The sequence below is a fragment of the Microcoleus sp. PH2017_09_SFU_O_A genome, assembly GCF_020738625.1.
Classification (GTDB): Bacteria; Cyanobacteriota; Cyanobacteriia; order Cyanobacteriales; family Microcoleaceae; genus Microcoleus.
In genome coordinates this window covers 57,672-114,594 of record NZ_JAEQCF010000011.1, presented here as the reverse complement: position 1 = coordinate 114,594, position 56,923 = coordinate 57,672, and the positions used below count along the sequence as shown (strand labels likewise).

Sequence of the window (56,923 nt, the reverse complement as noted above, 5' to 3'; positions counted from 1 at the left end):
TACACATGGCTGAACTTAACATCGGGGCATTGACTGACAGCAAAACCTACACAGGTAGTGTTGACAGTAAAAATATTTTTGACCTTTATCCATTTAACATCAAAAATCCCGGAAGTTTGCAAGTTAAAGAAGGCAAAGTCGATTCTGGCTGGCTGGAGAAGGTTCAGGAGATAGATCGCATCTTCCCTGAGATTAATTATCGCATTTATCGATCGCTTGAAGTTACCCAAAACAGATGCAGACGGCGGTTGAAACCGCGTCTACACGAACAAAGTCTGCCTCCGCAGACTGAAGAAAATAACGTAATTTTAACCGCTAGGTCTTCTTATCTTTTTGTTCGTCTTTTCTTCCACAATAAACCCATTCCCGCCGCCACAAACGTACCAGCCACCGTCATCGGTTCCGGCACAGGTTCATACTCATAAGTTACACTAGCAGCAATATCCGCCGACACCTTACCGCCAAAACTACCTCTAGCAGGACTCCCCAGAATTTGAGTTAAACCAGTTGTCGCCACACCAGCAGTAAAAGTATCACCATCGCAGCCAGTTAAAGCACTCAAAAACTGCGGCAAATCATAACTTTTCGACACGCTACCAGAACCAAAACCGCTAACACTTCCCGTACCACCGCTAGCAATCTTCGTTTCCGGCGGACTAGCCAAAACACTCAAAGTCAAATTCGGGTCAGTTTTCAACAGCCGAATATTCACAGCAATATTAGCATTAGTTGCTGCCGTTCCCGTAAAATCTCCAGTCAAAGGAGTAATGCTGACACTATTATTAACAGTAGACTTAACCGTAACATAAGCCTTCAACAGAGTACCCAACAGCGAATTAAACTTCGGCAAAACCACATTCGTACTGCTATTTAACGGCTGCGAATCCAGATTCACAGTATAAGTTTGACTCAGAGTAGCAGCTTCTACGGAAAAACATTGACTAACAACCGCAAAACTCAAACTTCCGCCAACAATTCCCAACCTTTGACAAACATTCATATCAGTAAACCCCTAACTAAAAAAATCAACAACATTTTGTGGTACGGGCGTCTCGCCCGTGATTAATCTGCGGTTAAAAACTCCAAACCCGCAAAACCCAGTTTCCCAGCAAGGAGATTAAATAACTCAAAGCAAAAACAGTATAAATGATACTCAAAGGCGCATAAGCTGCCAAAACCAATCTATCACTTGATTCTGCCTCAATCTCCTCCCTCCGCAATAAATCCATATAAAAATCAAACGACTTTTGACGCAGATTGTTAATGCCAGTTCCTGCCACTAACAAATAATAACCATCAAATCGGTTGAGGGGATTCAAATTAATTGCTACAGTCAGCAAAGCCGCCACCATCAATAAATAACTAATTTGATGACAGACAGGATTCGACTGCGAAAACAGCCAAACCCAAACAGCAAACGCCCAAATTGTTACTTGAATCAAAACTCCCGCAGCCACGACTAAAACCCGCTGTTTTCGCTTGACTAAACTGTATTGGTCGCTAGTATCTGTATAACATCCAGGAATGAAACACATAAATAACAATCCAATTTCTTTAACAATACCGCCGTAATGTTTGAGCGTGAAAGCATGACCGAGTTCGTGCAAAGATATTACCAGGATTGTCAGCAACACAAATGTGATAATAGTCTCAATTTTTCCGGCTGTCCACAACTGCTGGTGCGAGACAACAACTTCCGCCGAGGAACCAAACCAGGCTGCTGCGGAAGATGCGATGAAAGCGCACAGGAAAAATCCAAACTCCCACGTCCAAATCCAGCGCAATTTGTCGATATGCTGCGACAGCCAGACATCGGGATTGACTAGGGGAATTGTGAAAGATAGAAGATTGAATTTGGCTTTCGGGGCTTTTGTGCCTTCTAGCATTCCCGTTTGTGCTAAGCTTCTCAACAGATTTTGCACATCTTCTAAATCGATGTTGTATTCAGCGAGAGTGTTAGTTACGGGTTGTTTGCTTAGTTGCAAGATTACCTGTTTGTCAAAGTCGTCAACTTCCATGAAAGTCATGTCTTCGGGATTGCGAAGTATCCAATGACCGTCTGGATGAGCTATCCACTGCACCGCTGATTTGAGTTCCATAGCATATTGTTACTTTGGCTGACAAAGTGCGATCGACTAAATAAGAATTATGCCTTGGTAGGCTAAAAGATCGATCGCCCCTAGCGCCTGTTTTCAAATTTCCCCTTTCCCCGTTAAATTCAGATCCCCCTAAATCCCCCTTAAAAAGGGGGACTTTGAGGAGGACGGCTTTTGTTGTCCCTCTTTTTTTAGAGAGCAAAAGTGCGATCGCCCTAAATCTTGCTGAAAACATAAATTTTCCAAGCAATATGTGCCCTGTTTCAAAGAAGCAGGGAAACGGGAGAGTAGTTTTTGAAGAAGCTTTGGTGATATTTGCTAGGGCTTCAGACCTCATTCCAAATTTCACCTCTCGGTTCATATTATCAGAAATCATAAAAAAAGCAAGGGCAAATTCTAACTATTTTTGGAATGTAGCGCTGGCGGCCGGAAACCGGGTTTTTTATCGATTTTAAAGGCTGCGATTCCATATTTTCGTAAAAACCAGGTTTCGGAGTCAGTCCTAATTTAAGTTGGCAAAAAAACTTTACACAAACTTTACAATCGAAAGAGGGTTTTTGGTGTAGGATAACCGTGAAGAAGCAAGAAAAACCGAAAAATTAAGCATTGACAAAGTATGAGCTCAATCGCCAACGAGACCGTTAGCAAAGCGCGGCAGATGTGAAGCGATCGCCAATACGTAAAATTTGTTAACTTTGCGTAGTTTTTCAAACAAACAGAAATTTTCAGATTATTACTTACAGATTTTTGTCAAGTAACGATTTTGGTTGAATGCGGGAGGCATTCGATCGAGTTCGTGCGATCGAAATTCATATTAATCAAGGTGGAAAGATTATGGGTTGGCTAAATTTGGGTGGCAAAAAACGCAAAGAGGCTCAAGGTTTTGGGAATTCACCGAAACGCAAAGGCCGCAAAAAATCCCGCAGTCATGTGTTGGAAAGAATTGTAACTCCGAGTGCGGGTGTTGGGGGATGGCTGGATGATTTGAATCCGCTGCATCAGTTATTCGGTTCTTTGTCGCTACCTGATTTAGATTTACCGAATTTCTTGGCTGATAGCGGTGTTTGCCCGATCGACCCTTCTACGCCAACCAACAATTTACCACCGCTGATTGATTTCGATCCGCTGGGATTGTACCATGATGGGATTGCCACTCAAACTCCTTACAATCCGGGCGGTGCGTTTGAGACTTTGCCAATTGGTATAATTCCCGTCGATCCCCATTCGCCGAATCCTAACAATCCGAATGCAATTCGTCAATTGCTAAATTTTCCCTTGGCTAATCAGCCGTTGCTGGGAAGTATTGATACGGGTGTGAGTGCGGATAGTCCTTATTTGAATTACGCGAATATTAAGAAGGGCCGCGATTATGTGGGCGGGGATGATAATCCGTTGCTGAAGCCTGGGGAAGGTAGCGAGCACGGTACTTTTATGTTGGGGATTATTGATGCAATTAATAAGACAGCGCCGAAGTGGGTGGGAAGGGCGATCGATTCTGGGAGATGGGCGGATTCTTTGGTAGAGTTTGTGGATGCTGCGAAGGCTTCGGGACAGAAAAATGCGATCGCCAATCTCAGTTTGGATTTGACTCAGAAGAATGCTGACGGAAGTGTGACAACGCGCTATGAGTTGACGACCGCAGAAAGAAGTGCGATCGAATATGCGCGGCAAAATGGCGTAATGCTGGTAGTGGCGGCGGGTAACGACGGCGGTGTGATGTCGGTTTTGGGTCAAGCTTCTCAGGAGTTTGACAATATTTTTACGGTTGGGGCTGGGGATATTAACGGGCGATCGATCTATTCTAGTTATGGCCGCGGTTTGGATATTGTGGCGGATGGTGGCACGACTGAACACCCCGGTTTATCGACTGTCGGAAATGATTTGGGGACGATGGCGGGGACTTCGGTGGCGACTGCTAAAGTTGCGGGGGCGGCTTCTTTGGTTTGGGCGGCAAATCCTGCTTTGAACTATCGCCAAGTGATGGAGATTTTGAAGTCTACGGCGAGGGATTTGGGGCCGGTTGGATGGGATGATGAGACGGGTTTTGGATTTTTGAATACGTTGGCGGCGGTGGATTTGGCGAAGAAAACGCAGCCGGAAGTGTACGAAATTCCGGCAACAGTCGTTCCTGATACTTGGAGTGGTGAAGGAAAGGTAACGCCTAGTGAAAGGGCAGTTAATTTCAACGGAAGAATCAATAATGTTGGTGATGTCAAGGTGACTGGGTGGTTGAGAATACGTTCTCAGCCTAATACTAGCTCGGCGGAAGTTGCCAAAATAACTCCTGGTACTCAACTAGAATTCTTAGATGGGCCCGTTCAAGGTGGAATGGTTACGGATACAAGCGGACTTGGTAGCAGTAACACTTGGTATCGTCTGGCTAATGGTAGCGGGTATATGTCGGCTTTGTACATTCAGAATGTTGGCTCAATACCAGCACCAACTCCGACACCAGCTCCCAAGCCTACGCCAACTCCGACACCAGCACCGGCTCCCAAACCAACACCAGCTCCGACACCTGCACCGGCTCCCAAGCCTACGCCAACTCCGACACCAGCTCCCAAGCCTACACCAACTCCCACACCAGCACCAGCTCCCAAACCAACACCAACTCCTACACCAGCACCGGTTCCCAAACCTATCCCGCAAGTTCCGATTAACTCTAATTCAGCTAACTATCGGAATGGGGCGGTTAATCCTTTTGCCTACCGCTGGCAGGGGCAATGCACTTGGTATGCCTATGGACGGATGCTGGAAACAGGATTGTTACCCCCAGATGTCAAGAAAAATGCTTTGTTCCTGGGTAATGCTGGGCTGTGGAAGAACGATGCTTTGAAGGTAGGTTTGCCTGTTACTTCTACACCAACTGCTGGGGCGCGGGGTTTAGTGGTTTGGCCGCCTAATACTAAAGGGGCTGGAAGTGTGGGTCACGTTGCCTTTTTGGAAGAGGTTTATCCCGATGGACGGGTTCGGATTACTGAGGCAAATTGGCCGACAGGTAGTGGAATTAAGGAACGAATTCTGACGCCGGCTCAATATGCTGGAGTGTCGTTTGTCCGACTAGAAAATGCTCAGACTAATTCCTATAATGCACCTCCGGCAAAGCCTGGACAGCAGCGGCAGTATGTTGTGCGTAGTGGTGATACGTTATCGGCGATCGCTCAGCGAGAACTGGGGAATGCTAACCGTTGGACGGAAATTAAGAAAGCTGATGGTAGTACATTTACCGCAGCGGAAGCACAATCGATCAAACCAGGTCAGTCGATTTATTTGCCTGTGAGTTATCAACCTGGGCCTGGTGTTTCCGTTACTCCAAAACCATCCTCTACGCCGATAGCAAATTCAGAAGTCTATGTTTACCCAGAAAGTTTTGTTGGCCCAGTTCCTCTAGGAAGCATTCGTGTTAAATCTGACCATCATCTAATTCTGGCTGGGGTCAAACGCTTGTATGAGGATAAAAAAAGGTATGGAGCTAACTTTCCCGTGGACTACTATGACCAAATCTGCCGTTATCTGTTCCAACTTGCATTAAATAAAAATGGTGGCAATAAGTTAAAAGCTTTTGAAGATTTGAGAGATATCTCCGATGGAAAGTTTGGATGGGACTTTCAAAATCACTACACCAAGCTTGTTGGCACAGACAAGAAAAATGGTTGGGATAAAGTCAGACACTTTGCTCACAGTGCTTATCACCGCTACACAAAAGGTCATCCAGCAGCAGCTATCATAACTCGTGCTAAAGAGTTTAACGATCTGGTTGAATCATGGTTTGGTCAAGATCCTGAAGGTTGGAGTGATGATGACATGGTTGCTAACTATAAAGGAATCAATTTTGCCGCAGAACACGGTTGATTAATTTTCCTTAGATTGAGATCCGATTGCTGTTTGGTGTTTATGGACTAAAAGGGCGAGCGCACTTTCTCCCCCGCCTGAAAAGTGCACTCGTCCCTTTGGAATAAGTCAAAAAGTGCGATGCTTGCGATTGCAGATGACCGATCGTCCTTTCCTTCTCTTTCTCAAAAAAGGGCGATCTATCTCCTCAACTCAACGTCGGCCCGATCGCCCTTTTGGTTACGAATATTTTTGCAGGGAAGAGCGATCGCCCTTCATCTATACCAGATGCCAAACGTGCGATCGCCCTTTTGGAATAAGTCAAAACGTGCGATCGCTTGTTTGGGATGGAGAGGGCGATCGTTGGCAATCTCTACCAATTAATTACAGTTAAACTTGTTACCTTTGCAAACTCTCGATCGGCTGTCACCAAAGTTGCTGAATTTTGGATTGCCATTGCTGCAATAACCGCATCCGGCAGTTTCAAGCGATGTTGCTGGCGAATTTCAATGATTTTCTCAATCAAAATAGCATCCATCGCCACTAAACCAAGAACCTCCACTCGTTGCAGAAACTGCTCAAAAATCTGACGATCGTCTTGAGTTAGCCCAGGAAATACCAGAAACTCAATTTGGCTAATAACTGAAACTCCAAGCCAATCAGCATCTTTCAGTAATTCAACCAGTTGAATATTCCCTTGAAGCAAAGCAACGATCGCATTCGTATCCAACACATAGCGATTACCACTCATCGCGTAGATTCCTCTGCATTGTTACTGCATCTCCCCGCCAAGTTAATCGCCCTACCAAATCCGAAAAATCATAGCAGGCTTTATGCTTGCCTTCTGACGAAACCGGATTCAAAACAACTAAAATTTCCCGTTCTTTTAGCAATCGTAATCCAGCCAGAATTACTTCAGAAGCAGATGAGTACCTACCGTTTTTGACTGTTGATTGAACAAACTGCTCTAGTTCAGGAGTTAAGGATATATTCATGATGTTGAGTCACCTATTTGAGTCAACTACTCTCCCCATAATAACAAAAATTATCCAATTTTGTTATTTAACATTTTTGTCTACAGGAAGATGGCGCGATCGCCCTTCATCTATAGCAGATGCCAAACCAGCGATCGCCCTTTTGGAAGGAGTCAAAACGTGCGATCGCTCTTTCCAGCCCAAAATGGCGATCGCACAACACAACATAGTCAAACAGTATTTTAAGCAGAGGGAACGCTTGACAATAGAGAATTACTGCTGAATAATTTCAACAATCTTAGCGATCGCCTCGTTTAACTTTTCAGTTTTAAGCTGACCGGCTTTATAAAGTATAATTCCTCGATCTGCGGTAAACAAGCGATTAGGTCTAATGTTGCTAATTTGGTTAAGTCCGCCCTCGCTAAAATCACTACTTTCAAGAGTGATAGCATAGCGATCGGCGATCTTTTGGCTAGTAATCTGACAAAGAATTATATCGTCTCCTGCCAAAGTTGCGATTACTAGAGCCGGTCGGCGCTTGGCTTGTGTTAAATCTGAAAATGGGAATGGAACAACTACTACATCACCTTTTACAAATTCTGCCATGCTTCATCCTCTTCTAACTTTAACCAGTCTTTTTCCAAAGAAGATTCACTGAGCAGGCTTGCTTCTAACTTATCTTTATTGTATTTTAATTTGAGGAATTGCAGGAAATTCCAAACTTCTTCTAATATAAATTCTGGAATATTCTCTACTTCCTTAAGGAGTAATTCTTTAGCGTTCATCTCATTTACCTAGAAAAATATACTAATTGAGGTCATGCGTAACTCCTATCTATTATAGCATCCTTGAGATTAGCAGCTCATCGCGCAGATTCCTCTGCCTCCTCTGGCTCAACATCAGCAACTTTAGCCAATTATAGCAGGATCGCCTTGCTTGTAAGCGCAGATAAGCGATCGCCCTTTTGGAATAAGTCAAAAAGTGCGATTCCCTACGGGATAGCTTCGCACGCGCTTACTTCAACTCATTCTATTCTTCTACATTTTCAAATTCATCCATTTGCAATGTATACTGCAATGCCACCTGTAATCTTGATACATAATCTGCTGAAAGAGTGCCCATTTTTTTGATTAATCGCTCTCGATCTATCGCTACTATTTGATAGCAAAGCACGACTGAATCTTGTGGTAAACCACCTTCACCAGTCGGCAAAATAATTGTCCCTGGTATTTTAGCACGCCGCAGATTACTTGTTACGGGAACTACGATGACTGTTGTAGTAAAGCGGTCTAATGTATCTCGCTGTACAACAATGACTGGTCTAATTCCTGCTTGTTCTGAGCCTCTCGAAGGATTCAAATCTGCCAAATAAACATCTCCTAGCATCAGATTTTATCCAGTTGTTGAAGTCTCAGCATATAATCACTTAAGGCAACTTCTGCCAACTCTAAATCTTCTGCCGCAAACTCAGATTTTAGTACCGCAGCTTCCTCATCAGAAATGGCATCCCACTCTCGAAATAATTGCCTTTTTTTAGCAAATTTTTGATTGGGTTGAGTGGCTTGCTGTTTCTGGGCCAGATATTTCCCGATCGCCCGATCGAGTTCCTGTAACTCTAAAATTTCCAGCATTTCAAGCTGATTGACAATTTGGTTGAGGATTGCCTGTGACATCGGTTTTCACTTTTTGTGCTTGCCTACTTTGTCTATTATACAACTATTACCGTCAGTCGATTGGCGATCGCCCTTTTGGAATAAGTCAAAACGTGCGATCGCCCTTTACCCCTTTTTCTCAACCAAGGGATCTCGCCCTTTACCTCAAGCAATTGCAAAATCAGTCAACTTCCGGTCTTCATAATGGTAAAAAGCCAGCACAATATCTTTTTGAAAAACCCCTCGATCCAGCAAATCCTGAGTCACCCCCTCCTCAGTTTCATCTCGTTCAATCCAGAGTTTGCCCTCGAAAATTCGCAGATGCACGATAGTGCTGTGAACTCGCCGATCGCCATTCCATCCAAAACTAACCAGCAAATAATGGTCGCGATCGCTATCATAAACCGCCGACATATCGCTCTGCCCGAAACTAGGTTTGTAGCGGGCATATTCGTCGATTACTTCTCGCGCGATCGATCGATACTGAGTCAACTTTTCCATAGTACAATCTCCTCTAAGTCGGGATTGAAAACAATCAAAGGGAATTGTCGTTCTTTAACAAATTCCTGAATCGACGGACGCTGAAAAAAGTTTTCATACGTGCGTTTCGGAATGGCAAGATATAGAGTACGATCGGGCTCCAGCCGTGCCATAAAACTCGAATATAGATAGTATTGTCCAACGGCTCGTTCGAGATCGGTCACTGGGGAAGGACTGATAAATACCTTCACCTCAACAGCAATTTTTCGCTCACTCCTCTCGGCGGCAATTAATTTTTCGGCTCCTAGATCCGCGTAAACAGTCAAGTCTTCAAATCTAATAGTGAAAGGATCGTGAGTAATTGTCCAGCCGTCTTTAATGAGAGCGGCTTTAACGACATTATGGTAGATATCTGTGGCATAAACTAGCTCAAAACACCCCTCTAATCTAGTATACACTGGTGCAATAGTGCAATACAAACTGAATATCTCGCCATTGCCCTTTATTTCGGAAGCGGAAATAAAAGGCGATCGCCTTTTTGGAATAAGTCAAAACGTGCGATCGCTTTTTGCCTATTTTTGGCTATATGGAAAGGGCGATTCACGCTCGGGATAGCTCCGCACGCGCGGTCTTGTGGATGGAGAGGGGCGATCGCTATGAGTGGGATGGAAAGGTCGATCGCTTTTCTCGACCGAGGAATCTCGCTTTTTGGTTCGAGGAGGGGCGATCATTTTTCTAAGGAATGGAGCAAATTAATCGTAGAAAAACGGGTCAAAGCCTGTGTCCCTAGAACGTCAAAATATGATAAACTTAGTAAAAGCACTCGCCTTCAAGATATCCAAGCCATGAAGCTTATTTCTTTGTCAGCACATTTTGATGGGCAATCTATTCAGCTAGATGAACCCTATAAGCTTGAACCAAACATAAAACTAATTGTCACAGTCCTCCCGGAACAATTAGCAGAACGCGAAGCCTGGTTGTGGTTGTCAAGGCATCAACTAAACAATGCTTACAGTCAGGACGATGATTACCCGAGCAATGCAATTAAAACACTAAATCCTGACTATGCAGGAAGCTGATGTTGTTCTCACCCCAATACCCCAAACTGACGGGACAACTAAAAATCGTCCAGCCATCCTTCTGAGGGAACTCCCACCTTATAGAGATTTTTTAGTGTGTGGTGTTAGTACCCAACTAAATCAACAGGTTCCAGGTTTTGACGATATTATTTCCCCCTCTGACTCAGACTTTGCTGCCAGCGGTTTACGGTCTCAATCCTTGATTCGGTTAGGTTTCCTTGCTGTATTACCTCGCAATCAAATTATCGGTTCTATTGGAGCTATTTCCTCAGAGCGACATCAACGCTTACTAAAAACTCTGAGTGATTATCTTGTGAATTAGGGAGAAGGGCGATCGCTCTTTTTTTCATGGAAAGGTCGATCGCCCTTTTTTTCATCGAAAGGTCGATCGCCCTCGATCGCTTTTTCACGGGCGAAGGGCGAGATCCTTTTTGATATAAGCGATCGCCCTGACAACAACTCGCTATCTCCCAGACAAAGAACGTGCAAACTCTAAAACTTCTATCTGACGTTCGTCTGACAAACGTCCAACCATCGCAGCTAATAGCTCAGATACAGACAACCAATGCCTTTCTTTCGACTTCCAAACAACTAAAAACTGCTCCGTAGACAGAGTACATAAAGCTATCATTTCGCCAGAGCAATCGCTAAATTCTACTTCGTAATTTCCCTCATCATAACAATCTACAATAGCCCCTCTAACACCTAGGTGTAAATTAGATTCAGGCAATGTTACTAACAATTCGACTGCATCAAATAATTCTGGCACGATCGTGCTTACCTCCGAACGAATAGTGTTAAATGGGGTACATCTGGTTTTTGAAGAGGGCGAAGCATGACCGCATATAAGTTATTAGTTATTATCTCATATTGACTGCGGTCATGCTTCGCCCCTACGGATATATTCGCTTGCATTGAGATACACCCGTTAAATGACTAATGACTGCTGACTAATGACTAATAACTAACAACTACCACTGCGGTTCAGAAGCCATTAAAGCAGTCGCATCATCGCTCGGTAATGGCTTAGCAAAAAAATAACCTTGGCCGTATTCGCAGCCGATCGCCCTTAACCTAGCTAATTGCGCCGCCGTCTCCACACCCTCAGCAATCACATCCATTCCCAAAGCGTGGGCCAGGGTGACTATTGTTCGGACGATCGCCACATTCTCTCCCTCACCCAACTCCATCAGCCCGACAAACGACTTATCAACCTTCAAAGTATCCGTAGGAAACCGACTCAAATAACTCAACGACGAATAACCAGTGCCAAAATCATCAATTCCCAATTTGACATTTAAGGCTTTCATCTGCTTCAAAACCCCGATCGCCGATTCGACATCATCCATCACCACACTCTCAGTAATCTCCAACTTCAAACTCTCGGCACTCAAACCCGTTTCTGCCAAAATAGCCTGAATGCGATCGACCAAATCCGGCTGAGCAAACTGCTTCCCAGATAAATTTACACTCATAATCAAAGGGCGATCGAAATCAAACATTTCCTCCCACAGTCGCAACTGCCGGCAAGCTTCCTCCAGCACCCACTCACCAAGCTGCACAATTGCCCCTGTTTCCTCAGCCACCGGAATAAACTTGACCGGCGAAATCAAGCCCCGCTGGGGGTGCTGCCAGCGCACCAAAGCCTCAAACCCAATAATCCTCCCGCTAGCCAAAGACACAAAGGGCTGGTAGTGCAGCAAAAACTCCCGACGCTTCAGGGCCATCCGTAAATCTGTTTCCAACCGCAACCTCTCCAACGCCAAATCGTGCATCGAAGCATTAAACACCTGATACCTTCCCGTTCCCAAAGCCTTCGCCCGGTACATCGCCGTGTGGGCGTCTCGCAGCAAGTGTTCCGGCTGTTCCCGGGTGGTAGCAGTTGGTTCGCCCCCCACCGCAATTCCGATACTCGCCGTGACAAACACCTCCTGCCCTCTCACGTCAAAAGGCACAATTAAAGCTTGGTGAATTCGATCGGTCAAATCGATCGCATTCCCCAGATCGACATTCCTCGCCAAAATCGCAAAATCGTCACCCCCCACCCGCGCCACAGTATCCGCGCGAGCAATACTTGCCCTCAGCCTCCGCACCACGGCCATCAACAGTTCGTCCCCTACCAAATGACCTAGAGAATCATTAATTACCTTAAATCGGTCTAAATCAATAAACAGCACTGCAAACAGATAGCTGTGGTGGCCTTTATTGTGGGCGATCGCCCGCCCCAAACATTCCACAAACAAATCCCGGTTCGGCAAACCCGTCAGACAGTCGTGAAAAGCATCGTAAAGCTTCCTGTAAGCGCTGACGCCCACACCAGTCACCACCAAACCCAAAGCCGGCGACACCAGCGGCACCCACCCACCCTCAATAAAAATCGCAAAACTAATTCCCAACAGCCCCATCAACAGCGCACCCCCAACCAATGCTGCCCTCGCCGGGTGCACAATCCGCCAAGCCACAACCCCGCCAAGCACAGCCCAAGAAGCGTTCCACAAAATTTCCGCCCATTGCGGCCAGATCCAAAACAGCGATCGCCCCTCCAAAACGGCACTCAATATTTGGCTGAGCATTTGGGCGTGCAGGATCACCCCCGGCATTTTCGGAGTTTGTTTTTGAACCGGACTGTAGGGCGTCAGAAACACGTCTCTGGTACTAGGTGCTGTCGTTCCGATCAGCACAATTTTGTCCTTTATCCAGGTTGGGTCAATTTCCCCCTTCAATACCTGCGACATACTGACTTGTCGCGCTACATTATTGGCAGAACGGTATTTGAGCAGAATTTGGTAGCCTCTGGCATCAAGATTTGCATAGCCGCCGCTGTCAGATTTTAAAGGCACAAATTCTGCTTTGCCCCAGTTGATTTGGTGGGGATGGACAGGGCTATCTGTGGGCTGCACGCTGTTTTTGAGATACAGCAAAGCCAGTTGCAGAGAAAACGACGAAACAGTAGTCTTGTTTGCTTGCGAGACTGAGAGTAAATGGCGGCGCACCACGCCGTCAGCGTCGAGCACGAAGTCGTTAAAACCGATTCGATCGGGCGGTATTCCTTGGGGCGCCGGGACTCCCGGACTTTCTGCATCGCTCATTTTGGCGATCGCCACTACATTCGGTGCTTTCAGCTTGACCAGCAATTCTTCGTGTCCCGGTGGTTGCGGCAAATCTCGGTACAAGTCCAAACCGATGACTTTTGGCTGGTACTTTTGCAATTTTGTCAAGGTTTGGGCGATCGCACCGTCGGAAACCGGAAATCTCCCCAAAGCTTGAATATCTGCCTCGGAAATTCCCACTATCAGCAGCCTCGGATCCCTGCCCGCATCGGGCTGCAAGCGTACTAACGAGTCAAAACTGCCCAATTCCCAGCTTTGCAGCCATCCCAACCGTTGAACTCCCAGATTCAGCAGCGTTACAGTAGCACCCGCCAGCATTGCAGGCAAAATTCTGACCCGGCGGCCTGGAGAACTCAGATCGAGGCCAGTGGCGACAGACAGTACAGAACGAAGATTTCGAGAGAATTTGGGAGTCACAGAAAAAATATATGGGTGCAAATTCGCTTCGCACAAGTCTGTTCCACAGAATTGAGCTTATTATGAGATTGAGTGTAATTTTTTCAGAAATTGTGCCGAAACCGAGTTTATTTAAGTTAATTACTCGATTTTGCCAAGTATTTCGGGAGGGGAAACCGGGTTGTTGAAGATTTGCCGACAAGTCCTGTTTTTTATTCCCCTGTTTCCCTAAATTCCCACAAGCGTTAAAATTTAGTCGATCGAAGTTTCAGGATATTTTTGAGATTATGGCGAATCAACTTCCGATTCCGGTGATTGTTAACGGTGCTGGTGGCAAGATGGGCCGCGAAGTAATTAAGGCGATCGCAAATGCTGATGACATGACTTTATTTGGGGCTGTAGACCGTTCTCCTGAGTGCCTCAACGCCGATGCGGGGGAATTAGCCGGATGCGGCCCGTTAGAAGTTCCGGTAACAGACGACTTGCAAGGAATGCTGGTATTAGCATCTCAGGAAAAGCAATTAGGCGTGATGGTAGATTTTACGCACCCTTCGTCTGTTTATGAAAATGTGCGATCGGCTATAGCTTATGGTATACGGCCAGTAGTTGGGACTACAGGATTGAGCAGCAAGCAAATTGATAAGTTAGGTGAATTCGCTGACAAAGCCAGCATCGGCTGTTTGATTATACCCAATTTCTCGATCGGCATGGTTTTGCTACAACAAGCAGCCGTCACCGCATCTCAGTATTTTGAACACGTAGAAATTATCGAGCTGCACCACAATCAAAAAGCCGACGCTCCCAGTGGCACGGCGATTCAAACTGCTCAAATGCTAGCAGAATTGGGAAAAACTTTCAATGTGCCCGAAGTTGAGGAAACTGAAAAAATAGCGGGAGCTCGTGGTTCGGTGGCCGATGAAGGGATTCGGATTCACAGCATCCGTTTGCCCGGTTTAATTGCCCATCAAGAGGTAATTTTTGGTGGGCCAGGTCAAGTTTATACTTTACGACACGATACGAGCGATCGGGCTTGTTATATGCCGGGAGTTTTGTTATCGGTGCGAAAAGTGCTGGAATTGCGATCGCTCGTTTACGGATTGGAAAAAATACTCTAGGGAATAGGGAATGGGGGATTGGGAATTGGGGATTGGTAATAGAGGGGTGTAGATATGGCAAGACCTGATTTTGAGGATTTGGATGTTTACAAATTGGCTGAAAAGCTAGCAAATGAGGTTTGGTTTATTGTCAAACAATGGGATTATTTCACGAAAGATACTATGGGCAACCAAATTGTACGAGCCGCCGATAGTGTTTGTGCTAATATCGCAGAAGGACGCGGCAGGTACAATCATCAAGACAATCGGCGTTTTGTTAAAATTGCCAGAGGCTCTTTGTATGAAACAATCAGTTGGTTGAGATTGGCATATGCCCGAAAGTTGTTAGCAGATGAACAAGTCATAAAAATTCAACCAATAATCGATGAATTGCCACCAAAACTCAATGCTTATCTAAACTCAATTGGTGGTAAAAAAGATCGAATAAGTGATGAAAAAATTGAGATAGATCGCCAATAAAAAATCTCCCCATTCCCCATTCCCCATTCCCCATTCCCCATTCCCCATTCCCCATTCCCCATTCCCCATTCCCCATTCCCCATTCCCCATTATGCTAATTCCCTTAACTCGCGAAACCTTTCAAGAACTAATTCCCCCCGTGGCTACCGGAGCACAATACAAACATATTTGGGGGAAACCGCCCGATTTTTTAAGGCGAATATTAATTTCTGCGGTAGCTGTAGTTCTCTTGCTAGTAGTTTATAATTTTGCCGGTTCCGATGTCGGGCCTCTAGTTTTAATTGTCGGATTGATCGCTGGTTTGTACTGGCTGTGGGGGCCGATTTTCTGGGCTAGTTTGCGGAATGCAGAATGTCGTAAATATAAATACTGCGGCTTTTGGCAAGGGCGAATATTGGATGTTTATATCACCGATGAAGTCACAAGTCAAGAAGAAACAGTCAATCAAAAAGGACAACTTGTAATTGTTGACAACCTAGAACCGCGAATTAATTTAGAAGTTGGCGACAAAACCGGATTTACTACTACGCTTCGAGCTCCATTGCAGAAAAGTCATCAGGGAATTGTCCCCGGTCAAGCTGCTTTAATGTTAATCATGTCGAATCAAGAAGATTTGGGCAGAATTGCCAAAGTTTCGGATATTTACATTCCCAGCCGCGATGTGTGGGTGAGCGATTATCCTTATTTGCGTAAGGATTTGTTTGTGGAAATGAGCCAGCAAATTAAAAAAGGCAGACAGAAAAAAGGGCGAGATACTGACGATCAAGGCAGAAAGGTGAAAAGGCGATCGTCCGCTGATTATTGAACAAAAAAATAGGTTCGTAGTGAGGACTTTAGTCCGCATCCAAATCAAATGAATTGAGGCTGTGGCGTTGTCAACGGTGTTGTTCACAAAGGACAGGGTGCGTCAGACAAAACAACCAGCAATGCAAAAAAAATTAACTTCCTGACGCACCCTACAAACATCCAAAAACCTTATAATTGCGATCGCACAAAACGTGCTTTCACGGCATTACTGCGGCTTAGTTTCCGATGATTTTTGAATGTTTTGTGCGGCGCGAGGATAAGCCTCCTTAAGAATCGCCTTAACTTTTGGCTTCTGTTCAGCAGTGAGATTGATTTCAGTCAAAGCTTGACGCATTTTTTCACCAGACTTCAGCTTAGCGCTCAACTGTTTGTATTGCTCAGCCGTGAGTACCTTGGCAAGTTTTTCACTAACTTCCTTGCGCTTCTGTGCCCGTTCAGCATCAGAAAGTTTTGGTTTCTTGGTATCTGTCGGATTTGCAGCCACCACATCAGGCTTAGCATCTTTGGAAGCAGCAGCATCGGCTTTGGTTTCCGATGAACCTGCGGGATTTGTAGCAGTCGCGTCAAGCTTAGCATCTTTGGAAGCAGCAGCATCGGCTTTGGTTTCCGATGAACTTACGGGATTCGCCTTAGTCTGGCTGGGTTCAGAAGCTTCAGGAGTGTTGGGTGGCGCACAAGCCGACAAACCGCCAATCAACATGACACCGGCTAGAATAAATGCTGGTGCGATCGTAGTTCTTTTCATGATTCACTGCCTCTAGTTAACCTTGTTCATCAAAGTTATAGCCTAAAATCGATCGGCGCATGACCCAAGACTCCTAACCTCACCAGTCAAAAAGCACATGGGGCTTGTGACTTTTTTCCTAGTCCCACACCCCAAAATCAGTCGAAAAAGCTCTAGCAAGTGCGATCGCGCTTTCGCTAAGCTGTTATGGCAAAAGGGGAGAATGGGAGAGTGGGAGAGTGGGAGAGTGGGAGAGTGGGAGAGCAATGGAAGCAATTAGGGGCGTAGTGGCGATCGAAGAAGCCCGTCGCGATGCAGAATTAGAAGCAACGATTTAAGCAGTAGGTTCAGCCTTGGGAGTTGTCGGCATAGTAGCCAGCGTTGCTCCCTACTTTATTGAGTTATTTGAGAAGGCGGCTCGACCTTAGGGTAGTATATTGTGATAAAGTTGAGACCCACAATTCGCAGTCAGTAGAAGTTCTGCGATCGAACATGAATCCTAAAAAATCTGCCAAGAAATCTCCGCCTAAACCTAAAGCTGATATCGCAGCCGAGGGAAAGCAACAGGACGATCGCCAGGAATTATTTCCAGTGGTGGGAATTGGAGCGTCTGCGGGTGGATTGGAAGCTTTTATGGAATTGCTGAGCCATTTGCCGATCGATACAGGCATGGCTTTTGTGATGATTCAGCATATGTTACCGACTCAGGAAAGTTTGTTGACCGAGATTTTAGCTCGATCGACCTTAATGCCCGTAAATGAGGTGACAGATGGGGTAACTGTAGCACCGAATCAGGTATACGTCATCCCCCCGAATGCCAGCATGACGATCGAATCCGGGCTGCTGAAGCTAACGCCCCGCGGCAGGGGACGCGGGGCGTTTATGTCCGTCGATACATTTCTGATTGCCCTCGCCGCGGAAAGGGGGAACAAAGCCATCGCCGTCGTTCTCTCCGGGGGCGACGGCGACGGGGCCAGAGGATTAGAAGCGATTAAAGGCGCCGGCGGTATTACTTTTGCTCAATCCGAAGCATCGGCACAATTCACCAGTATGCCACACACTGCGGTGGCGACCGGTCAGGTAGACTTTATCTTGAGGCCGGAACAAATTGCCCAAAAGATCGCCGAAATCGGCTGTCATCCCTACATTGCCGATCGAGCTGCGATCGAATCAGCAGTCAGCCAAGATGCGATCGCCACGATCTACAATTTACTGCTATTGGCTACAGGAGTTGACTTTACTCACTACAAGCAAACTACCTTGAAACGGCGGATACAGCGGCGGATGTTGCTCTACAAGCTGGAACGGATCGAAGATTATGCTGCATATCTCCAAAACACTCCGACAGAAGTCACGGCGCTGTATGGCGATGTCTTAATTCACGTCACCAGCTTTTTTCGGGATTCCGAAAGCTTTGATGCTCTAAACAGCAAAGTGTTTCCCGAAATCGTCAAAAATAAATCGCCGAAGTCGCCGATCCGAATTTGGATTGCCGGTTGTTCCACGGGCGAAGAAGCTTATTCGATCGCCATTTGCTTGCTAGAGTTTTTAACAGAGCGAGACATCGATTTGCCGGTGCAGATTTACGCTACAGACATCAGCGACAGCGCGATCGCGATCGCCCGCAGCGGCTTTTATAGAACCCATTTGACATCTTTGAGGCTGCAAGCCTTTTAATCATCCGCCTCATCAAACAAAGATTAACTTTGGTGGTGTAGGGATGAAGCTTCGAGGGAACAATCGCTGCTAAAAACCCGATGTTTGATGTCCAAATGCTTCATCCTCCCCTATGGGGGCGATTTAAAAGATCTCAAATGGATTCTATACTAGCAGTCAAGTCGCGGATGTTTCGAGGGAACGCTTGCAGCGGTTCTTTGTTCAAGTCGAGGGCGGATATCAAATCGCCAAACAGGTGCGCGAACTCTGTGTTTTTGCCAGACAAAATTTGATTAACGATCCGCCGTTTTCGCGGATGGATTTGATTAGTTGTCGGAATGTGCTGATTTATCTGGGATCTTTGTTGCAGAAAAAACTGCTGCCAATGTTCCACTACGGACTCAGCCCCGAAGGCTTTTTGCTGTTAGGTACTTCGGAAACGATCGGTGAATTTGCCGAATTGTTTGGGCTGTGCGACCAAAAAAACAAAATTTATGTCAAAAAACAGTTATCGCATTGGCTGAGCATTGATTTAACTGCCAGCCAAAATCCTCTGACAGCCATCAACCCTCCACTGCTGGTGACGCCAAGCTGGAACGAAATGGAAATGGAGAAACAAGCCGATCTAATTGTTTTAAATGAGTATGCCCCCGTCGGCGTCGTAATTAACAGCGCCAGCGAGATTTTGCAATTTCGAGGACAGACGAGCAGCTATTTAGAACCGGCTCCGGGTAAGGCGAGCTTTAATTTGCTGAAAATGGCAAAATCGGGATTGCGCCTCGAATTGCGGGGTGCAATTCAACAGGCAAAAAATCAGCAGTTGCCGAGCCAACGCACAGGCTTGCAAATTATCGAGGTTGAGCAAATTGAGCTAAATCCAGTCATTGAAAATGCGATCGAGGTGGTTCGTTTGGCGGCAGCAGCCAAAAATATTCAACTTGAATCGAGGATCACTCCTTTATCCCTAAAACTGTTGGGCGATCCAAGCCGCTTGCAACAGGTACTGTGGAATTTACTATCAAACGCGATTAAATTCACCCCAGCCGGAGGCAGAATAGACATCTCATCAGACTACATTGATGGCATGGCTCAAATCCAAATTCGCGATACTGGTAAAGGCATTGACGCTAATTTTCTCCCCTATGTGTTCGATCGCTTCCGTCAGGCGGATAGTAGCTATTCTCGAAGCAACTCTGGATTGGGCCTAGGACTCTCGATTGTCTATCATTTGGTAGAACTCCACGGCGGTAGTATTCGTGCAGAAAGTGGCGGTGAGGAACAAGGGGCAATGTTTACCCTCAGGTTGCCGCTGCTAGCAGATATGGAAAAAAGTTCGGCGCTTTGTGTTGTAGAAGCAGTAGATGTTGCTAGTCAGCCTGTAGCGGCAATGGCACAGATTCCATCCTTGGCTGGTGTACGAGTGCTGCTGGTGGATGACGAAGCATATCTGCGTCAGTTATTCACAACCATGCTGGATGAGTATGGAGTTGAAACTAGCGCAGCGGCATCAGCAACTGAGGCGATCTCAATGTTGAGAGCAAATCCCGATCGATACGATCTACTTCTTTCTGATATTGGAATGCCAGAACAAGACGGTTATTCGCTGATGCGGCAGATTCGGACACTGAGTGTGGAGGAAGGGGGAGAAATTCCTGCTGCGGCGATCACGGCCTATGCTAAAGATGACGATCGTCGATCGCTGCGGGTTTTCAGATTCATGTCGCTAAGCCGATCGATTCAGCTCAATTAGCATAGATCGTGGCTTCTTTAACTGGGCGAATTTAGGAATGAGAATTAAATAACTTACAATTTTAATTATTATTGTGGGATGGGCGTCCCGCCCGTCCTTTCTGGACGGGCGGGACGCCCGTCCCACAAATATGTGTAAATTATTTAATTCGCGATCTCAAAAAGGTGAGGTATGACTGACAGGTTATATAACCACTGAAACCAAGAGGGCTCTCTTCCCAACAACGTCCGCGAATCTTTCGCTAGATCCGCTATATCATTCCGTTTATATCATTCCGATGCAAACGGATTTGATATGAAGAACTGATTATATCAATTCCGATTACTTCTCCGAATCGCCGCGATCTGACTTGTCAAAAAACGCCGTTAGCGAGTTCCAAGCAGACTTAGCAGTCTCTTTCAATCGAGCACCAATCGACTCAATTTCTCCCACAACCACGTGCCAATTCTTTTCAGTTTCCTTGTGAATGTGCTCAACAGCTTGATCGATGCGATCGCGTTCGACTAATTTATTTTGTTCCACCGCTTCCCGCGCTTGTCGAACCGCTTTCAAATAAGCTTCGCGACTGACTTCGCCGGCATCTTGCACCTGGGCTTGAGCTCGCGTTTTAATCGCATCCACCACCAGCCAATTTTTCTCGGATTCCTTTTTGAGTAGGCTGACAGCCTCAGTCATTCTCTCTTTGGCGATCGACTTATTTTGTTCGATCGCGCCTGAAGCCTTTTGGAGGGCTTTCAAATAAGCTTCGCGGGTGAGATCGCCGGCTGCTTGGACTTCGGCGGCGGCGCGTTTTTTAATTGCTTCAAACAAAGCGGCTGTTTCTGCGATCGCTTCGGGCGTAGCATCCGGCATCTCTTTTTTAACAATCGCCGTCGTTTCGGGAGTAGCCTCTACAATTGTTACTTCAGTTACTTCAGTTACTTCATTCAAATTTGGATCAGTCATTGCGATATCTCCTTTGGTAATCCGCAAACACAGACTTTGTTATGTACTGCCAGAATTAATTCTGGCCCTTAAGACTTTGTACCAGAAAGAATTGGTTGAAAGCCCCAAGCCTTTGAGGGAGAAATTAAAATCAGACTATTCATTACTCGATTCCTCGGACTTCTAGGTAGAGGTCGCTTTTAAACTGTCAACTGTCAACTGTCAACTGTCAACTGTTGAACCATAGCACCAGAACTCATGCTGGCTGTTAAAACTTTCGATTTGTAGCGCCACAATTCATTCTAACACTTATTAATAAGAACCAGTCAATTCTTGTTCCAGCTTCATCAAATTTTCAATCCGCGATTCCGTAGTTGGATGAGTCGAAAACAAACTTCTAAACCAATCACCAGCAGACGAATTCACAATCAACAGCGGCGCAAAAGCTGGATTACCATCTAAAGGCATTTGCCGCGCCCCACTTTCCAACCGCTGCAAAGCCCTCGCCAAAGCCCTTGGATTGCCCGTTAACCGGGCAGCCCCCGCATCCGCCGAAAACTCCCGCGTGCGCGAAATGGCTAGCTGAATCACCGAAGCAGCCACCGGTGCGAGGATAATTGTCAGCAGCAACCCTACAGGATTCGGGCTGTTGCGATCGTCCCTACCCCCAAACCACATACTGTAACTCGCCATTTGCGCCAACCACGAAATCGCCCCCGCCACCGTAGCCGCCACCGCTTGCGTCAGCGTATCGCGGTTGTTAATGTGAGTAAGTTCGTGGGCAATAACTCCTTCGAGTTCGTCCTCTGAAAGCATACTCATAATCCCTTCTGTCACCGCAACCGCCGCGTGTTCGGGATCGCGCCCGGTAGCAAAAGCGTTAGCAGACGCAGTGGGAATAATTTGACACTCCCCGGCAGTCAGGGCGCGGGGATTCTTGGTTCACAGACATACCTTAAAATTGTCCATCATGAAGGCAATACTTAAACCAAAAACCCGTTCGATAGAACCTGTGTTTTGAGCCTAAGAAAGAACAATCCCAGAGGGCTTATCTCCCCAAGCGATAGAGAGTTTCCTCTCTTGTTCCCGTGTGTCCCACGGTACGTTTAATATTCAAGATTTTAGTTTTCTGGTCTGGGTTACGTTAGTTACCCTAGCTATGTTTTTCGTGGTGTTCGCCACCCACTAACCATTATTATTTCCCGACCTGTCGTTTGAGCTTAGTGTCTCATGTGTATCGGCGGTTATTCTACCTGTAGTATTACTCTATTATACCATCTTGAACAAGAAATTTAGATAATTAAATCCGTCCTTTTAGGACGGGGCTTTAGACCCAATTTTCTGGTAAACTCCCGGCATCGGTAAATTAGCGCGCTGGGCCAGCCTTTCCACCATTGTATAAAGTCCCGGCGCTTGGCTGGCAGTTATCGGCACAGCCCCGTAAGCTGCCAAAGCGATTTTATCCGAGTAAAACCACGAACCTAAGTTCATGGCGGCGGCCAAACCAATGCCGATAATTGCACCGCCCGAACCGCCGATTACCCAATAGCTAACGGTAATTAACAGCGCACTTAACAAGCCTAACAAAGCAGCAGTTTTAATTTGATTCATTTCGGGACTCTCCCTGAAAGCACTCATTCAGTTGACAGTTGACAGTTGACAGTTGACAGTTGACAGATTAGAGCGACCTCTACCTAGAAGCAAGAGGATTGGAGTAATGAATAGTCTGATTTTAATTTCTCCCGATCGGGAAGAGGCTTTAAACCAATTCTTTCTGGTAAATTAAGCAATAATCTCGATCGACCTTCAATAGTTGTTTGCATGGAATTTCGCCGCCGCCTACCAACAACCGGGTTGCGATCGCAGTATTTGGTGACATCACAGATAATTTTTGATTATTCGGGTTTTTTTGACTCTGTTCTCTTACATTCTATCTACCCAAGTTGAGCTCGCGTGTAGGATACCGCCAACTTGCAGGTACGGTTTAGCGTACTTTAGTTTTTAGTTGAGTGCATCTGGGTTTTGCAAATATGTGTGTAGGGGCGATCGCATGACCGCAGTAAATATGAGATTATAACTAATAACTTATATGCGGTCATGCGATCGCCCTCTTCAAAAACCTGATGCACCCCTTTAATTTCTGATAAATCGCTCCACCTCAAAATACAGACTACCAAGAAACCCGGTTGCTAAACACTGTAGAAATTTGAGATTTGGGCCTTTCAAGTTTCCAGCGACAACTGTCCGGCATCGCCAGCATATAACAAGTGGTGAGATTTTTGAGCGTCCAGCCAAGATTTAGGAAATTGGTATTGAGATAGGAGGATATCTGCGATCGCGACTTGCATCTGATGCGCGCAGATATCGGGTGGCACTTTACCTGTGCCCGTACCCATGCCGGGAATCGCGATCGTTTCAATGATATGTTTGACTGGTGTTCCGTCTGGAACCGTGCCAAATTTTACGAGAGTTAAAATAGCCCTGGTTGCTAGATAAACATTGACTGTCTCTGTTAAAATTGTCGGAACCCGCATGGTTGGGGCAGCAATTAAATAGGGAATTTCGTCATGATCGGTATCGACAACTTCGGCTAATCCTACCAATAGTTCGCCGTGATGGCGACTCTGAATTAGTTTTTGCAGGCGTTCTGGAACGTGACTTCCAAAATATTCAGCAATCTCTAAATTTAAGCCGCCGTCCATGAAGCCAAAACTATTCGCTGGACTCACAATCGCATCGCATTTCACATCAAAGATTGAACCGCGATGTATCTTGACATTCTCGATATTGCCACAAGTGCTTTCCCACGCTCTAACTAAGTTATCGTCTACGGCAGCCAGCACAATTTGCATACATACTCTCTATAATTTTTAAAAGGGCGATCGCCCTTTTAATCATACAATAGTTTAGATGAGTCCGCTGAATCTAAAATCTAAAATCCTTTGATGCTGCAAGACCCGAATCTCCGCCACCCGATCGCAATTAGTTTCGGTGCCATTGTCGGCGCATTGAGCCGGTATTATATCACCTTGTGGTTTGCCAACCGTTTCGGAACGGCTTTTCCCTACGGAACTTTTTTTATCAACATCACCGGTTGCTTGGCTATGGGATTTTTTATCACCCTGATTTTTGAACGGGTGCCGACGGTTCCGTCGGAGGTGCGGTTAATGATAGCAACGGGATTTTTGGGGGCTTATACTACTTTTTCGACTTACGGTTTAGAGACAAATGTCTTGTTGCGCGATCGCTTTTACAGCTTTGCCACTTTTTACTGGGCTGGCAGTGCCATACTAGGAGTAATTGCCGTTCAGTTAGGCAGCATTTTAGCACGAATTGGCAAATAGATAAAATACTAATCGAGCATCTGTAGGGAAACTGCAATGCCGTGTCCGGCTTGCGGCTCGTCTAATGAAAAATAATTTATATGAAATCAGCACTTGTAGCAATTAATTTTAAAATTAATCTAAAAATTAATTTTTTTCAGCTCGACCAGGTTTTGGCGATCGCTCCTCAATTCCGCTTTAATTGATATCTTGCAGATTTTACCAGAAAGCATTGGTTTAAAGCCCCAAGCCCGATCGCGATAAATTAAAAGAAGAGGATTCATTACTCCAATCCTCTTCCTTCCTTTGTCAAGTGCTGTCAACTGTCAACTGTCAACTGTCAACTGTCAACTGAATGAAGCATTCCCGTCAGCAGGTATTGCTAAAAATGAGTTTATGAGGTATACGTATGGAAACCCAAGAATCAATGTTAAGACCAACGGAGGCAAACTCGTGTCTGCGGACAAATATCAGTTTTCAGTTTGTAAAAGTTTGTGACCAATGACCAATGACCAATGACCAATGGCTAATGGCTAATGGCTAATGGCTAATGACCAATGACCAATGACCAATGACCAATGACCAATGACTAATAACTAATGACTAATAACTAAAGTTAAATAACAAGCGAGGGAGTTTAGTTGTGGTAGTTAAAATAGCAACAGAGTGCCTCATTACCTTAAAAGGTGTCAGCAAGGCTTACCAGCAGCCCAACGGTCAACAAATATCTATTTTAGAGCCAATAAATTTAGAACTGCGATCGGGCGAAATAGTAGCTTTACTAGGCCCTTCCGGATCTGGCAAATCTACATTAATGCGGATGATTGCTGGACTAATCCCCCCCAGCGATGGTGAAGTTCTCTATCACAATCGTCCCTTAGTCGGCTTAAATCCTGGGATAGCAATTGTCTTTCAAAACTTTGCCCTTTATCCCTGGCTGACGGTACTAGAAAATGTAGAATTAGGATTAAAAGCTAAAGGAGACTTGCCAGAACCGCGCCGCCAAAAAGCCTTGCGAATGATTGATATTATCGGTTTAGACGGATTTGAAAATGCTTATCCGAAAGAACTGTCCGGCGGAATGCGGCAGCGAGTGGGATTTGCTAGGGCTTTGGCGGTAGAACCGGAATTGCTGTGCATGGATGAACCGTTTTCAGCCTTAGATGTGTTGACCGCAGAAAACTTGCGGTTTGAGTTATTAGATTTGTGGCTAGAAAAAAAGATTCCGACTCAAGCTGTATTAATCGTAACTCACGGGATTGAGGAAGCGGTCATTTTAGCCGATCGCATTGTAGTCCTCGGCCGCAATCCCGGGCGAATTCGCGCCGAACTAACCGTGACTTTGCCGCACTACCGCGATCGCAAAACTCCAGAATTCCAAGCCCTCGTAGACCAAGTGTACAAAATTCTGACGAATCCAGAGTTAAGCTGCGAAACAGTGGCTGCACCAACTCAAAGTACCGCTACTGCTGTATCTCAGACTCAACCCGCCCCCAGCACTAAATACCAATCTCTGCCGCAAGTACGCACAGGTGCGATCGCAGGTTTGTTAGAACTCCTGGAAGATCGCAAGGAAAAAGACCTCTACCGACTCGGTCAAGAATTAATGTTAGAGGTAGACGACATTTTGCCGATCGTCGAAGCCGCCAAATTAATGGAATTCCTAGTAATTCAAGAAGGCGACCTCCTGTTAACACCAGTTGGAATTCAATTCATTGCCGGCGGAATTGACCAGCGCAAACAAATTGTTCGCACCCAAATCCTCAGCAACATTCGTGCAGTACAGCAAATTTCTCGAATGCTTCAGTCTAAGCGAAATCACCGCATTTCTGAAGAGTTGATTTTGGACATTCTCGAAGCCCACTTTAGCCCCCAAGAAGCAATGCGGCAATTAAAAACTGCGATTGACTGGGGTCGTTATGCAGAGTTGTACAGCTACGACGAACCAGGAGGCGAAATATTTCTAGAATCCGAAGAACCTAAAAATGAGTAGTCAGTAGTCAGTAGTCATTGGTTACTGGTTACTGGTTACTGGTTACTGGTTACTGGTTACTGACTACTGGTTACTGGTTACTGGTTATTAGTCATTAGAATCAACAACTAACAACTAATAATTAATAACTAATAACAATAGTAACTGACCAATTCCCAATGCCCAATCCCCAATTCCCAATTCCCAATTCCCAATCCCCAATCCCCAATTCCCAATTCCCAATTCCCAATTACCAATGCCCAATTACCAATTACCAATTACCAATTACCAATTACCAATTACCAATAACTAATTATTATGACAAGACCCCTAACACCCGCCAATAAAACATTAGAAAGATCGACTTGGACTTGGCAAGACGGCTTGCTAATTCTAGCAATCTTCTCTCTAATTCTAGTAATAGTCCAAACAGCTTCTCAATTCAACAGTGACTACAACCCAAACTTTAAAATTGAGACCACCCTCAATGTATTGCCAGGGTATACAGCCCAGACTCTTTTACGCATGACAGCAGCCTATTTTTTATCCTTGCTATTTACCTTAGTTTATGCTTATTCAGCTTACCGCTTTCCTCTCGCAGCAAAAATTTTAATTCCCTTATTAGATATTTTACAGTCGATTCCAGTTTTATCCTTTTTGCCCGGAGTAGTTTTAGCGCTAGTTACATTATTTCCCGGTCAAAGAATCGGCGTAGAACTCGCATCGATTATCTTAATATTCACTGGAATGACTTGGAATATGACCTTTAGTTTCTATCAGTCCCTATCCGGCATTCCGCAAGAACTCAAGGAAGCTGCTCAAGTTTATCGGCTGAATGCTTGGCAACAATTTTGGACGTTAGAATTGCCCGCTGGTGCGATCGGGCTGGTGTGGAACAGCGTCATGTCAGTGGCTGGTGGCTGGTTCTTTTTGATTGCGATCGAATCTTTTACCTTGGGTGCTAAAAACTTTCATCTGCCCGGACTCGGTTCCTATTTGGGCAAGGCAGCTAATGAAGGCAATTTTGGGGCGATCGGCTGGGGTTTAGCAGTATTAATTGGTGTGATTGTAGCCATAGATTTTTTCATCTGGCAGCCTTTGATTGCTTGGGTGGAAAAGTTTAAATATCAAGCCGTAGAAGCGACCAATGTACCGCAGTCCAAGGTGTTGGATTTTTTAAGGCGATCGGCGACGCTGCGGGTGTTGAAGTCGCGCATATCGCCCGTAGGTGACAGTTTCGATCGCTATGCGGCAAGAGGTTTTGCACCTGCTCATTTACCAACCAGTCCTCGCGCACAAAGCCGCCTCGGCAATTGGATCAATTGGCTGTTTGTCAGCGGGTTTGCTGCGATCGTCCTTTGGGGAACCTGGGAAGCCTTACTGCTGCTGAGGTTCCTGAGTGTATCTGATTGGCAAAAAGTCGTGGGAGGTGCATTTTTTACGGCTTTGCGAGTCATTTGCGCGCTATTTTTATCGCTGTTGTGGACTGTACCTGTCGGAGTGGCGATCGGTCGAAATCCGCGTTTAGCTCAGATTTTGCAGCCTTTAGTGCAAATAGCCGCTTCTGTACCAGCAACGGCTTTATTTCCCGTATTGCTACTAGCTCTAATTCACGCTGGAGGCGGGTTGCAAATTGGTTCTGTAGCGCTGATGATGTTGGGTACAATGTGGTATTTGCTGTTTAATGTGATTGCGGGCGCTCAAGCCATACCTTCGGAGTTATTTGAAGCCGCGCAAGTTTACAAACTTTCCCTAATTCAACGCTGGAAAACTTTAATTTTGCCGGGAATATTCCCTTATTTAATCACAGGAATTATTACGGCGGTTGGCGGAGCTTGGAATGCGAGTATTGTCAGCGAATACGTGCAGTTTAAAGGTGAAATAATTAGAACGAGCGGTTTGGGCGAGACCATTTCTGAAGCAACGGCATCGGGTAATTTTCCTTTACTGTTAGCGGCTACTTCTGTGATGTCGCTGTTGGTTGTATTGACTAACCGTTTGGTGTGGCGCCCACTTTACCGTTTGGCACAAGAAAAATACCAGTTATTGGTTTAAGTCGGTTGACAGTTGATAGTTGACAGTTGGCAGTTGACAGTTGACAGTTGATAGTTGGCAGTTGGCAGTTGATAGTTGACAGTTGGCAGTTGACAGCTTGCCGTGAGCGAAGCCGAAGGGTTGACAGTATACCCATTCTCAAAGGCGATGAGGTAATTGGTAATTGGTAATTGGTAATTGGTAATTGGTAATTAATAATCGGTAATCGATCGCACTCTCCCGAACTCACACTCTGTTGCACTAGCTCGAAAACATCATACCAAGAAATTCGGTTTCGACAATACAGCTTGGTTTTGGTGCTGCCGCATCTGCCAAAAAATTCGGTTGCTCGCGCTGCCCGTGTAAATCATAATAACTGCAACCAGTGGTGTCAATAGGCTATAAACTGGATTCAGGAAGGCGTGCAGCACAGGTTGATACCAGTTACCACAAAAATGCAACTGTAGGTCAAGTTCAAATCTGCTGACTCAGTAAGTCATTCGCAATTCTTTAATCCCAAATCCCAAATCTAAAATCTAAAATCTAAAATCTAAAATTGCATGAGGAGGGTCATCAGTGACAGAAAACAATTATCAATCGTCTTCTCTACCCACCTACGCGCGAAAAGAACTGCGGGAATTAGTTCGATCGCAGTTAAAGGCTTTGTTGGAACAAGGAGACTTTCAAGGAGCAAAAGCGATTTTGCAGCCGGTGCAGGAAGCAGACATCGCTGAAGCTATCGAAGGCCTGCCGGAAACCATGCAAGTAATAGCTTTCCGGTTGCTTTCTAAAGACGAAGCGATCGCAGTTTACGAATATCTCGACTCCAGCGTTCAGCAGTCTCTGTGCGAAAAATTCAAACGCCAAGAAGTCATCGATATTGTAGACAAAATGTCCCCGGACGATCGAGCTAAACTATTTGACGAACTGCCGGCCATCTTAGTCCGCCGCCTCTTAGGTGAATTGAGCCCAACGGAACGCGAAGCTACGGCCCAACTCTTGGGTTACGAAGCCAGTAGCGCCGGTCGGATTATGACCCCAGAATACATTTCTCTCAAAGAAAGCTTTACCGTTGCTCAAGCTTTAGACAGAATTCGCTCTTTAGCTAAAACTACCGAAACCATTTATTCTCTTTACGTCACTGATGCGGCGCGAAGGTTGAGTGGCATTTTATCCTTGCGGGATTTAGTCACTTCTCCCCTCGACAAAACTGTCGGCGAAATTATGACCCGCGAGGTAGTTTCTGTGCAAACGGGAACGGATCGAGAAGAAGTAGCTAGGTTGATCCAGCGTTACGATTTTTTAGCTGTGCCCGTTGTAGACCGCGAACAGCGTCTGGTGGGGATCATTACAGTTGACGACGCGATCGACATTTTAGAACAAGAAGCTGCCAAAGATATTTATACCTTGGGTGGCGTCCAGTCCGGCGGCGACAATTATTTTCAGACCGATTTAATCACCGTCGCCCGCAAAAGGGTCGTATGGCTGTTTGTTCTGCTGTTGACCAACACTGTCACCGGAGCAATTATTAGAGCTCAAGAAGATATTTTGCACCAAGTAGTCGCCCTAGCAGCCTTTATTCCGCTGCTGACTGGCACTGGAGGCAATGTCGGAGCCCAGTCCTCAACTGTGGTAATTCGCGGTTTGAATACTGATGAAATTACAGCCATGGGCCCCTTTCAAGTAATTGTGCGTGAGGGGATGGCGGGAGCGCTCCTAGGCGCTATATTGGGGACGGTAGCGACGGGGTGGGCTTACACTCTGCAAGGGAATTTAGCCGTGGCAATCGCGGTGGGGGTGAGTTTGCTGGCGATCGCAATTTTAGCTTCTATTGCCGGTTCAGCTCTGCCGTTTCTCTTTCGTTCTTTGGGTTTAGACCCCGCTTTAATGTCTGCTCCTTTTATTACCACCGCAGTTGATGTCCTCGGAGTCTTAATTTATTTCACTTTAGCTCGACTAATTTTGCAATTATAATATATTTAATTAGATTCGCATAAATTAAAAACCCATAGTAATTTTAAATTCCGTGATGTACAGCCTCCCAATTCCCAATGCCCAATGCCCAATTCCCAATTCCCAATTCCCAATTCCCAATTCCCAATTCCCAATTCCCAATTCCCAATTCCCAATTCCCAATTCCCAATTAATCTATGTCATCACCTAATTCATCAACCAAAATTCAAAATCCCAAATCGAGCAATTTGTTAGAAACTGCTGAATTAATCTTTCTTGCTGCCTCGGCTGTAGGATTGGCTGCTAGTTTGGTTTTGCAGCAGAGCATTTATGTCGAAGTTCCTGTAGTAATTTCGCTCTTTTTTAATTTTGTGAACCGCCAGAAGTTTCGCGGGCAAGTTAAAACAAGTACCGCGGCAGTGTTCGATCGCGTAAACCAACAAGCCACTACGAGCGATCGGGCGATCGAGCAATTACAACTTGCTGTAAGTTCTTTAGATACAGCTCTTGCCCAAACATCTCGCGAAAATCTCAATGTTGGCCAGGCAGAAAATTCCCACTCTATAATTTCAGCAATTGAGAACCTGCGCCAGCGGATCATAATTTTAGAAAAAACTATTAAAATGATTCAAAGCGAGATCGAAATCACCAGCCGCCAATTCAAACAACGGCCTGAGTTGCAACAAGTCGAAACTTTGACAACAATCATTCTGGACTTGCAGGAGTTTATCAACGAACTGCCGCAATGGGGAAATTTGCAGCAGCGACAGCTAACAGAACTTCAGCAACAAGTAGATAATGCTTTGGCTCAGCTTGCTCAAGAAATTGCTGTGATTCCCACCCGCGTGGAGGAGGCTGTAGCTAGTCGCGGCGGGGAAATTAACCAACCGTTAGGTTCTGGTGTGAATGCTGAGTCCAAAAATGCCGATCGATCTAAAACCCAGAATGAGAAAATTCGCCAGAAATATCCCAGGGCTTACGTAAAGTGGAGTCGCGAGGAAGATGAGAATTTACAGAAAGAATATGCAAACTGCCAAGAAGTTAGTGAATTAGCTCAGAAATTTCAGCGACAACCTGTTGCCATTCGTTCGCGCTTGCAAAAATTAGGATTGATCCAATAATATCGAGGTAATTGGGAATTGGGAATTGGGAATTGGGAATTGGGAATTGGGAATTGGGAATTGGGAATTGGGCATTGGGAATTGGGCATTGGGAATTGGGAATTGGGAATTGGGGGGAATTGGGAATTGGGAATTGGGAATTGGGAATTGGGAATTGGGAATTGGGAATTGGGAATTGGGAATTGGGAATTGGGAATTGGGAATTGGGAATGTGAGCATCTCAGTTTTGCATTTATGTATAGTGCGAGCGTCCCCGCTCGCGTATTGTACAATACGCGAGCGGGGACGCTCGCACTAATAACAAATAACAATAACAAATAACAAATAACCAATAACCAACAGCAAATAACCAATAACAAATAACAAATAACCAATAACCAACAGCAAATAACCAATAACCAACAACCAACAACCAACAGCAAATAACCAATAACCAACAGCAAATAACAAATAACCAACAGCAAATAACAAATAACCAATAACTAATAACCAATAACTAATAACTAATAACTAATAACCAATAACTAATAACAAAGCGATCGCCCTTTTTTTCAAAAGAGCGATCGCTTTGTTTATTTATTCAGTACCTGCTGCCAACAGCGGGCCACTAACATCACATCTCAAGGCTTTTTAGCCTTGCTCTACCTCATTCTAGAAATCTTGCGGTAACAAAGAACTTAAACGCTCCAATAAAGGATCGGACTCCCGACGAGGAGGAACCTCAGCATCAGAAACTGTATCATTCGCTACAGACTCAGACTCGATCGGATCAGGCTCTACTACTTTTGAAACTTGGGCAAAAGAAACTTGAGCAAACTTACTGTCAACACTCCCCTGCAACTGATCCAACTGCGCGCCCAATTGACTCAGGTGATGTTCCAGTCCTTCCAAACGGCTTAATTCCTCAGCAGAAACATTGCGCTCAAACTCAGCAAATCTGACCGCAAGTTCAGCAATACGCTGTTCCAACCGCTCAGAGCTATCTGTAGAGCTAGCAGACTCAGATACAGACAAAAACTGCCACAAAGCTTGCTTGCAGAGATTGCTGAAAGTCTGATACTTCGTAAAAGCCAACTCTTTTTCAATAGCCGCCAGCAAAGTTTGATCGGCAGCATCTTCCGTAAACGCCACCGAGAAATTCGCCTTATTTTTTGCCCACAGTGCCATAGGGTTCAAGCCTTAATGCGTTACTTTATCGTGGCTAGCTGAGCCTCAGCATAAATAAACTGTCCCAAAGCATTAGCTTTCCGAGAAGGCTGAGCCAAGTGAGCCTTAAGATTGGCGTCTTTCAGCAAAGGTTGGAGTACCTCCCAGAAAAATTCGCCGCCACCGCCAGTCAGAACTACGTCCGTCACCCGTTCCGGCAACCACTGTACCAAACGTTCGGACAGTTCGTTAGCGAAAGCCTCCCGCAAATCCTTAATAATCGGATCTAAATTAGTCGGCTTAGTCGCTCCTCTAGGACGGTAGAAACGCTGCCCTTCGGGTTTGTTCACCCCTTCCAATAAAGACAGGGATTGAGGGTCTGCCCCCGGAATTTTTGAGGCAACTTGTTCGTAGAATTTGTTCATGGCGAAGGAATCGCTCTTAGAAGCCGCTCGGGCGAACCGGAAACGATCGACCATTAACAAATCGGTAGTTTGGTGTCCGATATCGACCACAGCCACCGACAGTTCCGGCAACTCCGGCGTAAACTCCTTGTTGTCTTGAGCTTCGCACCAAATCAGGCTGCCGAATCCTTCCGGCATCACCCAAACGTGGCGAATATCAATTTCCAAACGCTCGCCGCGGTATACCACAACGTGGGGAGAGCGCAGTTGGCTGATAATCTCTTCCTTTTCTTTCTCAAACTGATCCTGCGAATAAAAAGGCAAACCCAGCACTACTGCCATTTCGCCCTTCATCTGGAAATATCCAGCACAGGAAAAAACCTTAACCAAAGCATCTACTACTTTCGACTGGTCAGCCCCACCGAGATTAGCGCCAAAGTCAGCGGCCAGTTGGCCGATGGCGTACCCCTTGCCCTGGTGCTCCAGCCACATATCCAACAGAGGGTCTGTTGCTTTTGACTCAAAGCTGCCGCCCCGCACCTTTTCCACGGGCATAGTAGCCACGTTGGCAGGGATGAAAACAACACCATTTGGGTTGCGACTCACGCAAGCTTTAGTTGCTGTACGACCCAAATCAGCACTAATAATCGATTTGTGAGAAGCGATCTTAGTCTGCTGCGTCAGCATAGCCGAATTAGGAACAAGCTGTCTAGTTGTCATTGAAATGTGTTACCTCACTGAGCCTCACCATTATCATGCCTTATCCCTGGACACTGCCGCGCTTAAAGACAGTGGGTTTTGAGGCGATTCTTCTAACTCTACCTAGATCGGTATTGAAATCAGCACCAAACATTATATTCGGGACGATCGCCCTTACCGTAACTAAGCTAACTTTTTCTCGATCGCGACGATCGCCGGCATCTTGCCCGATCGTGCATTGTTAAGTTAAATTTAGTAAAGATTCTGAGTGTAAACTTTTGTCACACTAATCCGAGACCGCCAGCTTACCCGATCTATCCCCAATTCAAGGCACCCGCATTTATGAAAATTTCTTGGCAAACTATACTACTTTGGACTTTACCCGCCCTAGTCATCGGCTTTTTCCTGTGGCAGGGAGCCTTCGCCGCGTCCCCGGCAGAAATGAGCAAGAACACCGCCAGCACCCGCCTGAGCTACGGTAGATTCTTAGATTACTTAAACGCCGATCGAGTCACCAGTGTTGATTTATACGACGGAGGCCGCACTGCGATCATCCTAGCCGTCGATCCCGAACTGGACAATCACGAGCAGCGGTGGCGGGTAGACTTGCCGTCAAATGCTCCTGAACTCGTTTCTAGACTCAGAGATTCCAAAATTAGCTTCGACACTCACCCCCTCCGCAACGACGGCGCCATCTGGGGAGTGTTAGGCAATCTAGTATTTCCTCTCTTATTAGTAGGAGGGCTGTTCTTCCTGTTCCGCCGCGGCGGCAACGTGCCGGGGGGCCCAGGCCAAGCCATGAATTTTGGCAAATCCAAAGCACGCTTTCAAATGGAAGCTAAAACAGGCGTACTGTTCGACGACGTAGCAGGCGTAGAAGAAGCCAAAGAAGAACTTGCCGAAGTCGTGACTTTCCTCAAAAAACCCGAACGCTTCACCGCAGTCGGCGCCAAGATTCCGAAAGGCGTGCTGCTAGTAGGCCCTCCCGGAACCGGCAAAACCATGCTGGCAAAAGCGATCGCAGGTGAAGCCGCCGTCCCTTTCTTCAGCATCTCCGGTTCAGAATTTGTCGAAATGTTTGTCGGTGTTGGCGCATCCCGCGTCCGCGACTTGTTCAAGAAAGCTAAAGAAAATGCTCCTTGTATAATTTTTATCGATGAAATCGATGCAGTGGGCCGCCAGCGCGGCGCCGGTATCGGTGGCGGTAACGATGAACGGGAACAAACCCTGAACCAGTTGCTGACCGAAATGGACGGTTTTGAGGGCAATACAGGCATCATCATCATTGCTGCTACGAACCGCCCTGACGTGCTCGACTCGGCGTTGCTACGTCCGGGACGTTTTGACCGCCAAGTTAGCGTTGATACACCGGATATCAAGGGCAGGTTGGAAATTCTTGAAGTTCACGCGCGCAACAAGAAGCTGTCTGAGGAGATTTCTTTGGATGCGATCGCCCGCCGCACTCCCGGTTTTACCGGTGCTGATTTGGCTAACTTGCTCAACGAAGCTGCCATTTTGACAGCAAGACGGCGCAAAGATGCGATTACGATGCTGGAAATTGACGATGCAGTCGATCGCGTCGTCGCAGGTATGGAAGGTACACCGCTGGTAGACAGCAAGAGCAAACGCTTGATTGCTTACCACGAAATCGGCCACGCGATCGTCGGCACAGTCATTCAAGCCCACGATCCCGTCCAAAAAGTTACCTTAGTTCCTCGCGGACAAGCCCGCGGCTTAACTTGGTTTATGCCCAGCGAAGACCAAGGTTTGATTTCGAGATCCCAAATCCTAGCCCGGATTAGCGGTGCATTGGGCGGCCGCGCAGCCGAAGAAGTAGTTTTCGGCGACGCTGAAGTTACCACCGGTGCCGGCAACGACTTGCAGCAAGTCAGCGGTATGGCCCGCCAAATGGTTACTCGCTACGGGATGTCTACCTTGGGCCCGATCGCCCTAGAAGCTCAACAAAGCGAAATTTTCCTCGGCAGGGACTACACCGCGCGATCGGAATATTCCGAAGAAATTGCCTCTCGCATTGATGGACAAGTTCGATCGATTGTCGATCGTTGTTATGACGAAGCGCGCCAAATTATTCGCGACAATCGTACCGTAGTCGATCGGCTAGTCGATTTGTTAATCGAAAAAGAAACCATCGACGGCGAAGAGTTGCGCCTAATCGTCTCTGAATACACTTTTGTTCCTGAAAAAGAACAATACGTTCCTCAGCTTTAAAAAGCTAATCTTCACGGAAAATATTCAGGGCGAATAGAATTCGCTGAGTTTACGATCGCACAAACAAAGTCCGCCTCCGCGGACTGAAGAAATTCAACCCGCGCAGGCGGGTTTTGTTTGTGTAGGAGCGGTTTCAACCGCCGAGTTTGTTTGTAAAATAGCAACAGTAGATTAACGTAAATTAACCCAGATGAACAATAAATTTGTCACCCATAAAATCAATAATTTGTCAAGCTTGTTTCTAGCTACTTTAATTTTTATTCCCCTCAATACTTTGAGCGCCCGCGCCGAAAAATTAAGATGTTTTGTAGATATTTGCATTGACCCCAGCAGCGTAAAATTAAGTAAATCCAATTTTCCCGGTGCTCCCTCTTATCCTGTCAGAACAGTTTTAGGAACTCAGCAGTTTAGTAACGAGAAAATGCGGGTGCAGATGGAAGTTAACTGCAAGCAGCGAGAGTTTAGAACTGTCAGAGTTAGCCAAGATGGCGAAAATTGGTCAAATTTCGATCCGAGGTGGACTTTAGTCGATCGCAACTCATCTTTGTCTCGGATGGTTGACTATACTTGTCAGTTGACAGTTGACAGTTGACAGTTGACAGTTGACCGGGGATAGCGACCTCTACCTGGAAGGAAGAAGATTAGAGTAATGAATAGTAATTATTGTAGGGTGCGTCAGGGGGCTGAATATGTTTTGTACCTACTCAAAAATTCTCCCCCCTGACGCACCCTACGGCTAGTTAACCGCGCACCCTATACTTGTGTAGGCTGCAATCTAAAATCTAAAATCTAAAATCTAAAATCGGATGACCAACCCCATCGAATACCGGCAAAGACGCGAACAGTTAATGGCAAAAATTGGCAGCGGGACAGCAATATTTCGCAGCGCGCCCGCAGCCGTCATGCACAACGATGTTGAATACGCCTACCGACAAGATAGCGATTTTTTCTATTTAACTGGTTTCAACGAAGCTGCGGCGGTAGCAGTGCTCGCACCACACCACGAAGAACACAAATTTGTTTTGTTTGTGCAGCCAAAAGACTTGGAAAAAGAAACTTGGCACGGTTATCGCGCTGGAATTGAAGGCGCCAAAGCCTTGTACGGCGCGGATGAAGCGTTTCCGATCGCCGAACTTGCCGAAAAATTGCCAAAATATTTAGAAAAAGCCGATCGCATATATTATCACTTCGGGCGCGATCGCAATTTCGACCAAACAGTCCTCAACCACTGGCAAAGCTTGATGCGAACTTACCCCAAACGCGGTACAGGCCCCACTGCGATCGAAGATTCCAACATCATATTACACCCGATGCGGCTGGTAAAAAGCCAAACAGAATTAGCATTAATGCGAAAAGCAGCTAATATCTCAGTTACCGCCCACAACCGCGCCCGAGAATTTGCCAAACCAGGCAGATACGAATACGAAATTCAAGCAGAAATAGAACATATTTTCGGCATGAACGGCGGCACCCCCGCCTACCCTTCAATTGTTGCATCCGGTTACAATTCCTGCGTCCTCCACTACATCGAAAACAACCGCCAAATGCAGGAAAATGATTTGCTGCTAATAGATGCCGGTTGTGCTTGCGGCTACTACAATGCCGACATTACTCGCACCTTTCCCGTCAGCGGCAAATTCACCGCCGAACAACAGATAATTTACGACTTAGTTTTGCAAGCACAAACCCAAGCAATTAGTCAAGTATATCCGGGAAATCCTTACAGCAAAATTCACGAAACCGCAGTGCGCGTTTTGGTGGAAGGTTTAATGGATTTAAAACTTTTGGTGGGCGACATTGAAGAGATAATTAAAGAGGAGAAATACAAGCCATTTTATATGCACCGCACTGGTCACTGGCTGGGATTGGACGTGCACGATGTCGGTGTTTATCAGTACGGCGAAAATCCGCAACTTTTGCAAGCAGGACAAGTTCTGACGGTGGAACCGGGGATTTATATTTCTCCTTATATTAAACCCGTTGAAGGACAGCCGGAGGTTCCTGAAAAATGGCGCGGTATAGGTGTGAGAATTGAAGATGATGTTTTGGTGACAATTGACAGTCATGAAGTTTTGACCGCCGGAGTTCCGAAATGAAAGCCGCTATGTTTCAACAGTTGACAGTTGACAGTTGACAGTTGACAGTTGACAGTTGACCGCTTGAGGGCGACCTCTTCCGGTCAGTCCGAGGATGGGAGTAATGAATCGTCTTCTTTTAATTTCTACGCCAAACCCAGAGGCTTTCAACCAATTCTTTCTGGTAACAAAGCAGAAGGTAATAAATCTTTTGTCTGGCTGCGGTCAATTTCACATTTCAATTTCACAAAGCGAAGAAGGCAGAAAATGGGAATAATCTCAATCAGCAGGCATTTTCTGGGCAAAACTTAATATATTTGTAAATTTTGTGTGAAATGGTGCTAGTTGGCAGTCAAGACTGGATCCTTCTAATGTTAGGCTAGACACAACTATAGTCCGCAACTGCAAATTAAGAACTTACTATGTGTAGTGAGCCCACAGAGATCGATCGCGCCCTCACCACCTGCGAAGCGCTAGTCGCAGAGCAAAAAGAAAAAATTCGGCAACTCGAAGAGAATTTGCAGGAAGAAATAGAATTGCGGCGCAAATTAGAAGCACAACTGAAAAGAGATATCATTGAGCTAACTCAAACAGAAGCTTCTTTCCGACAAAATCAAGAATTTATGCAAAGGGTGGCTGATACTACCCCCGGTGTTTTATACATTTACGACCTCATAGAAAACCGCAATCTCTATGGAAATCGCTACATCGCCGAGTTTTATGGTTGCACGGCGGCACAAGTTCAGGAAATGGGAAACGATGCCCTTTCTTTGCTAGTTTATGCTGAAGATATAGAGAAACTTAGCGTTCATGTCGAAACAGAAATAGCCGTAGCTAAAGATGGAGAAATCCTGGAAACAGAGTACCGAATTCAGCACCCTAGCGGCGAATTGCGGTGGTTTCACGATCGGCACGCAATTTTTTCTCGCACTCCTGACGGCAGGCCAAAACAAATAGTCGGAGTTGCCCAAGATATCACCGAGCGAATTGAGGCAGATGCCGCTCTCCGAGAAAATCAAAAGTTTATTCACAGTATAACCGAAGCACTTCCAGGCCTTGCGTACATTTACGATATTACTGAAAATCGAAATATTTATACCAACAACCAAGTTAACCAAATTCTCGGCTATTCCTCCGAACAAGTTCAACAGTTAGGAGACGCACTTTTTCCCACAATTATGCACCCCGATGATTTGCTAAAAATCCCGGAAATCCAAGCAAAAATATCAACACTCAAGGACGGCGAAATATTTGAGTGCGAGTACAGGCTGAGAAATGCTCGGGGTGAATGGCGCTGGTTTATGGGCAGAGATATTGTTTTCTTGAGAAACTCTGACGGTTCGCCGAAACAAACTCTCGGTATTGTTATAGATATTACTGAACACAAGCGAGTTGCCCTAGAGCGAATTGAGTTAATCGCATCTCTTGAAAAAAGCCAGGAAATGTACCGAACTCTGATCAAGCATTATCCGAATGGATCGGTATTTTTGTTCGATTCTGATTTGCGCTATATTTTGGTTGACGGTCAAGGTTTGGCGGTAGTTGGTTTGTCCAAAGAACTGGTGGAAGGCAAAACCTTGTCGGAAATATCGCCGCCAGAAGATTTGGAATTTTTTGAGACCAAATATCGCGCAGCTTTAGCAGGAGAAGAGAATAATTTTGAATATAAATATCGCGATCGATTTTATTCAACAACAGTTTCTCCAGTCAAAAACGACCAGGCAGAAATTTTTGCAGGCATGGTAGTTACTCAAGATATTACAGAAAAAAAACAGTCAGAATTCGTGCTGCAACGCCTTAAAAATGAGCTAGAAATAAAATATCACAAGCGTACTGAAGATTTAAGAATAGCTAACCAACACTTGCGGGAAGAAATTATCGATCGCTGGCGTACCGAAGAATTTTTGCGGGAAAGTCAGGAACAGCTAGAATTGTTTTTTTCTCAATCTTTAGATGGTTTTTTCTTTATGATGCTGGACGAACCAGTGTACTGGGACGATACCTCTGACAAAGAAAAAGTTTTGGATTACGTATTTTCTAACGGGCGGGTAACGAAGGCAAATGATGCTTTGATCGCTCAATACGGAGCTACTAGGGAAGAGTTTATTGGCGTGACGCTTAACTCTTTCTTGTTCCACAACTTGGCTGGTGACAGAGAAATTATTAGGCAATTTTTTGATGCTGGCAGAATTCACATCGAAAATGACAATCGCAAGTTTGATGGTGAGCTAATTTGGGTGGAAGGCGATTATATTTGCATTGACGATTCCCAGGGCAGAATTGCCGGGTATTTTGGGGTGCAGCGCGATATTAGCGATCGCAAAAAAGCAGAAGCTGCCCTTAGAGATAGCGAAGAACGTTTTCGCGCAACCGTCGAACAAGCAGCAGTCGGCATTACTCATTGCGATAAAAATGGTCGCTATTTGCGAGTCAACCAAAAGTTCTGTAATATTTTGGGATATACTGCGGAAGAGTTGCTGTGCGGAACTTGGATGGATGTCAGTTACTGTGAAGATCTAGAGCCGGACAGGGAAAAAAATAACAGATTGTTTGACCGGGAAATTGACTGTTTCAACATGGAAAAACGCTTGGTTTGCCAAGATGGTTCTTTAATTTGGGTAAATATCACTGTTTCCCTCGTCCAAGAACCGTTGAGCGGAGCAATTTACAATGTAGCAGTCATAGAAGATATTAGCGATCGCAAAAAAGCTGAAGCAGCACTGAAGGAAAGCGAAGAAAGGTTTCGACAGCTAGCAGAAAATATTGAAAGCGTGTTTTGGATGGTAGGCGTTCACCCCCAAGAATTTATTTATGTCAGTCCGGGTTACGAAAAAATTTGGGGGAGAAGCAGTGCTGATTTGTATGCTTGCGGGCGCTTTTTTGCAGAGTCACTCCATCCAGAAGATCGCGCTCGGGTGATTGCTACATTCACTAAACAAGTTCTAGCTGAAGACGAGATTGAGTATCGCATTGTCAGGCCAGACGGCGAAATTCGCTGGATTCGCGATCGGGCTTTTCCGATTAGAAATCAAGGTGGTGAAATTTACCGCGTTGTTGGGATTGCAGAAGATATCAGCCAAGCAAAACAGGCAGAAAAAGCGATCCGTGAAAGTGAAGAACGCTTCCGCCAGCTTGCAGAAAATATCCAAGATTCCTTCTGGCTAGTTTCTGCTGATTTTACCGATTTATTATATCTGAGCCCAGCTTACGAACAAATCTGGGGGCGCAGTCGCGAAGAATTGTATGCCGAGCCGATAAAATGGATGGAGTGGGTGCATCCAGAGGATATACATTTGCTGCAAGAGGGACTTCCGCAAGTGTTGCAGGGCGAGTTCACCAGTATCGAATATCGGATTGTACTGCCTGACGGCACAATTCGCTGGGTGTGCGATCGAGCTTTTCCCATTTATGACGAAGCGGGCAAAATTTATCGGCTGGCGGGTATTTGCGAAGATATTAGCGATCGCAAATTGACCGAGGCCCGCATCCAAGCGGCACTCCGCGAAAAAGAAGTATTGCTCAAAGAAATTCACCACCGAGTCAAAAATAATATGCAGGTAGTTTCCAGCCTGCTGCAACTTCAAGCTCAATACATTGAAGACGAACCGACGCTTGCTTTATTTGAAGAAAGCCAAACCCGCATCCATTCAATGGCTCTGATTCACGAGCAACTTTATCAATCGGAAAATATCGATCGAATCCACCTCCCCCCTTACGTTGAAAACTTGATTGCTAATTTGTATCAATCTTTTGGTTGTGGTAACACTTCTATCAAATTCAATCTCAATGTTGATTCCATATATTTAAATATAGAAACGGCAATTCCTTGCGGTTTAATCATTAATGAACTGGTTTCAAACTCCTTAAAGTATGCTTTTGGTCAAAGTTTATCGGGAGAAATTAGTATTAATTTTAATGAAAGTAATTTCCCAGAATTTCATTTAAGTATTCAAGACGACGGCAGCGGATTTCCGGCGGACTTTGATGTGGAAAGTAGCGAAACATTAGGATTGCGATTAGTGCGGATGTTAACTCAGCAATTAGAAGGAAATCTGGTTATTGACACTGAGTGCGGAACTTGTTACCATATTACTTTCCTTGAGTTAAATTATCGGCGTCGCATTTAAGAAAAAAATATGAATCCTATAAAAATATTGGTAGTAGAAGATGAAATAATTGTAGCTCAGGACATAGCAGGCAGATTAAAAAAGCTGGGTTATGCAGTAACAGCTATTGTTGCTTCAGGAGAAGAAGCTCTAGAAAAAGTAGACGAAAGTCCGCCAGATTTAGTGCTGATGGATATCGTGCTTAAAGGTGAGATGGACGGCGTGACAGCCGCAGAAAAAATTAGAAAGAAGATAGATATACCGACAGTATTTTTAACAGCTTATGCCGACGATAAAACGATGCAAAGAGCGAAAATTACAGACCCATTCGGCTACATTATCAAACCATTTCAACAAAATGATTTGCGGGTGGCGATCGAGATTGCGCTCCACAGGCACGAAATCGAAACCAAAATGCGAGCAGCTCTCAAAGCTTCGGAAGCAGCCAGAGAGTCGGTGGAAGAAAAAGCGCACCGCCAAAACCAGTATATATCAATGGCTGCCCACGAATTGCGGAACCCGCTGAACACGATTTTAATCTCTGCCGAGCTCCTAGAACTCGATCGCACTCGCAGCAGTGACGAATCTCAAGTCAAAACCCTGCGCCTAGTGCACTCAGCTACCCAAAAGATGAACCAGCTAATCGAGGATATGCTGTTCATGGGCCGAGCAGAAGCAGGGAGACTCAAATGCAATCCATTACCGATAAATTTACTCGAATTTTGTCAAGATTTGCTGGATCAATTGCAGTTAGGACATGAAGCCAAACACAAACTAAGATTCAGCCCGTCTGCCGTTACCAGCGCGATGTTAGATCAACAATTGCTGCACGGCATTATTTCTAACTTAATCGTCAACGCCATAAAATATTCTCCCGACGGCGGGCAAATAACCTTAGAATTGGAATGCCGTCAACCAGGCGAGGGAGACAAAGAAGCTATTTTCTGCTTGTCTACTCAGTCTTTGTTTGCCAATTCCCCATTTAAAAATATTAACTCTCCTTTACTAATTATTCGCATCCGAGACGAAGGTATGGGCATCCCAGAAACCGAAGTAGGGAAAATATTTGAAATGTTTTACCGTTGCAAGAATAGTGGAAAGATTAAAGGTAACGGTTTGGGATTGACGATTGTTAAAAAAGCTGTGGATTTGCAAGGAGGTGCGATCGCCTGCGAAAGCAAACTCGGGGTTGGTACTACCTTTACAGTCGCGCTTCCTTACGTAGCCCTTTCCTCTAAGGCTGAATTGTCAAAGACTTAAATGCCAGGTAACGGAGGACACGGCAATGCCGTTTCCCTACCCCAAAATAATCATGAACCCTTGATGAGAGATGTAACCATCGCAAGCATTTATTGTAGGGACACGGCAGTGCCGTGTCAGACGTGGTTCAACTGTGCTCACCCACCGCTGTGGGTAATATCAATTCCGATGCCACTAATCAAAATGTTGCAAAATCCACTCAACCCCCGCAGCTAAATTTGCAGCAATAAAATCAGGTTTAGTATGGTGCTGATACTCGCCACTCAACACGCTTTCCCCGTAACCAGTCTGCACCAAAATACCAGTACAACCGGCATTGTGAGCCATATCGACATCCGTCGCTTTATCCCCCACCATAAAACTATTCGCCAAATCCAAATCGTGTTCCCAAGCCGCCGCTACCAACATCCCCGTATTCGGTTTTCGCCAAGTCGTGTACCGGGTAAATTCTGGATTTGTTCCGCCTTCTGCTGCACTCAAGTAAGGACAATAATAAAGAGCATCTAACCTCGCTCCGGCTTCATTTTCTAGTAACAAACACAGGCGTTTGTGCAAATTTTCTACGTGGGCCACAGGATAATAACCCCTCGCCGGCCCCGATTGATTGGAAACCAAACAGCAAAATATTTGTCTGTCATTTAAACGGCGTACAGCTTCAGCTATGCCGGGGATTAAATGCAAATCTTCTAGTTTGTGAATGTAGCCAGCTTCGATATTGAGAACGCCATCGCGGTCGAGAAATACTGCTCGTTTCATAGAATTGCGATCGGATTGTAGATACTGTCTGGAACTGTCAAGGAGTAGCGCTCAAATAATTCGGGATCGAAGGCTTTTTGGATTTATAAAACCCCAAAGCCGTGCGACTCCAATTATACTCTAGCTACCCTAAAAAATCAAGACAGTATCTACAGATATTAGACAAGATTACAAAAGTCCTTTTAATCAAATTTTGGGACGGGCTAGAAGCCCATCCCACAAGAAAAAAGATTTTTTTGGGAGGTTGCTCAGAGCAGCGTCCTAACTATTTTTGCAAGAAGTCTATTGCAATTAATTTATCCGCCCCGTCACTACTTTTTGTACCAAGCTTGGCGCCACTGTTTCATTTGCTCAATCTCTTGCTTTTGCGAAGTCAGAATCTCTTGAGATAATTTCTTCATTTCCGGCCGTTTCGACTTCTGCAACGCATCTTCAGCCATCACTAAAGCTCCTTCGTGGTGGGGAATCATCGCATTCAGAAATCGGAGGTCAAATTCAGCATCAGCCGCTCCTAAATCCATGCTCATCATCATGGCTTGCATTTGTTCGGGAGTCATTGGCATCATGTGATTCATTTGAGCGTGATAAGCCATTGGCGTACTGTCGGCTTTGGCATACCAAGTTTTTCGCCACTCTTTCATTTGATTGATTTCGCGGTTTTGAGCGGCAATAATGTTATTAGCTAGTTTTTTCATTTCCGGGCGCTTTGACTTGTTGAGCACCTCTTTCGCCATGTTTACAGCACCTTGATGGTGTACTGTCATGCCATCAATAAATCGCAAATCGTAGTCGGCATCAGCCGGGCCTAAATCCATTGACATATTGTGATTCATGCCATGATTCATACCACCCATGCCGCCACTTTGTGCCGCGTCTTGCTTGTTGTTCGCTTGGGTTGTTGCGGTAACATTTGGGGCTTGAGTTGGGCTGGTAGGAGATTTTGAACAAGCTGCTAGAATTCCGCTGGTTGCGGTGGCTGTGGCGGTCAAGATTAGCGCTGCCAAGCCTGTTTTTAATGAAATTGGTTTCATAGATTTTATATCCTTAAAACTCCCAGGTTTATTCAGTTTCTCACATATAAATGAAATTGGCATGAAATTCTTGAGTCGAAGTTGTCAGTTGACAGTTGACAGTTGACAGTTGACAGCGACCTTTACCTAGAAGGAAGAGGATTGGAGTAATGAATAGTCTGATTTTAATTTCTCCCAAAAAAGCTTGGGGCTTTCAACCGATTCTTTCTGGTAAATAAATCTTGCCGTGCCATCAATTAGATAAAGCATGAATTTCACTAAAACTTAATAATTAATTTGGAATTTCCCCTTGACTCTCCTGCTAACTGGAGACTTTACAATGGAGTTAATTCATCTATGAAGCTTCGGGTGCATTTCACTTTTGAAGAGGGCGAAGCATGACCGCATACAAGTTATTAGTTATAATCTTATTTTCACTGCGGTCATGCTTCGCCCCTACAAACATATTTGCCTTGCACAGGTCGCTGCACCCGAAGCAAAGTAGTTTCTGCTGAGGTTCCACAATTATGACTTTAGAGCTAAAAATTCCCAAAATGGCTTGTTCGGCTTGTGTGAATACAATCACAAAAGCAGTCCAAGCTATTGACTCAGGCGCTGCTGTTGAGGCAGATATCAAGACAAAATTGGTCGCGATTCAAACGGCTAAGCCGGAAAGTGAAGTTAGAAAAGCGATCGCATCTGCTGGCTATCCAGCCAGTTGATTTTAGATTTTAGATTTTAGATTTATATCATGTCCGCAGAGAACGACCATGATAAGATTTGTTTGTAGTGAGGACTTCAGTCCTCTGAATTATGAGGACTGAAGTCCTCACTACAAACCGTTTTTATTATGGTAATTTACAGGACATAATATTACTCTACAGATGAATCTGGGAGATTGAATAAGAGTCTCATTTTTTTGATTCTCTACTACAGCCCTGCGGCCGCTTGTATCCGTTTTTTGGGGTGCATCTGGTTTTTGAAGAGGGCGAAGCATGACCGCATATAAATTATCAGTTATCATCCCATATTTTCTGCGGTCATGCTTCGCCCCTACGGATGTATTCGCCAAACCCAGATGCACCCGTTTTTTGGGATTATTTGAACCCAGAAGCTCATTTTCTAATTTAGGAGGGCATTTATGGACAATCTCACACTTAAATTGCGGGGCATGAGTTGTGCTGCTTGTGCTTCCTCTATCGAACAAGCAATTAAATCTGTCCCCGGCGTAATTGAGTGCAGCGTCAATTTTGGCATGGAACAAGCAACCATCCAATATGACTCGAAGCAAACCAACTTAACAATCATTCAAGAAGCTGTTGATGCAGCGGGATACGAAGCTTTGCCCCTGCAAGAAATGGCAGAGGATGATGCAGAAAAAGCCGATCGCAAATCCGCATCTCAAAACTTGCAGCGAAAACTCTGGATCGCAGGCAGCATCAGCATTATACTGGTTTTGGGCGGCATTCCAACCATGACAGGCTGGCACCTGCCATTCATTCCCGCATGGCTGCACAATTTTTGGTTGCAATTAGTGCTGACATCACCAGTACAGTTTTGGTGCGGTAAATCGTTTTATGTGGGGGCTTGGAAATCGTTAAAACGGCGCGTCGCCACAATGGATACCCTGATTGCTTTGGGGACAAGTGCTGCTTACTTTTATTCGGTATTTGTGACATTTTTGCCCGGTTTATTTACCTCGCAAGGTTTGAATCCTAGCGTTTACTACGAAGTTGCCACCAGCGTGATAGCGTTAATTTTGTTGGGAAAAAACCTCGAAAATAGAGCGAAGGGAGAGACTTCGGAAGCAATTCGCAAACTCATGGGTTTGCAAGCAAAAACTGCTCGGATCGTTCGCAACGGAGAAGAGTTAGAAGTACCCATCGCCCAAGTGGCAATTGGTGACATTGTGCAGGTGCGTCCGGGCGAGCAAATCCCCGTTGACGGAGAAGTGATTGAAGGTGCTTCGACGGTAGATGAAGCAATGGTTACGGGGGAAAGTTTGGCTGTTAAAAAACAACTTGGCGATGAAGTTATTGGAGCGACAATTAACAAAACAGGCAGCTTTCGGTTTCGCGCTACCAGAGTTGGCAAAGATACATTTTTAGCTCAAATTGTCAAGATGGTGCAGGATGCCCAAGCTTCAAAAGCACCGATTCAAAAGTTAGCAGACCAAGTGACGGGCTGGTTTGTTCCTGTAGTAATTGCCATCGCTTTAGCTACTTTTATTATTTGGTTTAACGCGATGGGTAACTTCACTTTGGCGACGGTGACAATGGTGGAAGTGCTGATTATTGCCTGTCCCTGTGCTTTGGGTTTGGCGACTCCGACTGCTGTGATGGTTGGCACGGGTAAAGGTGCAGAAAATGGAATTTTAATTAAAGGAGCCGATAGTTTAGAATTGGCTCACAAAATTCAAATTATTGTGTTAGATAAAACTGGAACGCTTACGGAAGGTAAGCCGACTGTTACTGATTTTGTGACAATTAAAGGAACGGCCCAGAGCAATGAGTTAAAGTTGCTGCAATTGGCGGCGTCTGTAGAGCGAAATTCGGAGCATCCTGTAGGGGAAGCTGTGGTTAAATACGCTCAATCTCAAGAGGTGAAGTTGACAGATATTCAGGATTTTGAGGCTGTGGTGGGGAGCGGCGTGCGAGGGGTTTCGGGGGGAAAGTCGATCGCCCTGGGAAGCCTCAGGTGGATGCAGGAACTAGGCTGCGATACTGAATATCTGGAGCTGCGCGCGCGAGCTTTTGAAGCTGCGAGCAAAACGGTGGTTTGGATGGCTGTAGAGGGCAAAATTGAGGCAATTCTGGCCATTGCGGATGCTCTGAAACCTTCGTCGGCGCGATCGGTGAAAGCGCTGCAAAAACTCGGTTTGGAGGTGGCCATGCTGACTGGGGATAACCGCGCGACTGCGGAGTCGATCGCCCAATCGGTAGGAATTACTCGGATTTTTGCCGAAGTTAGACCCGACCAAAAAGCAGCTCAAATCCAAGCGCTGCAAGGAGAAGGCAAAATTGTAGCGATGGTGGGAGACGGGATTAACGATGCTCCTGCTTTGGCCGCTTCGGATGTGGGAATTGCGATCGGTACCGGCACTGATGTGGCGATCGCAGCCAGCGACATTACCTTAATTTCCGGCGATTTGCAAGGCATAGTTACAGCAATTCAACTTTCCCGCGCCACGATGCGGAACATCCGCGAAAATCTGTTTTTTGCCTTTATTTACAACATCGCGGGTATCCCGATCGCCGCTGGCATTTTGTACCCGATTTTTGGCTGGTTGCTCAATCCGATTATCGCTGGTGCAGCAATGGCTTTTAGTTCGCTTTCGGTAGTGACTAATGCTTTGCGGTTGCGGAATTTTAAAGTGAAAGTTATTGCATAATTTAAGAGGGATTTGAGAAATGTTTAGCCAGCGTCAAGTTTTAGGAAGTCTCGCAGGTTTAGGAATTATGCTCGGACTTGCATCGGGAGTTCGAGCCAATCAAATATCAACTCATCCTGCAAATTCAACTGCTCAATTTCGGCAAATAGAACAACCGATAAGTTTAAAAATTGGCATAACAGCAGGCGGATTGAGCTTAATTGGTTTAGAATTATGGTGGTTTTTGTTCAGTAAAAATCAAGCTTAGAAGGAAGAAGGAAGAAGGAAGAAGGAAGAAGGAAGAAGGAAGAAGGAAGAAGAGATACACAGCAAGCTTTTTAGCGAGCCGTATTTTACGTTTTATTAGGTGGATTTACCTAAAACAAAGTAAATTTGGCCGTTGCGGTTTTTTCCACCAAGAACTCGGTAAAATTAAGAAAGCTTAAAAAATTTGGAGTGAGCTAAATGCAACTACTACACACGATGCTCCGAGTCGGAAACCTGGAAGAGTCCCTCAAATTTTACACCGAGGTTCTGGGGATGAGATTGCTGCGACAAAAGGACTATCCAGACGGTAAATTTACTCTGGCTTTTGTGGGCTACGGCGACGAATCCGACACTACAGTTTTGGAATTAACTTACAACTGGGGCGTCGCCGAGTACAATTTGGGTGATGCTTACGGTCATATTGCGATCGGCGTTGACGACATTTACGGTACTTGCGAAGCAATTAAAGCCCGCGGCGGCAAAGTTATTCGCGAACCCGGCCCGATGAAGCACGGTTCAACAGTCATCGCTTTTGTCCAAGATCCAGATGGATATAAAGTTGAATTAATTCAACTGAAAAATCAAGGTAGCAGCAGTCAGAAAGTAAGTGCGGCGACTGCATCTTAGTCTTCGCTAGGACAGGCTAGAAGCCCATCCCACAATTGTTTTTTCTTGTGGGATGGGCTTCTAGCCTGTCCCACAATTTGATTAAAATAACTTTGGCAATTCAAGTCTGCTTTCAAAGAGCGGCTCGCACCGGCCAAGGTACGTAGTTGCGCTTCAGCGCTCTTTATAATATTAGGGAAGAGCGCTGAAGCGCAACTACGTACCTAATTTGAGCGCTGAAGCGCAACTACGTACCCAAGAGCGCTGAAGCGCAACTACGTACCTAATTTGTCTGACGACAATAAAACCGCCCTGCTACTGACAGAATGCGAAGGGGTTTTCCACACTTTTAATTCGATCGCACTGACGGTACAAATTGCTGCAAGTAACTCTTTTGCCACAAAATAGAAAAACTGTTCCCTATTTGGCTTAAACTGTCAAATTTAGGAATTAATTTAGATTCTCGGCGCTTGTCTAAGGCAGCGAGCGTCGCAAAGAATATAGCTAATACTAACAAAAATACCACCATCACAATAAAAAACATAGTCCAATAGACTAGAAATTCACTTTGGTAGTAGTTGACGGTCAATATCGAGTTAATCACTGCATCGGATAAATACAAAACTAGCCCTATTGAAAACCACACTCCTAACAATAGCCACGTCCACTTAAACATCTGTGTTGCAGTCTTGTTATTTTTGGACGCCGAAAGTTCTAAATCTCTAATTTTGCTGTTAATTTTTGATGTGACTTCATACAAAGTAGACTGCAAAGAATCTCTGATTAAATTCAAATCGTTGTCGAGGTTTATGCACTGCTCGGACGTGCTTTTGTCAACACTCACGTTTTGGAGTTTCCTGCGGTGTTCAGCCAGTTTATTACCAAGGGTCTGATCCCATTCTTGCAGCCGCTCTACTGTCAAATACAAAAGTTCCCTATTTGCATCTAACAAGCTCTGACAATCTAGGATCGACTTAACTAACTTGCTCAAATTGTGAATATGCTCGTCTACAGCATTTTGGTACTCCCTCTGTTTATCTGACAAGAAATTTGCCATTGCGATATCATCGTCGCACAGCGACACAGCCTCAGAATACACGCCGTCAATTTCCTTTTTATCTAGATACAGTGACGCTTTGCACTCCTCAATTTCGGGAATGGTCAGAGATTCTAAAGACTGATGTTCTACATGAAATTTATATAGGAGCGCTGTCATAATTTGCGCCGATTTTCGGTCTAGCCGATCTTGGTAAGGTTCTAACATAATTGCCGCTCGATTTTTGATCGCCGCCTCCGGGTGGTGCAGAAACTCAAAAACTTTGGCAACTATTTGGGAGAATTCCCACTCCTTAAAATTATTTTTCGCCACATCCAAAAAGTTGGTGATGGCTGCATCCTTTTCGGCATGAAATTTGTACCCATCATCCGTAACTGCGATCGCAGGAAATACGCGATCGACCCAAAACAGATATTCCTCGCAATCCATTAACACACCTAGCAGCAGCCAGCTAGGGCCGTAGACCCAAAAATCGAGACAATTCTCATATTCCTTACCGCTGTCCATTCTGCTGTTGTCGTTCAAAGCAAATTTATTGCTGGCTAACAGTTTAATTTGCTCTTCTACAACCCGCTGCTCAATTTCTGCTGCATTAATTGTGACATGGCCAGCAGATTCCTTGCCTTGTGCTTGCCATTCATCCAACAAAATTGACTGAATGCTAACAGCAGCACACCACCGAATTAAAGGAGTCGCTCCCCCTAGCGCTTCCTGTTCCAACACCGCTAGCTTATTTTCGCTAAAATCACTTGATACAGGTTCCTCACTTGATATAATACCCTCTCGCACCTTGCCCAATGCTTGAATTGCCAAAGCCCGAAACAGCAAATTTGGATGCGGTTTTCTAGCGGATTCTGGTATATCTTGCCCTAATATTCCGCTTTTGGGTACGTCCAGAACTTCAGCAAAAGGAGCGATTCCGCATTGTTGCAAGATGCCTTCAACGGTGTTTATTCTTTCCCAAGGTTGAGTATATTTGGTGAGACTGAAGATGAGCGCTGTGTCGCTGCACTCCATTGACTCAGGGATGCTAGTGCGATCGAGTTTCCAGAGATTGCTTGTCATAATTTGTCGCCATGACAATTGCTAGATCTTAACGTCGTTGTCCGATGCTGAATGCAACTCTACATCTACTGCTGCTTTTTGTCAATATTAGTCCCGAACGCAGTTGACACATAGGTAAGCTGGGTATCAAATTTCACGAGTATATTTCTGGTTGGTTGCTTTCATGCGATCGAGTTCAGTGAAGGCTGATACCCCCTATCCCTGAATAAGGGGAATAAAAGAGTTCTTCAAGTCTCCTAACTATCAGGGCGATGCGAGGATCTCCGAAGGCTCGACAGTATTAACTCAACCGTATGGTGAATAAAACCGATATTTTCCGTAGCAACCGGGTTGAGCAAGCCAAATATCTGTCGGCGACTAAGGAATGAGAATTAAATAACTTACAATTTTTATTATTCTTGTGGGATGGGCGTCCCGCCCGTCTTTTCGGGACGGGCTCTCCCGCCCATCCCACAAATATGTGTAAATTATTTAATTCGCGATCCTCAGTATATAATTTTACACGAATCCGATAAGATGTCTAATTTGCAGGCTATTTTTTTTGACTCGAATCAACCTAGGATGCTTCTTTCTTTTTCGGGAGTTTTAAAATTTTGTCCTTCGCCATTTTGTCAACGATTACGTCGCTGATAATTTGAGCTCCGTGGGAGGTAAAGTGCACGCCATCATTAATTTTTACATAACCTCGCTTGCCGGATTTGTCAGCAACTACGGGGACAAAATTCCCTGCTTCAGCAAAAGCATCCCAAGTAGAAATAAATTCTATTTTTGATGAAGACTTGCTGGCATTTTTATAGATGTCGTTCATGATGAGAAAAGCTTTGAGATACGAAGATTTGTTAGATATCGATTGACCTATCCAATACACTTTTTTTACGGTGGAAGAGCCAAGTAATTTGGCATATTTATCTACTCTTGCTTGATAAGCTTTTTGCCATTCTGGGGTCAGAATAGCCCGATATTTTCCTTGGTTATCGGTGATATCTTGAGTGTCATTACCTCCGAACAAAATTATCACTACATCTGGCCCATAATCCTGGATAATTTCACTGGTTCTGGCGTACCAGTCATAATAATCTATCCGATTTAATCCGCTCGATACTTTGTAGTCGATTTTGGTATTTGAGATATTGTATTTTTCTTTAAGAGTGTACTGGAGTTGAGTTCCTAAATCGAACATTACGGAATCTCCAATAAATAAAAATTTGCGATAAGATACGGTTAGTTTTGGTTTGGATGGAGTGGGTTTCTTGGCAGGCTTTGGGAGGATGACTGCCGATTTTGTTGCGGTTTTGACCGGAATTTTGTCGGGCTTCTTGGAAATGCTATCGAAGTTAATATCTTTGATTTTGCTCCAAAAATCTTGTTCGGATTTCCTGAAGCCGTCTATTTCGATCTGGCGCGCTGCTTGTTTGATTTCGGTACTGGCTAAAGGAGTTGAAGAAAAGCTTTTCAGAAATAAGGATAAGTTGGAAAATATTAAGGTGAGAATTACAGAGGTAACTATCAACAAAATTTCTCGGTCTTTCATAAGAAGTTATTTGTTATTTGTTATTTGTCATCATAAAGGAAGGAGAAAGAACGTAATAAGATAAAAAAAAGTCTTTTTTGTGATTTATATAGCGGTTCTCAAAAAAGCCAGGTATGCCCTATGCCCTATGCCCTATGTCCTATGCCCTATGCCCTATGCCCTATGCCCATGAGTACCTCATATGAGAACTCGAAAGGCTATACTTGTTTATTAGAAGTTAAAGTAAATAAAAGGTGGGACGGTACTTGGGCCTAGCATTAAGATAGCATACACGAGCAGGGAAACTAAGACAACCCGAAAGAATAGGTTGTTTAATGACAATATTGTTTGCAATACTTGGGAAATGATCTCGCCCCACAGGTTGATTGCGCCAATGACTGCAATTACTAGATACAATTGCCAAAAGTTGAATTGAACAGTTGCAGCAGAAAAACGAAAGATTCCTTGAAAAAACCCGATCGCAGTTTTCCAGTTGGGTGTGCCGAAAAATACCCAGCTACAGGTAACAAAGGTAAAGGTTAACAACCAACTGCAAAATTTGGCAAATCTCGGAAAGGCGTAGTCTAATTTGAGATGGATAGCTTGGGGAATATCTTTACATAGATGGTTGACAATCAGTCCTAAACCGTGGATTGTTCCCCAGAAAATAAAGTTTAATCCTGCGCCGTGCCAAAATCCGCCGATCGCCATTGTTATCAGTAAATTTACGTACTTCCGCAATTTGCCGTATTTATTGCCACCTAAGGGAAAGTAAAGGTAATCCCTCAACCACTCCGAAAGACTGATGTGCCACCTTTTCCAAAATTCTTGCAGGCTGAGCGATCGGTATGGCATATTGAAATTGGCGATCGGTTTGAAACCCAGCAAGCAAGAGATACCGTTAGCTAAATCCGAGTAACCGCTGAAATCTACGTAAATCAAACAAGAATAGGAAATTGCCGCGAGGATTAAATCTATGCTGCTGTACTGCTGGGGGACTTTGAATGGTAGTTGAGTGAAATTAAACAAAAAGCTCGCTAAAGTATATTTTTTGAAGAGTCCAGACAAAATCAAAACGATAACTTCTTCGATTTTATAGTCATATTTACTTGGTGAATTTAGCTGCGTATAAAATTCGTGAGGGCGGGAGATTGGGCCGGAGGCAATTTGGGGAAAGTAGGTAATGTAGGTGGCGTAGTCTATAAATTTAGGACAGGAAATTTTTTGTTGGTAGCAGTCGATTAAATGAGAAATTATTCTAAATGTGTAGAATGATATGCCGACGGGGGCGATTATTTGTAATATTTGAAAATTGGCGGGAATTTTGAGCTGGTTTAGTACCTCAAATAAGGAGGTTACAAAGAAGTTGCAATATTTAAAGATGCCGAGATTGACAATGTTGACAATTATGCCGAAGATGAAGGCAAGTTTTGGCTGTTTGCCGCGATCGACTGCTCGGAGAATGATATAATTGTATACTGTACTTAAAATCAGGAGTCCGAGAAAGTCTAAGCTCCAAAAAGAATAAAATAATAAACTGGAAATTAGCAAGACAATTTTATACAAATCAACTTTGGGCTTTAAGGAGAGGATGGCGCTAAAAATAATTAGGAAAAATACTAAAAATTGGTAAGTAGGAAATAACATAGATGTCAAGGAATCCAAAAAAGTTATGGCAATATAGAGGCTTTCAGTTGAGTGCAATGTAGATATTGGGCAGTACACGCCAGTACCCATTGGTGCCAAAAAACGTCAAACTTAGTGCCGATATTCTGTCTGGCGATTAAGGCTCGATCCCCCCTAGCCCCCCTTAAGAAGGGGGGGACAAGAGCGATCAAAGTCCCCCTTCTTAAGGGGGATTTAGGGGGATCGAGACTTTGCTAGAAGCGAGATTTCTCATGAATTTTAGTCTTAAGTTGACACCTATGGGTACGGCGCCGTGTCTGTGCAGTATTATAGGCAATGGAGAACCTGTATATTTTCATAAGTTCGATCGCCCGATCCGGTCGTACCACACAAATTTTTGCGGTGGATTGCGGACTGTAAGCTTGTACAAGCAGTCAATTGTGTTGCAACTTCGGCGCTCGTTAACCGCACTCATAGATTAACAATCGTGTTTCAAGATTAAGATAGTTGTGAGACCATGTATGAACGGATAACAACAGGAATCCCCTTGATTGCGAGGAACCAACGTGCAGCCAACAGACCCTAGCAAATTTACAGATCAAGCCTGGGAAGCCATAGTCAAATCCCAGGATGTAGCCCGCCGCTTTGCCAATCAGCAGCTAGAGGTTGAACATTTAGCGATCGCCATTCTAGAACAGCAAGCCCTAGCAAACAGCATTCTCAGCAAGGCCGGAGTCGATGTCCCCCGCTTGGCGCAACAGTTAGATGCTTTTGCCAAACGACAGCCGAGAGTTGCCAACGCTGACCAACTATACCTCGGCCGCGGCTTAGAAGTGATGTTAGATGCTGCTGAGTCTGCCAGACAGGCTTGGCAAGATAATTTTATCGCCGTTGAACATTTATTAATAGGCTTGCTAGAAGATGAACGAGTTGGTAGGCGATTGCTGACTAAGGGCGACGGGCCGCCGGGCCGCCCCGGATACGATCGCAAACCGGCCCCCGGTACGATCGATCGCGCGAAACTCGAAGAAGCAATCAAATCAATTCGTGCTACTACCAAAGTCAAAGATCAAAAGCAAACCCAAAGTCAAAGTCAAAGTCAAAACCAAAATTCTGACGCCAACTCCGACGCCCTCACTAAATACGGGCGCGATTTGACAGAAGCGGCAAAAGCAGGCAAACTCGACCCAGTAATCGGCCGCGACGAGGAAATCCGCCGCGTCGTGCAAGTTCTTTCCCGCCGTCAGAAAAACAATCCAGTGTTAATTGGCGATCCCGGAGTCGGAAAAACTGCGATCGCCGAAGGTTTAGCCCAGCGCATTGTCAACGGCGATGTACCGGAATCTTTGAAAAATCGCCAACTATTCAGCCTCGATATGGGCAGTTTAATTGCTGGGGCAAAATTCCGGGGCGAATTTGAAGAACGATTGCGTTCTGTGCTGCGAGAAGTTATCGATTCCGACGGGCAAATTGTCCTATTTATTGATGAATTGCACACGGTTGTTGGCACTGGCGGCGGCGGAAGTTCCGGTTCGGGAATGGATGCCGGAAATTTGTTGAAACCAATGTTAGCCAGAGGTGAATTGCGCTGTATCGGCGCTACAACTCTCGATGAATTCCGCAAAAATATTGAAAAAGATCCGGCACTGGAACGCCGCTTTCAACAAGTATTTGTCGGGGAACCGACTGTGGAAGATACTGTTTCAATTTTACGCGGATTGAAAGACCGTTACGAACGCCACCACGGGGTAAAAATTACCGATTCGGCGCTGGTTGCTGCTGCTACTCTGTCTTTTCGCTATATTTCCGATCGCTTTTTGCCGGATAAGGCGATCGACCTTGTAGACGAAGCGGCCGCCCATTTGAAAATGGAGATTACCTCCAAACCCGTGGAATTGGAAGGGATTGACCGCCGGGTGATGCAGTTGGAAATGGAAAAATTGTCGATCGAAGGTGAGGGTAAAGGCGCTCTATCCCCGGGAATCGGCCCCCGCATCGAACGCATCACATCGGAGATTGACATTTTAAAAGTCAAGCAGGAAAAACTGTCTTCTCAGTGGTTGGGCGAAAAGCAGTTGTTGGATGCAATCAATAAATTGAAAGCAGAAGAAGACCAGTTGCGAGTCCAAATCGAACAAGCAGAAAGAGCTTACGATTTGAATAAAGCGGCGCAGTTGAAGTACGGTAAATTGGAGACTGCGGTGCGCGATCGCGAAGCCAAGGAAGCCGAACTTTTGAAACAACAAGCTCAAGGTTCTTCCCTGCTGCGGGAAAAAGTTAC

Annotated in this window: 56 protein-coding genes and 1 pseudogene (1 of these 57 running past the window's edge); 28 read left to right on the top strand and 29 right to left on the bottom strand. The window is 45.2% G+C overall.

The features are described from left to right. Window positions 1-122: 122 nt before the first annotated feature. Window positions 123-218, top strand: a pseudogene (locus JGK16_RS07200) (1,4-alpha-glucan branching protein domain-containing protein); the annotation flags it as partial. A gap of 107 nt (window positions 219-325) precedes the next feature. On the opposite strand, the gene JGK16_RS07195 reads toward JGK16_RS07200, so the two are convergent. Beyond that, window positions 326-1,000, bottom strand: a complete 675-nt coding sequence (locus JGK16_RS07195) for a PEP-CTERM sorting domain-containing protein (RefSeq protein WP_293177368.1) — start codon at window positions 998-1,000, stop codon at window positions 326-328. Between the two features lie 73 nt (window positions 1,001-1,073). Beyond that, window positions 1,074-2,099, bottom strand: a complete 1,026-nt coding sequence (locus tag JGK16_RS07190) for a site-2 protease family protein (protein ID WP_293177371.1) — start codon at window positions 2,097-2,099, stop codon at window positions 1,074-1,076. A 768-nt stretch (window positions 2,100-2,867) separates the two neighbouring features. Here JGK16_RS07190 and JGK16_RS07185 point away from each other — a divergent pair. Both JGK16_RS07185 and JGK16_RS07180 read left to right on the top strand, forming a co-directional pair. Beyond that, the gene (locus JGK16_RS07185) at window positions 2,868-5,948 is read left to right on the top strand and encodes a S8 family serine peptidase (protein ID WP_293177374.1); all 3,081 of its coding nucleotides are present in this window, start codon (window positions 2,868-2,870) and stop codon (window positions 5,946-5,948) included. A gap of 120 nt (window positions 5,949-6,068) precedes the next feature. Next, complete coding sequence (locus JGK16_RS07180; protein ID WP_293177377.1) at window positions 6,069-6,311, top strand: hypothetical protein; 243 nt, start codon at window positions 6,069-6,071, stop codon at window positions 6,309-6,311. Here the strand turns inward: JGK16_RS07180 and JGK16_RS07175 are convergent. The 9 genes from JGK16_RS07175 to JGK16_RS07135 form a co-directional block, all read right to left on the bottom strand. Then, entirely contained in the window at window positions 6,301-6,678 is a 378-nt protein-coding gene (locus tag JGK16_RS07175; RefSeq protein WP_293177380.1) for a type II toxin-antitoxin system VapC family toxin, read from the bottom strand. The genes JGK16_RS07180 and JGK16_RS07175 overlap by 11 nt on opposite strands. Next, window positions 6,668-6,922 (bottom strand): type II toxin-antitoxin system ParD family antitoxin, encoded by a 255-nt coding sequence (locus JGK16_RS07170; protein WP_293177383.1) that lies wholly within the window; start codon window positions 6,920-6,922, stop codon window positions 6,668-6,670. Before JGK16_RS07170 ends, JGK16_RS07175 begins: the two co-directional genes overlap by 11 nt. Window positions 6,923-6,985: 63 nt before the next feature. After that, window positions 6,986-7,135 carry a hypothetical protein gene (locus JGK16_RS07165; protein WP_293177386.1) on the bottom strand — a complete coding sequence of 50 codons (150 nt, stop codon included), beginning with the start codon at window positions 7,133-7,135 and terminating at the stop codon, window positions 6,986-6,988. Window positions 7,136-7,174: 39 nt separating this feature from the next. Beyond that, complete coding sequence (locus JGK16_RS07160) at window positions 7,175-7,507, bottom strand: type II toxin-antitoxin system PemK/MazF family toxin (RefSeq protein ID WP_293177389.1); 333 nt, start codon at window positions 7,505-7,507, stop codon at window positions 7,175-7,177. Next, window positions 7,492-7,686: a DUF2281 domain-containing protein gene (locus tag JGK16_RS07155; RefSeq protein WP_194012388.1), complete on the bottom strand. Its 195-nt coding sequence runs from the start codon at window positions 7,684-7,686 to the stop codon at window positions 7,492-7,494. The genes JGK16_RS07160 and JGK16_RS07155 overlap by 16 nt, the downstream gene beginning before the upstream one ends. 244 nt (window positions 7,687-7,930) lie before the next feature. Further along, a complete protein-coding gene (locus JGK16_RS07150) occupies window positions 7,931-8,287 on the bottom strand; it encodes a type II toxin-antitoxin system PemK/MazF family toxin (RefSeq protein ID WP_293191872.1) in 357 nt (118 codons plus the stop codon). After that, window positions 8,287-8,574 carry a hypothetical protein gene (locus JGK16_RS07145; protein WP_293191870.1) on the bottom strand — a complete coding sequence of 96 codons (288 nt, stop codon included), beginning with the start codon at window positions 8,572-8,574 and terminating at the stop codon, window positions 8,287-8,289. Before JGK16_RS07145 ends, JGK16_RS07150 begins: the two co-directional genes overlap by 1 nt. 144 nt (window positions 8,575-8,718) lie before the next feature. Beyond that, a complete protein-coding gene (locus tag JGK16_RS07140; protein WP_293191866.1) occupies window positions 8,719-9,054 on the bottom strand; it encodes a XisI protein in 336 nt (111 codons plus the stop codon). Further along, complete coding sequence (locus JGK16_RS07135; protein WP_293177449.1) at window positions 9,042-9,491, bottom strand: element excision factor XisH family protein; 450 nt, start codon at window positions 9,489-9,491, stop codon at window positions 9,042-9,044. The genes JGK16_RS07140 and JGK16_RS07135 overlap by 13 nt, the downstream gene beginning before the upstream one ends. Before the next feature lie 387 nt (window positions 9,492-9,878). Between JGK16_RS07135 and JGK16_RS07130 the strand changes: the two genes are divergently transcribed. Both JGK16_RS07130 and JGK16_RS07125 read left to right on the top strand, forming a co-directional pair. Next, the gene (locus JGK16_RS07130) at window positions 9,879-10,112 is read left to right on the top strand and encodes a hypothetical protein (protein ID WP_293202906.1); all 234 of its coding nucleotides are present in this window, start codon (window positions 9,879-9,881) and stop codon (window positions 10,110-10,112) included. Further along, complete coding sequence (locus JGK16_RS07125) at window positions 10,099-10,434, top strand: type II toxin-antitoxin system PemK/MazF family toxin (protein WP_293177455.1); 336 nt, start codon at window positions 10,099-10,101, stop codon at window positions 10,432-10,434. The genes JGK16_RS07130 and JGK16_RS07125 overlap by 14 nt, the downstream gene beginning before the upstream one ends. Here the strand turns inward: JGK16_RS07125 and JGK16_RS07120 are convergent. The 3 genes from JGK16_RS07120 to JGK16_RS07110 form a co-directional block, all read right to left on the bottom strand. After that, on the bottom strand, window positions 10,431-10,601 hold the full coding sequence (locus tag JGK16_RS07120) for a hypothetical protein (RefSeq protein WP_293191862.1): 171 nt from the start codon (window positions 10,599-10,601) through the stop codon (window positions 10,431-10,433). The genes JGK16_RS07125 and JGK16_RS07120 overlap by 4 nt on opposite strands. Continuing rightward, window positions 10,576-10,881, bottom strand: coding sequence for a DUF4926 domain-containing protein (locus tag JGK16_RS07115; protein ID WP_293191859.1), 306 nt, complete (start codon window positions 10,879-10,881; stop codon window positions 10,576-10,578). Before JGK16_RS07115 ends, JGK16_RS07120 begins: the two co-directional genes overlap by 26 nt. A 202-nt stretch (window positions 10,882-11,083) precedes the next feature. Continuing rightward, window positions 11,084-13,639: an EAL domain-containing protein gene (locus tag JGK16_RS07110; RefSeq protein ID WP_293191856.1), complete on the bottom strand. Its 2,556-nt coding sequence runs from the start codon at window positions 13,637-13,639 to the stop codon at window positions 11,084-11,086. 266 nt (window positions 13,640-13,905) lie between these two features. Between JGK16_RS07110 and dapB the strand changes: the two genes are divergently transcribed. The 3 genes from dapB (at window position 13,906) to JGK16_RS07095 (ending at window position 15,997) form a co-directional block, all read left to right on the top strand. Then, the gene (gene dapB / locus JGK16_RS07105; RefSeq protein ID WP_293191854.1) at window positions 13,906-14,733 is read left to right on the top strand and encodes a 4-hydroxy-tetrahydrodipicolinate reductase; all 828 of its coding nucleotides are present in this window, start codon (window positions 13,906-13,908) and stop codon (window positions 14,731-14,733) included. Between the two features lie 54 nt (window positions 14,734-14,787). Further along, window positions 14,788-15,192, top strand: a complete 405-nt coding sequence (locus JGK16_RS07100) for a four helix bundle protein (protein ID WP_293177471.1) — start codon at window positions 14,788-14,790, stop codon at window positions 15,190-15,192. A gap of 91 nt (window positions 15,193-15,283) precedes the next feature. Beyond that, window positions 15,284-15,997 carry a phosphate ABC transporter permease gene (locus JGK16_RS07095; protein ID WP_293191852.1) on the top strand — a complete coding sequence of 238 codons (714 nt, stop codon included), beginning with the start codon at window positions 15,284-15,286 and terminating at the stop codon, window positions 15,995-15,997. Window positions 15,998-16,204: 207 nt separating this feature from the next. Here JGK16_RS07095 and JGK16_RS07090 read toward each other — a convergent pair whose 3' ends face one another. Beyond that, the gene (locus JGK16_RS07090) at window positions 16,205-16,744 is read right to left on the bottom strand and encodes a hypothetical protein (protein ID WP_293191850.1); all 540 of its coding nucleotides are present in this window, start codon (window positions 16,742-16,744) and stop codon (window positions 16,205-16,207) included. Window positions 16,745-17,215: 471 nt separating this feature from the next. Here JGK16_RS07090 and JGK16_RS07085 point away from each other — a divergent pair, with 471 nt between their 5' ends. Together JGK16_RS07085 and JGK16_RS07080 are read left to right on the top strand one after the other, a co-directional pair. Continuing rightward, a complete protein-coding gene (locus tag JGK16_RS07085; protein WP_293191848.1) occupies window positions 17,216-18,400 on the top strand; it encodes a chemotaxis protein CheB in 1,185 nt (394 codons plus the stop codon). Window positions 18,401-18,530: 130 nt separating this feature from the next. After that, window positions 18,531-20,129, top strand: coding sequence for an ATP-binding protein (locus JGK16_RS07080; protein ID WP_293191880.1), 1,599 nt, complete (start codon window positions 18,531-18,533; stop codon window positions 20,127-20,129). Between the two features lie 321 nt (window positions 20,130-20,450). Here the strand turns inward: JGK16_RS07080 and JGK16_RS07075 are convergent, their stop codons facing one another. The 4 genes from JGK16_RS07075 to JGK16_RS07060 form a co-directional block, all read right to left on the bottom strand. Beyond that, window positions 20,451-21,074 carry a hypothetical protein gene (locus JGK16_RS07075; RefSeq protein WP_293191845.1) on the bottom strand — a complete coding sequence of 208 codons (624 nt, stop codon included), beginning with the start codon at window positions 21,072-21,074 and terminating at the stop codon, window positions 20,451-20,453. 291 nt (window positions 21,075-21,365) lie between these two features. Continuing rightward, window positions 21,366-21,953, bottom strand: coding sequence for a M48 family metalloprotease (locus tag JGK16_RS07070; RefSeq protein ID WP_366035300.1), 588 nt, complete (start codon window positions 21,951-21,953; stop codon window positions 21,366-21,368). A 414-nt stretch (window positions 21,954-22,367) separates the two neighbouring features. Further along, window positions 22,368-22,664 carry a hypothetical protein gene (locus tag JGK16_RS07065; RefSeq protein WP_293177485.1) on the bottom strand — a complete coding sequence of 99 codons (297 nt, stop codon included), beginning with the start codon at window positions 22,662-22,664 and terminating at the stop codon, window positions 22,368-22,370. Window positions 22,665-23,275: 611 nt separating this feature from the next. Next, window positions 23,276-23,905 carry a macro domain-containing protein gene (locus JGK16_RS07060; RefSeq protein ID WP_293191840.1) on the bottom strand — a complete coding sequence of 210 codons (630 nt, stop codon included), beginning with the start codon at window positions 23,903-23,905 and terminating at the stop codon, window positions 23,276-23,278. A gap of 93 nt (window positions 23,906-23,998) precedes the next feature. Between JGK16_RS07060 and crcB the strand changes: the two genes are divergently transcribed. Then, window positions 23,999-24,397, top strand: a complete 399-nt coding sequence (crcB, locus tag JGK16_RS07055; protein WP_293177489.1) for a fluoride efflux transporter CrcB — start codon at window positions 23,999-24,001, stop codon at window positions 24,395-24,397. A 119-nt stretch (window positions 24,398-24,516) separates the two neighbouring features. Here the strand turns inward: crcB and JGK16_RS07050 are convergent, their stop codons facing one another. After that, window positions 24,517-24,660, bottom strand: coding sequence for a hypothetical protein (locus JGK16_RS07050; protein WP_293177491.1), 144 nt, complete (start codon window positions 24,658-24,660; stop codon window positions 24,517-24,519). A 359-nt stretch (window positions 24,661-25,019) separates the two neighbouring features. Between JGK16_RS07050 and JGK16_RS07045 the strand changes: the two genes are divergently transcribed. Continuing rightward, window positions 25,020-26,369: a nitrate/sulfonate/bicarbonate ABC transporter ATP-binding protein gene (locus JGK16_RS07045; protein ID WP_293177493.1), complete on the top strand. Its 1,350-nt coding sequence runs from the start codon at window positions 25,020-25,022 to the stop codon at window positions 26,367-26,369. 128 nt (window positions 26,370-26,497) lie between these two features. Here JGK16_RS07045 and JGK16_RS07040 read toward each other — a convergent pair whose 3' ends face one another. Continuing rightward, window positions 26,498-26,626 carry a hypothetical protein gene (locus JGK16_RS07040; protein ID WP_293191838.1) on the bottom strand — a complete coding sequence of 43 codons (129 nt, stop codon included), beginning with the start codon at window positions 26,624-26,626 and terminating at the stop codon, window positions 26,498-26,500. Between the two features lie 40 nt (window positions 26,627-26,666). Between JGK16_RS07040 and JGK16_RS07035 the strand changes: the two genes are divergently transcribed. After that, window positions 26,667-28,403 carry an ABC transporter permease subunit gene (locus tag JGK16_RS07035; protein WP_293191836.1) on the top strand — a complete coding sequence of 579 codons (1,737 nt, stop codon included), beginning with the start codon at window positions 26,667-26,669 and terminating at the stop codon, window positions 28,401-28,403. A gap of 555 nt (window positions 28,404-28,958) precedes the next feature. After that, window positions 28,959-30,356 (top strand): magnesium transporter, encoded by a 1,398-nt coding sequence (mgtE, locus tag JGK16_RS07030; RefSeq protein WP_293155286.1) that lies wholly within the window; start codon window positions 28,959-28,961, stop codon window positions 30,354-30,356. A 43-nt stretch (window positions 30,357-30,399) separates the two neighbouring features. Here mgtE and JGK16_RS07025 read toward each other — a convergent pair whose 3' ends face one another. Then, on the bottom strand, window positions 30,400-30,525 hold the full coding sequence (locus JGK16_RS07025) for a hypothetical protein (protein WP_293177499.1): 126 nt from the start codon (window positions 30,523-30,525) through the stop codon (window positions 30,400-30,402). Between the two features lie 7 nt (window positions 30,526-30,532). Here JGK16_RS07025 and JGK16_RS07020 point away from each other — a divergent pair, with 7 nt between their 5' ends. Both JGK16_RS07020 and JGK16_RS07015 read left to right on the top strand, forming a co-directional pair. After that, window positions 30,533-31,456: a hypothetical protein gene (locus tag JGK16_RS07020; RefSeq protein WP_293191833.1), complete on the top strand. Its 924-nt coding sequence runs from the start codon at window positions 30,533-30,535 to the stop codon at window positions 31,454-31,456. An 11-nt stretch (window positions 31,457-31,467) separates the two neighbouring features. After that, window positions 31,468-31,671 (top strand): hypothetical protein, encoded by a 204-nt coding sequence (locus tag JGK16_RS07015; protein ID WP_293202902.1) that lies wholly within the window; start codon window positions 31,468-31,470, stop codon window positions 31,669-31,671. A gap of 436 nt (window positions 31,672-32,107) precedes the next feature. Here the strand turns inward: JGK16_RS07015 and JGK16_RS07005 are convergent, their stop codons facing one another. Both JGK16_RS07005 and JGK16_RS07000 read right to left on the bottom strand, forming a co-directional pair. Next, complete coding sequence (locus tag JGK16_RS07005) at window positions 32,108-32,623, bottom strand: hypothetical protein (protein WP_293177507.1); 516 nt, start codon at window positions 32,621-32,623, stop codon at window positions 32,108-32,110. A gap of 20 nt (window positions 32,624-32,643) precedes the next feature. Continuing rightward, window positions 32,644-33,726 carry a ParM/StbA family protein gene (locus JGK16_RS07000; RefSeq protein ID WP_293155295.1) on the bottom strand — a complete coding sequence of 361 codons (1,083 nt, stop codon included), beginning with the start codon at window positions 33,724-33,726 and terminating at the stop codon, window positions 32,644-32,646. A gap of 35 nt (window positions 33,727-33,761) precedes the next feature. On the opposite strand from JGK16_RS07000, the gene JGK16_RS06995 reads away from it, so the two are divergent. The 7 genes from JGK16_RS06995 (at window position 33,762) to JGK16_RS06965 (ending at window position 43,375) form a co-directional block, all read left to right on the top strand. Next, entirely contained in the window at window positions 33,762-33,950 is a 189-nt protein-coding gene (locus JGK16_RS06995) for a hypothetical protein (protein ID WP_293202900.1), read from the top strand. A 97-nt stretch (window positions 33,951-34,047) separates the two neighbouring features. Next, complete coding sequence (gene ftsH2 / locus JGK16_RS06990) at window positions 34,048-35,934, top strand: ATP-dependent zinc metalloprotease FtsH2 (RefSeq protein WP_293177509.1); 1,887 nt, start codon at window positions 34,048-34,050, stop codon at window positions 35,932-35,934. Between the two features lie 190 nt (window positions 35,935-36,124). Beyond that, window positions 36,125-36,526: a hypothetical protein gene (locus tag JGK16_RS06985; protein ID WP_293190049.1), complete on the top strand. Its 402-nt coding sequence runs from the start codon at window positions 36,125-36,127 to the stop codon at window positions 36,524-36,526. A 214-nt stretch (window positions 36,527-36,740) separates the two neighbouring features. Then, window positions 36,741-38,030 carry an aminopeptidase P N-terminal domain-containing protein gene (locus JGK16_RS06980; protein ID WP_293177513.1) on the top strand — a complete coding sequence of 430 codons (1,290 nt, stop codon included), beginning with the start codon at window positions 36,741-36,743 and terminating at the stop codon, window positions 38,028-38,030. Between the two features lie 103 nt (window positions 38,031-38,133). Beyond that, window positions 38,134-38,286 (top strand): hypothetical protein, encoded by a 153-nt coding sequence (locus JGK16_RS06975; RefSeq protein ID WP_293177515.1) that lies wholly within the window; start codon window positions 38,134-38,136, stop codon window positions 38,284-38,286. 145 nt (window positions 38,287-38,431) lie between these two features. After that, window positions 38,432-42,136: a PAS domain S-box protein gene (locus tag JGK16_RS06970; RefSeq protein ID WP_293177517.1), complete on the top strand. Its 3,705-nt coding sequence runs from the start codon at window positions 38,432-38,434 to the stop codon at window positions 42,134-42,136. Window positions 42,137-42,145: 9 nt separating this feature from the next. Beyond that, on the top strand, window positions 42,146-43,375 hold the full coding sequence (locus JGK16_RS06965; RefSeq protein WP_293190047.1) for an ATP-binding protein: 1,230 nt from the start codon (window positions 42,146-42,148) through the stop codon (window positions 43,373-43,375). 174 nt (window positions 43,376-43,549) lie between these two features. On the opposite strand, the gene JGK16_RS06960 is transcribed toward JGK16_RS06965, so the two are convergent. Then, the gene (locus tag JGK16_RS06960) at window positions 43,550-44,131 is read right to left on the bottom strand and encodes an HAD family hydrolase (RefSeq protein WP_293177521.1); all 582 of its coding nucleotides are present in this window, start codon (window positions 44,129-44,131) and stop codon (window positions 43,550-43,552) included. 311 nt (window positions 44,132-44,442) lie between these two features. After that, on the bottom strand, window positions 44,443-45,162 hold the full coding sequence (locus JGK16_RS06955) for a DUF305 domain-containing protein (protein ID WP_293177523.1): 720 nt from the start codon (window positions 45,160-45,162) through the stop codon (window positions 44,443-44,445). 506 nt (window positions 45,163-45,668) lie between these two features. On the opposite strand from JGK16_RS06955, the gene JGK16_RS06950 reads away from it, so the two are divergent. From JGK16_RS06950 to gloA, 4 genes are all read left to right on the top strand, one after another. Beyond that, on the top strand, window positions 45,669-45,863 hold the full coding sequence (locus JGK16_RS06950) for a heavy-metal-associated domain-containing protein (protein ID WP_293177525.1): 195 nt from the start codon (window positions 45,669-45,671) through the stop codon (window positions 45,861-45,863). Between the two features lie 419 nt (window positions 45,864-46,282). Beyond that, window positions 46,283-48,532: a heavy metal translocating P-type ATPase gene (locus JGK16_RS06945; protein WP_293190045.1), complete on the top strand. Its 2,250-nt coding sequence runs from the start codon at window positions 46,283-46,285 to the stop codon at window positions 48,530-48,532. 19 nt (window positions 48,533-48,551) lie between these two features. Next, a complete protein-coding gene (locus tag JGK16_RS06940; protein ID WP_293177530.1) occupies window positions 48,552-48,779 on the top strand; it encodes a hypothetical protein in 228 nt (75 codons plus the stop codon). Window positions 48,780-48,976: 197 nt separating this feature from the next. After that, entirely contained in the window at window positions 48,977-49,405 is a 429-nt protein-coding gene (gene gloA / locus JGK16_RS06935; RefSeq protein ID WP_293177534.1) for a lactoylglutathione lyase, read from the top strand. Between the two features lie 328 nt (window positions 49,406-49,733). Here gloA and JGK16_RS06930 read toward each other — a convergent pair whose 3' ends face one another. The 3 genes from JGK16_RS06930 to JGK16_RS06920 all read right to left on the bottom strand — a co-directional run bounded on the left by JGK16_RS06930 (window position 49,734) and on the right by JGK16_RS06920 (window position 54,663). Continuing rightward, window positions 49,734-51,506: a hypothetical protein gene (locus JGK16_RS06930; RefSeq protein ID WP_293177537.1), complete on the bottom strand. Its 1,773-nt coding sequence runs from the start codon at window positions 51,504-51,506 to the stop codon at window positions 49,734-49,736. Between the two features lie 556 nt (window positions 51,507-52,062). Beyond that, window positions 52,063-53,037 carry a DUF459 domain-containing protein gene (locus JGK16_RS06925; RefSeq protein WP_293190043.1) on the bottom strand — a complete coding sequence of 325 codons (975 nt, stop codon included), beginning with the start codon at window positions 53,035-53,037 and terminating at the stop codon, window positions 52,063-52,065. Between the two features lie 210 nt (window positions 53,038-53,247). After that, entirely contained in the window at window positions 53,248-54,663 is a 1,416-nt protein-coding gene (locus JGK16_RS06920; RefSeq protein ID WP_293190041.1) for an MBOAT family O-acyltransferase, read from the bottom strand. Between the two features lie 545 nt (window positions 54,664-55,208). On the opposite strand from JGK16_RS06920, the gene JGK16_RS06915 reads away from it, so the two are divergent. After that, on the top strand, window positions 55,209-56,923 hold the 5' portion of the coding sequence (locus JGK16_RS06915; protein WP_293177549.1) for an AAA family ATPase. 1,207 nt of this gene lie beyond the right edge of the window; only the first 1,715 of its 2,922 coding nucleotides appear in the window; the start codon lies at window positions 55,209-55,211; its stop codon lies off the right edge, out of view.

What these genes read in the sequence shown, in the direction of transcription:
- JGK16_RS07195 (WP_293177368.1), bottom strand. Translation starts at nt 1,000, where the DNA reads ATGAATGTTTGTCAAAGGTTGGGAATTGTTGGCGGAAGTTTGAGTTTT.
- JGK16_RS07190 (WP_293177371.1), bottom strand. Translation starts at nt 2,099, where the DNA reads ATGGAACTCAAATCAGCGGTGCAGTGGATAGCTCATCCAGACGGTCAT.
- JGK16_RS07185 (WP_293177374.1), top strand. Translation starts at nt 2,868, where the DNA reads ATGCGGGAGGCATTCGATCGAGTTCGTGCGATCGAAATTCATATTAAT.
- JGK16_RS07180 (WP_293177377.1), top strand. Translation starts at nt 6,069, where the DNA reads ATGCTTGCGATTGCAGATGACCGATCGTCCTTTCCTTCTCTTTCTCAA.
- JGK16_RS07175 (WP_293177380.1), bottom strand. Translation starts at nt 6,678, where the DNA reads ATGAGTGGTAATCGCTATGTGTTGGATACGAATGCGATCGTTGCTTTG.
- JGK16_RS07170 (WP_293177383.1), bottom strand. Translation starts at nt 6,922, where the DNA reads ATGAATATATCCTTAACTCCTGAACTAGAGCAGTTTGTTCAATCAACA.
- JGK16_RS07160 (WP_293177389.1), bottom strand. Translation starts at nt 7,507, where the DNA reads ATGGCAGAATTTGTAAAAGGTGATGTAGTAGTTGTTCCATTCCCATTT.
- JGK16_RS07155 (WP_194012388.1), bottom strand. Translation starts at nt 7,686, where the DNA reads ATGAACGCTAAAGAATTACTCCTTAAGGAAGTAGAGAATATTCCAGAA.
- JGK16_RS07150 (WP_293191872.1), bottom strand. Translation starts at nt 8,287, where the DNA reads ATGCTAGGAGATGTTTATTTGGCAGATTTGAATCCTTCGAGAGGCTCA.
- JGK16_RS07145 (WP_293191870.1), bottom strand. Translation starts at nt 8,574, where the DNA reads ATGTCACAGGCAATCCTCAACCAAATTGTCAATCAGCTTGAAATGCTG.
- JGK16_RS07140 (WP_293191866.1), bottom strand. Translation starts at nt 9,054, where the DNA reads ATGGAAAAGTTGACTCAGTATCGATCGATCGCGCGAGAAGTAATCGAC.
- JGK16_RS07130 (WP_293202906.1), top strand. Translation starts at nt 9,879, where the DNA reads ATGAAGCTTATTTCTTTGTCAGCACATTTTGATGGGCAATCTATTCAG.
- JGK16_RS07125 (WP_293177455.1), top strand. Translation starts at nt 10,099, where the DNA reads ATGCAGGAAGCTGATGTTGTTCTCACCCCAATACCCCAAACTGACGGG.
- dapB (WP_293191854.1), top strand. Translation starts at nt 13,906, where the DNA reads ATGGCGAATCAACTTCCGATTCCGGTGATTGTTAACGGTGCTGGTGGC.
- JGK16_RS07100 (WP_293177471.1), top strand. Translation starts at nt 14,788, where the DNA reads ATGGCAAGACCTGATTTTGAGGATTTGGATGTTTACAAATTGGCTGAA.
- JGK16_RS07095 (WP_293191852.1), top strand. Translation starts at nt 15,284, where the DNA reads ATGCTAATTCCCTTAACTCGCGAAACCTTTCAAGAACTAATTCCCCCC.
- JGK16_RS07090 (WP_293191850.1), bottom strand. Translation starts at nt 16,744, where the DNA reads ATGAAAAGAACTACGATCGCACCAGCATTTATTCTAGCCGGTGTCATG.
- JGK16_RS07085 (WP_293191848.1), top strand. Translation starts at nt 17,216, where the DNA reads ATGAATCCTAAAAAATCTGCCAAGAAATCTCCGCCTAAACCTAAAGCT.
- JGK16_RS07075 (WP_293191845.1), bottom strand. Translation starts at nt 21,074, where the DNA reads ATGACTGATCCAAATTTGAATGAAGTAACTGAAGTAACTGAAGTAACA.
- JGK16_RS07065 (WP_293177485.1), bottom strand. Translation starts at nt 22,664, where the DNA reads ATGAATCAAATTAAAACTGCTGCTTTGTTAGGCTTGTTAAGTGCGCTG.
- JGK16_RS07060 (WP_293191840.1), bottom strand. Translation starts at nt 23,905, where the DNA reads ATGCAAATTGTGCTGGCTGCCGTAGACGATAACTTAGTTAGAGCGTGG.
- crcB (WP_293177489.1), top strand. Translation starts at nt 23,999, where the DNA reads ATGCTGCAAGACCCGAATCTCCGCCACCCGATCGCAATTAGTTTCGGT.
- JGK16_RS07050 (WP_293177491.1), bottom strand. Translation starts at nt 24,660, where the DNA reads ATGAATCCTCTTCTTTTAATTTATCGCGATCGGGCTTGGGGCTTTAAA.
- JGK16_RS07035 (WP_293191836.1), top strand. Translation starts at nt 26,667, where the DNA reads ATGACAAGACCCCTAACACCCGCCAATAAAACATTAGAAAGATCGACT.
- JGK16_RS07020 (WP_293191833.1), top strand. Translation starts at nt 30,533, where the DNA reads ATGTCATCACCTAATTCATCAACCAAAATTCAAAATCCCAAATCGAGC.
- JGK16_RS07005 (WP_293177507.1), bottom strand. Translation starts at nt 32,623, where the DNA reads ATGGCACTGTGGGCAAAAAATAAGGCGAATTTCTCGGTGGCGTTTACG.
- JGK16_RS07000 (WP_293155295.1), bottom strand. Translation starts at nt 33,726, where the DNA reads ATGACAACTAGACAGCTTGTTCCTAATTCGGCTATGCTGACGCAGCAG.
- JGK16_RS06995 (WP_293202900.1), top strand. Translation starts at nt 33,762, where the DNA reads ATGCCTTATCCCTGGACACTGCCGCGCTTAAAGACAGTGGGTTTTGAG.
- ftsH2 (WP_293177509.1), top strand. Translation starts at nt 34,048, where the DNA reads ATGAAAATTTCTTGGCAAACTATACTACTTTGGACTTTACCCGCCCTA.
- JGK16_RS06985 (WP_293190049.1), top strand. Translation starts at nt 36,125, where the DNA reads ATGAACAATAAATTTGTCACCCATAAAATCAATAATTTGTCAAGCTTG.
- JGK16_RS06980 (WP_293177513.1), top strand. Translation starts at nt 36,741, where the DNA reads ATGACCAACCCCATCGAATACCGGCAAAGACGCGAACAGTTAATGGCA.
- JGK16_RS06975 (WP_293177515.1), top strand. Translation starts at nt 38,134, where the DNA reads ATGAATCGTCTTCTTTTAATTTCTACGCCAAACCCAGAGGCTTTCAAC.
- JGK16_RS06970 (WP_293177517.1), top strand. Translation starts at nt 38,432, where the DNA reads ATGTGTAGTGAGCCCACAGAGATCGATCGCGCCCTCACCACCTGCGAA.
- JGK16_RS06965 (WP_293190047.1), top strand. Translation starts at nt 42,146, where the DNA reads ATGAATCCTATAAAAATATTGGTAGTAGAAGATGAAATAATTGTAGCT.
- JGK16_RS06960 (WP_293177521.1), bottom strand. Translation starts at nt 44,131, where the DNA reads ATGAAACGAGCAGTATTTCTCGACCGCGATGGCGTTCTCAATATCGAA.
- JGK16_RS06955 (WP_293177523.1), bottom strand. Translation starts at nt 45,162, where the DNA reads ATGAAACCAATTTCATTAAAAACAGGCTTGGCAGCGCTAATCTTGACC.
- JGK16_RS06950 (WP_293177525.1), top strand. Translation starts at nt 45,669, where the DNA reads ATGACTTTAGAGCTAAAAATTCCCAAAATGGCTTGTTCGGCTTGTGTG.
- JGK16_RS06945 (WP_293190045.1), top strand. Translation starts at nt 46,283, where the DNA reads ATGGACAATCTCACACTTAAATTGCGGGGCATGAGTTGTGCTGCTTGT.
- JGK16_RS06940 (WP_293177530.1), top strand. Translation starts at nt 48,552, where the DNA reads ATGTTTAGCCAGCGTCAAGTTTTAGGAAGTCTCGCAGGTTTAGGAATT.
- gloA (WP_293177534.1), top strand. Translation starts at nt 48,977, where the DNA reads ATGCAACTACTACACACGATGCTCCGAGTCGGAAACCTGGAAGAGTCC.
- JGK16_RS06930 (WP_293177537.1), bottom strand. Translation starts at nt 51,506, where the DNA reads ATGACAAGCAATCTCTGGAAACTCGATCGCACTAGCATCCCTGAGTCA.
- JGK16_RS06925 (WP_293190043.1), bottom strand. Translation starts at nt 53,037, where the DNA reads ATGAAAGACCGAGAAATTTTGTTGATAGTTACCTCTGTAATTCTCACC.
- JGK16_RS06920 (WP_293190041.1), bottom strand. Translation starts at nt 54,663, where the DNA reads ATGTTATTTCCTACTTACCAATTTTTAGTATTTTTCCTAATTATTTTT.